Genomic DNA, 55,804 nt, shown 5'->3' with positions numbered 1-55,804 from the left:
TGGACGTGGTGTGGGGTGTCATGGGCGATCTGGAGGGCGGCTTCGGGGAGTTCCAGCCGGACATGCGGTCGGTGCGGGTGCTGCGCCGGGACGGCGACCGGGTGGAGGCCCTGGCCCGCAGCCGGTACGGCCTCCGGGCCCGCCTCCACGGGGTGCTGCGGCCGGGCTGGTGCTGGCTGCAGAGCCGTTTCCTGGTCATCGGGATGGCGGCGGCGGACGAGGGCGGCTCGACCCGGGTGGCGCTCACCGGAGGCGTCCGGATCCCGGGGCGGGCCGCGCTGGTCCCGTTCGGGGCGCGCCGTGAACTGGAACGGGCCATGGCGCGCCTCGCCGAACGGGTCACGCGTCCTGGATCCGGCGGAACGGGTGGTCCGCCTCCAGGGTGAACGCGACGTCCAGGAGGGTGCGTTCGGATCCGGGGCGGCCGGAGAACATGACGCCGACGGGGAGGCCGTCGTCCGTCGCGCGGGTGCTGGGCAGGGAGATCGACGGGGTGCCGACGACGTTGTCGACGGGGGTGAACGCGACGTACGCGAGGATCCGTTCGACGAGTTCCGGGTAGGGGACGGTCGGCGCGAGGCGGCCGATCGGCGGCGCGGGGTGGGCGAGGACCGGGGTGAGGAGGAGGTCCAGGCCGCGGAAGGCAGCCGCGTAGGCCTCCTTCGTGCGCTTCAGTCTCCGCAGGACGCCGGGGGTGCGCCGCCAGTTCTCCAGGTACGTGGCGCGCAGCCCGCGGCTGAGGGCGTCCATGCGGTGCCGGTCGAAGTCCGTGCCGAGGGTCCGGCCGGTGGCGCCGAGGAGGAACGACAGCATTCCCCAGTAGGTGAGGAAGTCCTCGGTGAAGTGCGGGTCGATGGTCATCTCGACCGGTTCCACGGTGTGGCCGAGCCGTTCGAGCCTCGTCGCCGTCTCCGTGACGGCCTCGCGGGTGGCGGTGTCGGAGGTGACGCCGTTGGGCGAGTCGAGGAGGAATCCGATGCGAAGGCGTCGTCCGGAGGGGCCTTCGACGAGGCCCACGGGCGGCAGCTTCGGGTTGCGCCAGTGCGTCTCGGCGGCGGCGAGGAACGCGGCGGTGTCCCGCACGGAACGGGTCACGACGCCGTCGACGACGAGGTCCAGGGGCAGTTGGCGGCTCTGGGCGTTCGGCACGACCCTGCCCCGGGTCGGCTTGAGGCCGACGAGGCCGCAGCAGGCGGCGGGGATCCGGATGGAGCCGCCGCCGTCGTTGGCATGGGCGATCGGCACGGCTCCGGCGGCGACGAGCGCCGCGCTCCCGCCCGAGGAGCCGCCCGCGGAGTGGCCGGTGTGCCACGGGTTGCGGACGGGTTCGGCGGTCTCGTACTCCGTGGTCGGGCTGAAGCCGAACTCGGGCAGCCGGGTCTTGCCGAGCACCGTGACGCCGCTGCTCAGGAACTGCCGGGTGAAGGGCGCGTGCCGGCGGGCCGGCCGGGCCGTGAAGGCGGCGCTGCCGTGCCCGGTGGGCAGCCCCTGGTGGTCGGTGTTGTCCTTGACGAAGGTCGGGACGCCCGCGAAGACGCCACCGGCACCGGGCGCCGGGGCGCCGGCGTACACCTGGACCGCGTGGAGCCGCTCCTCGACGGCCCGCACCCGCTCGGCCGCGTCCCGGGCGGCCTCGGCCGCGCCGACCTCGCCGCGCCGGATCGCCTCGGCGAGCCCGACGGCGTCGTGCTCCCCCAGGGCGTCGTCCCGGAAGGCGTGCATCCTGGTCCCTGCGTCGAAAGTCGTCACCGCTGCCTCAGCCCCCGGCCTCGTGGATGGTCGTCCCCCATCATTGCCTACCAGTGGGTAACAGGCGAGGGGTCGACGGCCCGTACCGCGCTCGCGGCTCGTAGGATCGATGTCCGAGGGCTGCCCACCGGTGCCGCGAGGGGGACGAAGTGACGCTTTCCTTGAACGAGTTGATGGAGCTCACGGTGCCGGACCGGGTTCGGGGTCCTCTCGCCGCCGCGCGCCGCGCACGGCCGGACCACGGCGGTCCGGGTCGTCCCGTCGTCCGGCGGCGCAGGTCGCCCCTTCGCCTCGCGTCCTGCCCGCAGGGGGCGCCGACGGACCCCGGCCCGTGACTCCTCCGGCGCCTGACACCCCCGGCCCCTGACACCTCCGGCCACGACGACCCACGAGCCCGGCATGTCCTGAAGGACAGGCCCCGGCCCAGACCCATGAGTGAGGCCCTGATCATGACAACGACCGACACCACGACCGACAGCCCCGCCCTCGGCGTGGACGTCGACGCGCTCGTCGCGCGGCTCGCCGAGGGGGAGCGCGCATGGGCCGGGACCCCGCTGTCCGAGCGGCGTGACCTGCTGCTCGACGTGGGGGCCGCCACCGCCGCCGTGGCCGGGGAGTGGGTGCGGACCGCGGCCGGGATCAAGGGCCTCGACGCGGGTTCGCCGCTGGTGGGCGAGGAGTGGCTGAGCGGGCCGTACGCGGTGCTCGGCTACGTACAGGCACTGCAGGACACCCTGCGGCGCCTGGCCGAGGGGTCCGACGTGCTGGCCGACTGCCGTGTCCGGCCCGCCCCTGGCGGCCGGCTGGCCGTCCAGGTGGTCCCGTACGACACCTTCGACAAGCTGCTCCTGAACGGATTCCACGCCGAGGTCTGGACGAAGCCGGGCACCACCGAGCGGGCGCTGCGGGCCGGGGCCGGTCTCGGGCAGCTGACGCCGGAGGACACCCGGGGCGTGGCCCTGGTCCTCGGCGCCGGGAACATCTTCTCCATCACGCCGCTCGACGTGCTGTACCAGCTGTTCGCCGAGAACCGCACCGTCGTGCTCAAGCTGAACCCGGTCACCGATCCCCTGGCCGACGTCTTCCGGGCGGTCTTCCGGCCGTTGACCGACCGTCGTCTGGTCGAGATCGTCACGGGCGGCCCGGACGTCGGCGGGGCCCTCGCGCGGCACCCGGGCATCGCCGCCGTCCACATGACCGGCAGCGCGGCGACGCACGACGCGGTGGTCTGGGGCACGGGTGACGACGCGGCGGCCGCGAAGGCGGCCGGCAGGCCGAAGCTGGACAAGCCGATGACCAGCGAACTGGGCGGTGTCGGGCCGGTCATCGTCCTTCCCGGCGAGTGGTCCGCGGCCGATCTGCGGTTCCAGGCCGAGCACGTGGCCACCCAGCGCCTGCACAACAGCGGCTCCAACTGCATCGCGGCCCAGGTCGTCATCCTCAGCGCGGACTGGCCGCAGAAGGACGCCTTCCTCCACGCCCTGCGCCGGGCGCTCGCCGCGGCGCCCGCCCGCCCCGCCTGGTACCCCGGCTCCGAGGACCGGGTCCGGTCCGCCCGCGCGCTCCACCCGGCCGCCGAGGAGGTCGGCGGCACGCCGGAGCGGACCCTGATCACGGGCCTGGACCTCACGGACCCGGACGAGACCGCGTTCTCGACCGAGTACTTCGGCCCGGTGCTCGGCGTGGCCGAACTCCCGGGCACCGGAGCCGCGTTCCTCGACGCCGCCGTGGCGGCGGCCAACGACCGGCTGCACGGAACCCTGGGCGCCAACCTCATCGCCCACCCGGAGACGGTCAAGGCGCTCGGCCTCCGGTTCCGCGCGGCGATCGCGGAACTCCGCTACGGCACCGTCGGCGTCAACGCCTGGACGGGCATCGGCTATCTCACCCCCCGCGCCACCTGGGGCGCCTTCCCCGGGCACACCCTCGCGGACGTACGGAGCGGGATCGGCGTCGTCCACAACGCCCTGCTCCTGGACGACACCGAACGGACCGTCGTCACGGGCCCCTTCCGTCCCGCACCGCGCTCGGTGCTGCACGGCGAGCTCGCCCTCTCCCCCAAGCCCCCGTGGTTCACCACCCACACGGCGGCCGCCCGCACCGGCGAGCTCCTCACGGACTTCGCCGCCCGCCCGAGCTGGCGGAAGCTGCCGGGCGTCATCGCCGCCGCGATGCGCGGCTGAGGCGCGTCGCCGCGTGCGGCCCTCGCCGCACGCGGAGCCGCGTGAACGCCCCTCAGGTGACGGCCAGTTCGTTGACGGCGACATTGCCCCACTGACGGTTGGCCGCCTTGACGACGAGCCGCAGCTGCGAGGTGTCGACGGGCGCGGGCAGGGTGAGCGTGCGCCGTTCCACGGTGGAGGTGTTGCTGCTCCAGGTGAGGGCGGCGTCGGCGAGCCGGGTGGTCCAGGCCGAACCGTCCCAGGTCTGGACGTCGACCCGGGTGAATCCCTGCCCCTGGCCGAAGTGGGTGGCCAGGGTCAGCGCACCGACCCGGCGGACGGTCCTCAGGTCGAGCGTGATGCTGCCCGGGAGGGTCACGTTCACCGGGCTCGCCCAGCTGGTCGCCTCGCTCCCGTCGGCCACGGCGGCGATGGTCCCCTGGCCGGTGCCCATCGTGGTCGAGGGAAGGGGCGCCCCGTAGCTGCCCGGCGCGCCCTGGACGGCGCCGACGGCGACGGTGGCGGGCAGCGCGGCGCCGAGGATGTCGTGGCCGCCGTCGCCCGCGACGGCCAGGCCCGCGTCGATGGCGGCGGAGCCGGAGAGCGGCCGGTAGCAGGCCAGGTCGGTGCGCGAGGTGGCGGTGCCGGGGGCGGTGAGCCTGGGGTCCCCGGTGATCGCGGCGGTGTCCGGCGGGACGGGGCCGCCGCGGTAGAGGTTGTTCCGGTAGGTGATGCCGGCGGTGTCGTAGGGCAGGTTCGCCTGGTTGACGAAGAGGTTGTTGCGGAAGGTGACGTTCTTCGGGTTGTGGTAGACCTGCGCGATCTTGTACAGCGGCCGGCTCGGCGAGGACGAGACGTGGACGGTGTTGTTGTAGATGTCGACGCCGTCGGTGTTCGTGGAGAAGGTGAAGATCTCGTTGCCGTCGTTCTGGCTGATGTTGTAGCGGACGACCGCACTGGCGGGGGCGGTGCCCAGGGAGACGGAGAGGAAGAAGCCGCCGCCGTTGTCGTGGCTGTAGTTGTACTGGACCAGGCTGTCGTGGCTGGAGGCGTCCGCGTCGAAGGCGGTGCAGTCGAGCCCCCGGCCGCCGAAGCGGGCGCCGTACACCTCGTTGTACTGCACGGTCGTGCGGTCCGCGCCCGACCACCAGATGCCGACGTTGGTGGTGGTGGAGGTGGGCCGGGCGACGGTGTTGTACTCGATGAGGGTGTCGGCGACCTGGTTGGGGTTGATGCCGCCGGAACCGACGTCGTGGACGTGGTTGCCGCGGATCACCAGACCGGTGCTGGGCCGGAACGGGCCGTACTCGGTGGAGGGGATGCCCAGTTCGGCCCAGAGCGAGGTCCAGCCCTCGCGCTGCATCCAGGTGGACCAGGTGGTGATGCCGTACGCCTTGGTGTCGGCGATCTCGTTGTTCTCGATGAGCATGCCGGTGTAGTACGTCGGGACGCTGTTGCCGCGGACGTTCACGAGGATGCCGGCCGAGCCGATGTTGCCCTTGCCGAGCTGGGCCACGCCGTCGATGCCGTGCACGTACAGATCGCGCAGGGTGATGCCGGGGACGGCGCCGATGTCCTTGGCCCGGACCTCGACGCCCACGCGCCAGGTGGTGGAGCCGGTCCCGTTGGTGATCTCCAGGCCGTCGAGGGTCCAGTGCGCCAGGTTCTCCAGGAGGACCGCCGACGGCACGGTGTTGGCGCCCGCGATGACCGGCTTGGCGCCGCTGCCGTACGAGGTCGCGGTGACCGGGGCGCCCTCGGCGCCCGAGCCCTTGGGGGCGAACTGGCCGGTCCAGGTGCGTCCGGCGAGGAAGCGGACGGTGTCGCCCGGCTGGAAGACCTGCTGGTTCACCCGGGCCAGCGTGCGCCAGGGGGTGCCGGTGGAGGTGCCGTCGGCGGTGTCGCTCCCGCCGGCGGAGTCCACGTAGTACGTGGTGCCGGCCGCCGCCCGGGCGGTGGCGGGCGGAACGGCGACGGCCAGGGCCGTGCCGAGCGCCGCGGAGAGAAGGGTGCGCCTGCTGTGCATGAAGCCTCCTGAATCCTGAAGGAACGCCTACATCACCAAGGGACTTTCATAAGTGCTCGCCCCGGCATACGTGGTCACCCGGACCACTCCGGGCCGCTCTGGGCCACTCCGGGCTACTCCGGGCTACTCCGGGCTACTTGCCGATTCCCGCCGTCATGCCCTCGACGATGCGGCGGCCGCACCACAGATAGAGGACGATCATCGGGAAGACGAGGATGGCGATCCCCGCGAACATGCCGCCCCAGTCGGACGAGTACTGCATCGTCCCGTAGAGGTGCAGCAGGGCGACGGGCAGGGTGCGTTCGTCCTCGCCGGGGGCGATCACCATGACGAGCAGGGTGGAGTTCCACAGGCCGATCACGTTGAGGACGAGCACCGTGACGATGCCGGGCCGGGCCAGCGGGACGATCACCTGGACGAAGGTCCGCAGCGGTCCCGCCCCGTCCAGCTCGGCGGCCTCCTCCACCTCCTGGGGGAGGGAGCGGAGGTAGCCGCTGAGCACGAAGACGGCGAAGGGCAGGGAGAGCGCGACCTCGAAGACCAGCAGGGTGATCCGGTCGTCCCACCAGCCGGTGACCCAGTCCACCATGAACGTGCCGAGCGACAGCTTGACGACCACGACGGGAATGACCAGGGTCTGCAGCGGGATGCTCATGCCCATGGCGAAGTAGCCCGTCAGCCGCCCCGCGGCGCGCCGCGTCGAACGGGCGAGGACGTAGGCCGCGGGCGCCGCGAGCCCGACGATCAGGAACGAGCCGACCGCCGTGAGCAGGACGCTGTTGAGGGCGGCCCGGGAGAACTGCGCGGCCTGCCACGCCCGCGAGTAGTTCTGCCACTCCGGCGCGGACGGCAGGGCGAAGGGGTGGAGCCACACGTCGCCCGGAGCCTTGAGCGACTGGAGACCGACCCAGGCCACCAGGGCCAGGTTGAAGGCCACCCAGAGCCAGAGCGCGATCGCGGTCAGCCTCGGGAGCAGGACGTCTCCGACCACCCGGGCCGTCGGGCGGTCGACGCGTACGGGATTCACGAGAGCTCCACTCGGTCGCGGCGCGTGATGCGGCGGATCAGCAGGATCAGGACCACGGTGACCAGGACGACGTACACGCCCATGGCCGCGCCCTGCCCCAGGTCGGGGACGGTGTTGCCGCCGGAGACGGTGATGTACTGCTGGACGGCCACCGTGCGGGCTTCGAGCGGCGGATTGCCGGGGGTGCCGCCCGTCGTGAACGCGAGCACGATCTCGAAGACCTTGAGGCTGTTGACGACCCACAGCACGGCGGCCACGGAGAAGACGTCCCAGGTCAGCGGGAGCGTGATGTACCGGAACTGCTCCCACTTGGTGGCCCCGGCGAGGTGGGCGTCCTCGTAGAGGTGCGGGGGGATCGAGTCCACGGCCGACATCATCAGGGCGATGTAGAAGCCGGTCGACGACCACACCAGGCCGCCGATGACGCACCGGAACACCAGGTCGGGGCCGAGCCAGGGCGGCCCCTCGATCCCGACCGCGCCCAGGAGGCCGTTGACCGCTCCGTCGGGGTTGAGCAGGAAGCCGACGGCCGCGCCGACGGCGATCGCCGAGATGATCATGGGCAGGAAGACGACGGACCTGATGAACGCGCGGCCCCTCGTCTGCCGCAGCACGGTCATCGCCAGGAACGTGACCGTGAAGACGGCCGCGCCGCCGCCCACGGCCAGGACGAGCGTGTTCCCGAACGAGGACAGGAACGCGTCGTTCCGGAGCAGGGACGTGTAGTTCCTCAGCCCCCGCCAGGACATCTCGGCGCCGGGGCCGGGCCAGCGGTGGAGGCTGACCCAGACCCCGTACAGCGAGGGCGCGACGAACAGGGCGGTGTAGAGCACGAGCGCGGGGAGCAGGAGGGGCCAGAAGGCCCGCTCCCGCGCCGGGCGCAGCCTGCGCCGCCCGCGCTCCCTCGCTGGTGTGCTCGGACGGGAGTCGTGCGGGATCCGGACCGCTGTCGCGCTCATGGTCACCTGCTTCGGACGTCGGGGAGGCGGGGGGACGGGTCAGCCGTTGGAGGCGATGAACGTCGCGCTCTTCTGCCTGCCCCGGGCCACGAACTCCTCGGCGGAGAGCTTTCCGCCGAGGAGCTTGTCGTCGAGCGGCAGGAAGACGTCGGTCCACCAGGCGTTCAGGCCGGGGGCGCCGTCGTACGGCTTGTGGACCGCGGTGGCCCCCGTGATGGCCTTCTGCAGACCGGTCAGGTTCTCGGGCGCGGGGACGTCGGAGCGGGAGGGGATGTTCAGCGCCTCGGTGCCGATGCGCGCGGTGTACTTCTTCTGCTGGAAGAACGCGAGGAACTTCTTCGCGGCCCCGGGGTGCCTGCCCTTGGCGTTGACGCCCCAGCCGAGCGCCCCCGCCTCGACGGAGTTCTTTCCGCCGGCCGGGTACTGGAAGGAGTCGATGCGTGCGCCGGCGGGCAGCTTGGGCTTGATCTCGCTGGTCAGCCAGGTGCCGTTGATGTTCAGGTCGTAGCCGCCGGTGGCGAACCGGTCCTGGGCGGCGGGGTACTTGGTGGCCATGAACGACTTCTGGAAGTAGCCGCCGGCGGCGAGCTTCTCCACCTGCCGGGCCGCGGCCAGCACTTCCGGCCGGTCCCAGGCCCCGGCGTCGGTGCCGAGCGCGTACAGGCTGCCGGCGCCCTGGGCGCGGACCAGGGCCGAGTAGAACCAGTACGCGTTGTAGAAGGGGACCGTGCCGTCCTGGCCGAGGGGGGTGCGGCCGGCCTTCTTGGCCTTGTCGAGGTACGCGAGGAACTCGTCCCAGGTGCGCGGGGGCCGGCCGGCCAGTTCGGGGTGCCTGGTCGCGTCGAACCACACGCCGGTCGAGATGACGGTGTGCGGGATGAGGGCGAGGCCCTTCTCGTCGGACGAGGCCTGCTTCGCGGCGGTCGACAGCACCTCGCCGACGGTCCTGTCCTCTCCCGGGATCTTCGCGGTGAGCACGTCGTCGACCGGGGCCAGCAGGTTCTGGGCGCGGAACTTGGCCATGTTGTCGGTGGCGGTGTCGAAGAGGTCGGGTCCCCGGCCGGCGGCCATCTCGGTGGCGAGGGTGTCCGTGCCGTTGCGGCCCATCCACTTCACGTCGGCCTTGATGCCGGTCTGCGCGGTGAAGTCGGCGAGGGCCGCCTGGAATATCTTGGCCTGCGGTTCGTCCTTGCCCCAGGTCGACGTGTAGGAGAAGGACTTCGCCTCCTCGCCCGGGGCGGCGTCGCCGCCGTTCCTCTTGCCGCAGGCGGTGGCGGTGAGGGCCAGTGCGCCGAGCAGGGCGAAGGCGGTCACCCGTGTGCTGAGCTGCTTCATCGCGTCTTCTTTTCTGGGAGGTCCTGCGGGGGAAGGCTGGTCACCGTGCGCGTGCGGCGGGCGGTCTCGGCGGCCCACACCACGCGGTGCGTGGCGAGGCTCTCGCGGCCGGTGGACCGGATCGGCGTCGGGTCTCCGCTGCCGACGGCCTCGACGAAGGCGTCGAGCAGCGCCTCGTCGCCGCCGCCGTGGCCCTCGGCCGCGGAGGCGTCGGTTCCCGTGTCGGTGGTGATCGTGGTGCGGCTGTCGGTGAGGAAGTCGTGGACGCGGAGCCGTACGCCGTCGCCCTCGATGGAGCCGTGGGTGCCGAAGATCCGGGTCTTGCGGTGTTCCAGGGCGGCGAACGCCGTCATGGTGAAGCTGGCGGTGGTTCCGTCGCCGAACTCCATGTCGACGACCTGGCTGTCGACGACGTCGTTGCCCGCGTCGTACACGCAGCGGCCGTACGGGCCGTCCCGCAGGGCCGTCAGCACGCCCTGTTCGGTGTGGTCGCCGGTGACGGCCGACAGCGGCCACCACTCCTTGGCCGGATCGCCGAGGCAGTCGAGGTAGATCCGGCGGGCGGAGTACGGGCAGTCGGCCTCCACCCCGCAGTCGAGGCAGTGGGCGGCGGCGCCCTCGGGCCGCTTCTCCGGTCGGAAGTGCACGAGGTTCCCGAAGGAGGAGACCCGTCGCGGGAGGGCGCCCTTGATGTGGACCATCCAGTCCAGGTCGTGGCAGGCCTTGGCGAGGAGCATCGGCGCCGACGCGGCCTCCTTGCTCCAGTTCCCCCGTACGAAGGAGTGGGCCTGGTGCCACCAGCCGACCTGTTCCAGGTGCTGGATGTTCATGATCTCGCCGATGCGGCCCTCGTCCAGGAGCCGCTTGAGCGCCTCGGTGTAGCGCGTGTACCGCATGACGTGGCAGACGGCGAGGAGGACGCCGTGGCGTTCGGCCGCCTCGGTGATGCGGACGGCCTCCGCCTCGGTCGGCGCCATCGGCTTCTCCAGGAGGAGGTGGTAGCCGCGTTCGGCCGCGAGGACCGCGGGTCCGACGTGCATGCGGTCCTGGGTCGAGATGATCGCCGCGTCGGCGAGCCGGTCCCGGTCGAGCAGTGCGCGCCAGTCCGCGAAGACGTTCTCGTCGGGGATGCCGTGCTCCGCGGCGAAGCGCGTGCGGCGCTCCGCGTCCGGTTCGGCCACCGCCACCACCCGGGCCCGTCCGGTGACCAGGGCGCGGCGGGCGTACCCGGTGCCTCGTAACCCCGCCCCGATGACGGCAAGTTGGACTGGGGAACCCCTCATCGACGCACCCTCCACGGCTTGCGGCTCACTAATGAAGGATGTTTTTATTTGTGGAGTGAGGTCCTGTCAACACTTGCGGAGGAGTCGGTAGTTGAAGATCCGGGGCAGCGACGGCTCGCGCTTGAGAAGGATCAACCTGGTCGCCACCCTGCGCGCGCTGCGGGGGGAGCCGCCGATCGGGCTCACCGGACTCGCGGCCCGCGCGGGCCTTTCCCGCCCGACCGTCGAAGGGCTCGTCGAGGATCTGCTCGGCCAGGGGTGGCTGAGCGAGATGCCCCGGGAGAGCGGGCAGATGGGCCGGCCGCGGCGGCTCTTCCGGTTCCGCGCGGAGGCCGGACACGTCCTCGGGATCGACGTGGGCTCGTCCAGCGTCCGTGCCACGGTCTGCGATCTCGACGGCGAGCCGGCCGGCCGGTTCACCGTCCGGGCCGACGCGTCGTCCGGCCGCGCCGAACGGCTGGCCGCCATGCGCGCCGCGGCCACGGGGGCGCTCTCCGCCGCCGGGATCTCCGCCGGGGCGGTGATGGCCGTCTGCGTGGGCACGACCGGGGTGGTGACCGCCACGGGAACGGTGAGGCTCTCCGTCAGCCTGCCCGAGTGGACCGGGCTCGACCTGGCGGCCGAGGTGGGCCGGGACTTCGACGCCCCCGTCCTCGTCGAGAACGACTGCAACCTGGCCGCCCTCGCGGAACGATGGGCCGGCGTGGCCCAGCAGGTCGACGACGTGGTCTTCGTGCTGTCCGGCATGCGCACCGGCTGCGGCATGCTCATCCGGGGCGAGTTGCACCGGGGCCGCCGGGGCGCGGCCGGGGAGATCGGCGCCCTTCCGCTCGTCGGCTGGCACCGGGCCCCCTCCCATCTGGCCGCCTTCCCCGGGCTGCCCCCGGGGACCCCGCCCGAGGAGACGGGCGGTCTGGTCTTCGCGGCGGCCAGGTCCGGCGATCCGGCGGCGCGCTGGGCGGTGGAGCAGTTCGCCCACGACCTGGCCGAGGGCATCGCGGCGCTCGTGCTCACCGTCGACCCCGACCTGGTCGTGCTCGGCGGCGGGGTCTCGCGCTCGGCCGACGTGCTGATGGAGCCGCTGCGGCGCCATCTGGACCCGCTGTGTCTGGAGCCGCCCGCGCTCGCGATCTCCGGCCTCGGCGACCAGGCCGTCGTGCTCGGAGCCGTACGCCACGCCCTCGACCACGTCGACGCGCGCCTGTACGACGTCGACGCCCCGCTGCCGGCGCCGCGATCGGCGCCGGGTCCCGCCTCTGGGCCGGCCTCGGTACCGGCGTCGCGGCCCGCGCCCCGGCCGGCCGGGGCCTGACGTGGAGCTGGTCCCCCGGCCGAGCTCGGTCCACCGCCGCCCCGGGTGCTTCCCCCTCACGCCCACGACCGCGCTGACGGCGGGCGAGGGCGCCCGGGAGGCGGCGGCGCTGCTGCGCGATCTGCTCCGCCCGGCGACCGGACTGCCGCTGGCCCCCGCCGGAGTCGCGCGCGGCGGCACGATCGCCCTGGCCGTCGACGGACGGGCGGCCGGGGAGCTGGGCGCCGAGGGCTACCTCCTGGACGTCGCCCCCGAGCGGGTGCTCCTGACGGCGGCCGCGCCGACCGGCCTCCTGCGCGGTGTCCAGACGCTGCGCCAGCTCCTGCCGGCCGAGGCGTGGGGCGACCGCCCGGCCCGCGGCGTCCGCTGGGAGCTGCCCTGCGCGTCCGTACGGGACGTGCCGCGCTTCCGCTGGCGAGGGGCGCATCTGGACGTGGCGCGCTGGTGGATGCCGACCTCCTTCCTCTTCCGTTACGTGGACCTCCTCGCCGCCCACAAGCTGAACGTGCTGCATCTCCACCTCACCGACGACCAGGGCTGGCGGATGGAGATCGACCGCTACCCCCTGCTCACGGAGGTGGGCGCCTGGCGGTCCCGCAGCATGGCCGGGGCCCTCGCCGAGGAGCGGTACGACGACGTCCCGCACGGCGGCCACTACACCCGGCGCGAGCTGCGCGAGCTCGTCGCGTACGCGGAGCGCCGGGGTGTCACCGTCGTCCCCGAGATCGACCTGCCGGGCCACACGCAGGCGGCGATCGCGGCCTATCCCGAACTGGGCGGTGACACCGGCGCGGGCGAGCGCGTCGAGGTGTCCTCCCGCTGGGGCGTGCACGACCGGATCCTGGCCCCCGGCGAAGCGTCCCTGGACTTCTGCCGGGGCGTGCTCGAGGAGGTGCTCGACGTCTTCCCCTCCCCCTTCGTCCACATCGGCGGCGACGAGGTGCCGACCACCCGCTGGCAGTCCTCCCCCGCCGCCCGGCGGACGGCGCGCGAGCTGGGGATCGGCGTCGACGGGCTGCACGGCTGGTTCACCGGGGAGCTGGACGCCTGGCTGCACGCGCGGGGCCGGCGGACGGTCGGCTGGGACGACGTGCTCGTCGCGGGCCGGGCGAGACCGCTGTCCGAGGGCGCGACGGTCATGTCGTGGCTGGGGACGGAGGGGGCGCTCGCCGCCGCGGCCGCCGGTCACGAGGTGATCATGACGCCGTACGACTGGACCTATCTGGACTACGGCCAGGCCGAGGGCCCGGGGGAACCGCTCTCCATGGGCCACGTCACCACCCTGGAGAAGGTCCACTCCTACGAGCCGGTCCCCGAGTCCCTGACGGAGGACCAGGTCCTCGGCACCCAGGGCCAGGTGTGGACGGAGTACCTCCCGACGCCGGAGCGGGTCGAGTACGCGGCCTTCCCCCGGCTCTGCGCGCTCGCCGAGGTGGCCTGGTCGTCACCGGACGGCCGGGACCACGGGGAGTTCCTGGGCCGGCTGCGCCCGCACCTGGCCAGGCTGGACCGGATGGGCGTCCGCTACCGGCCGCTCGACGGACCCTCCTGAAGCGGCCACCGCCGACGGGTCCTCCTGAGCGGCCGGGAGCAGGTCCGGGAAGAAACTTCGGCGGAAGGCGAATCCTCTCGGGCCCTCCCCGTCTCTTATGCGCGTACCGGCCGAACGGGGCCGGCGTGACCGGGAGGAAAGAACGAAATGACGACTGCCATCATCGTGATCGGCGTGGTGCTCGTGGGTGCGTGCAGCTGGCACCTGATGCGGCGCTTCAACAGGAGCCGTGGCTGACCGGCGCCTGCGCGCGGGACGCCTTCCGGTAGGAGTACCCCATGAACCAACGTTTCCGGTGGCCGGACGAGCGGCTGATCAGGGCCGCCCAGGACGGCGACGTCACGTCGCTCACCACCGTCGTCATGGAATCGCAGCCGCACGTGCGCAAGTTCGCCCTGTCGCTGTGCGCCTCGCCGCAGGACGCGGAGGACGCGGCACAGGAGGCGTTGATCATCCTCTACCGGAAGATCGGCACCTTGCGGGCCACCGGCGCGCTCGCCTCGTGGATGTTCCGGATCGTGCGCAACGAATGCCTCCGGCAGGTACGGCTGCTCGTCGCACGGCGCGACGAGCGGCCGGCCGAGCCGGAGGCGCGCCCGGAACCGTCCGCCGAGGAGGCGGTGCTGTACCGGCTGGAGGCGGAGCGGATCGCGGCGGCGGTCGGCTCCCTCCCCCGCGACCAGCGGCAGGTCCTGATCATGCGGGACGTCCAGGGCCTGCCCGGCAGGACCGTCGCCCATGCGCTCGGCCTGAGCTCCGCCGCGATGAAGTCGCGGCTGCACCGGGCGCGCACGGCCCTGCGTCACGCGCTGGAAGCGACCGACCAGGCATCGGATCGGACCGTCGACCGACCCGTCGAAGGAGACGCACGACCATGAACACCACGGTGAACATCGTGAAGCCCCGCCCGGGCGCGAAGGCCCCGGTCATCGCCCCCTCCTCGGTGTCCGCGCCGTCCGCGGCGCCGAACTTCGCCAGCAGCTCCGTCCCGCGCCACCTGGCGCGCGGTGTCATCGGCTTCGGGCTGGTCATCGGCTCGATCGCGCTGGTGCCCGTCGCCGGCCCGGCCACCCTGCTCGCGGCCCCGCTGGCCCTGATCGCCTTCCGGGGCTGCCCGACCTGCTGGATGGTCGGCCTGGCGCAGACCATCTCCCGGGGCCGCCTGGAGCGCCAGTGCGTCGACGGCGTCTGCACCCTCACCAAGGCGGACCCGACGGCGAAGGCGGCCCCGACGACGAAGGACTGACCCTCGCCATCGCCCATGTGCGCGCCGTTCACGGCGAGTTGACCGCCACCCCTTCCTGTTGGCACAGTGGACAACAAGATATTGTCCACCGTGCCAACAGGGAGGGGTCATGCCTGCCGCACGACGTCGACGCACCCCGGACCAGGCACGCGCCGAGATCCTCGACGCCGCCACCGAGCTCATCGCACGGCACGGCCCCGACGGGGTCGGACTGCGCCGGGTCGCGGAGGCGGTCGGGGTGACGCACGGGCTCGTCACCCACTACTTCGGGACCTACCGGGCACTGGTACGAGCCGTTCTCGAACGCGAGAACGAGCGCAAGCGGGAGCTCGTACGGGAACGCATGCGCGCCGACGGGAGCGTGCCGTACGCGGACGGCATGACGCGGGTCCTCTTCGAGATCCTCGCCGACGAGCGGTACGTCCGGCTGTGGACCTGGTCCCAGCTCCACGGCTGGGACGACGGGGCCGCCCCGGACTCCCCCACGAACCTCTCCCGTCTGGTCGACGTGATCGAGGAGGGCGTCCGCTCGGTGCTCCCTCCGCCCGAAGGCCCCGACCGGGCGCGGATCGAGAGGGTCGCCCTGCTCGCCATGTCCGGCGCGTACGGCTACGCCCTCGGCCGCCGCTACTGGCTCGCCGACCTCGGACACGATCCCGACGAGCCCGAGCACGACGCCGCCTATCGCACCGCCCTGTCCACCGTCCTCGCCGCCTATCTCGGAGGGCTGACCCTATGACCCGGAACGATCTGGACGTCCTCGCCTCGGATCGTGAGCGCTCCGACGCCGAGGAACGGCTGAGGGCCGCCGTCGAGAACGGCCGGCTGCCGCTGGCCGATCTCGCGGCCCGCCTCGACGAGGTGCACGCTTCCCGCACCCGGGGGGACCTGGAGGAGGCCTGCCGCGGCCTGCCGCACCCGGGACCCCGGGACGCGCTCGTGGTGGACCGGCCCCCGACCTCGCGCGGCTTCGTCGCGGGCGTCTTCGGCGGCTTCGAGCGCAAGGGCCCCTGGGTCGTGCCGCCCCGGATGACCGTCTGGTCGATGTGGGGCGGCGGCAAGATCGACCTCTCCGAGGCGCGCTTCAGCAGTCAGGACACCGAGATCCGCGCCGTCGCCCTGTGGGGCGGCACCAGGATCATCGTCCCGGAGGACATCGAGGTCGAGGTGCGGGGCTTCGGCATCTTCGGCGTCTTCGACAAGCGCGCCGCCCGGCGCATCGGCAAGCCGGGCACACCGCGCGTCGTGATCAAGGGCCTGGCCGCCTTCGGCGCCGTCGTCACCCGCGAGAAGAAGTAGCGCTCAGCGCACCCCCTCCCAGAGCAGCCGCTGCTCCGCACGGGGATCGTCGACGGCGGCGGACGCGCCGGTGAAGGTCATCGTCGTGCGGGTCGTCCGGTCGTACGCCTTCCAGCCCGGGCTGCCCGTCTTCGCGAAGGAGACCCACGCCCCGTGCACGGCGTCCGCCAGGCCCTGGGGCGGGTGGGCGCCGAGCATCGGGGCGTAGGAGGGGTCGTGGAGCCGGTCGAAGACGAAGGGCAGCTCCACGGCGTGGCAGGCGCCGAGGTCCCCGTCGAACTGCGGCGAGCGCCAGGCGAATTCGTAGAGGTACGAGCCCGGGACGGACTCGGCGAGGCGGATGGCGGGGATCCGGTAGAACCAGTCGGTCGCCACCGCGTCGAGGAGTTCGCCCGGCGTGGCGCCGGGGCCGGCGGCGGCCCGGTAGACGGGGAGGGCTTCGTCCGGGTCCAGGCCGTAGGCCGCGGTCATGGCGCGGAGCGCGGACTCGGGGAAGACGCGCAGGCGCTCCGTCGGCACGAGGAACAGCCGGTACTCCTCGCGGTTGCTGCCGATCAGGAGGTCGACGCCGCGGTCCGGGCCGGGGAGGGCGAGCCCCGGGTGGACCGGCTCGAACGGCATCATGTTGAGGACCGCCTCGCCCCACTTCGCCGGGTCCGGGTCGGCGCCCACCTCCGCGCGCAACTCGGCCTGGGCCGGGATGAGTTCCTTCAGAGGGACGGTCTCGAAGGCCTCCGCCGTCGGCTCGATCCCCAGCTTCTCCGCCAGCCGGGCCGCGATGAGCTCGGCCGACGGCGGGCGCAGGAAGTGGTGGCAGGCCCCGCTCTGCAGGATCGCCCGGTGGAAGAGACCCCGGGCCGCCTCGGTGCTCAGGAGCGCGCCGATGCTCATCGCGCCCGCCGACTCGCCGAAGACGGTGACCCGGTCCGGGTCGCCGCCGAAGGAGGCGATGTTGTCCCTGACCCAGGTCAGGGCGGCGATCTGGTCGAGCAGGCCCCGGTTGTCGGGGCGGCCGGGAAGCCGCAGGAAACCGTCCGCGCCCAGGCGGTAGTTGAGGGTGACGCAGACGACGCCGTCCCGGGCGAAGGCGCCTCCGTCGTACGCCGACGCCGAGCCCGAGCCGTTGCTGAACGCCCCTCCGTGCAGCCACACCATCACGGGGAGCCCCGCGCCCGGCTCCGGGGCCGGGGTCCAGACGTTCAGGTTCAGACAGTCCTCGCCCGGGATGCCGTCGTCCGGGATGAGGGCGTCGAAGGGCGGGGCGTAGGGGGCGTGCGGCGCCGTCGGGCCGTGGGCCGTGGCGTCGCGCACGCCCGTCCAGGGCTCCGGCGGGGCGGGCTCCCGGAAGCGTCCCGCGCCGAAGGGCGGGGCGGCGTACGGGATGCCGAGGAAGGAGCTCACTCCGTCGGGGGAGGTCCGGCCGCGGACCTCCCCCTGCCGGGTACGGCACACGGTCATGCCGACAGGACCTCCAGGAGCGCCTTGCCGAACTCCTCGGGGCGTTCGAGGTGGACGGCGTGCCCGGCGTCGGCCACGGCGACCTCCCGCACCGTGCCGCCGGCCGCCGCGTAGCGGTCCAGGACGTGCCGTGTCTGCGCCAGCATCGGCTGCGCCGGGGTGCCGTCCCAGCCGGGCACCGCGCCGATCGCGCCGAGGTGCGCCAGGTCGAACATCGAGGTGTCCGAGACGATGACGTCGTCCTCGCCCCGGATCCACAGCACGGGCGGCTTGGGGTCGATCAGGTGCAGGTCGTCGACGCGGAAGTGGGTCGGGGCCATGCAGTTGAGCACCCCGCGCGTGCCGGGCGCGATGCCGGGCCAGGCGGCGGACGTCGTGCTGTCGCCCGGGTAGTGGTCGTCGCCGAGGCGCGTGGCGAGCATGGACTCGACGTACGCGTCCTCGTGCTCGGTGCGGAACGGCGGCTTGACGTAGCAGGTCGTCAGGACGGTGCGCGGCGAGGTCGGGGAGTCCCCGCTCCGGTCGCCCTCGGCGAGCAGCCGGATGAACTCGGGGTTGGCGGTGCCGCCGCCCGATCCGGCCCCGTCCTCCGCGTTGAGGACGCCGTCCGCTCCGTGCGTGCCGCCGAAGCCGTACGGGGAGACCGGGTTGACCAGCGTCAGGGAGCGCACGGCGGCCGGGTGGTCGCGCAGGTACTGCAGGATCACGCCGCCGCCCATGGACCAGCCGACCAGGTGGGCCCGGTCGATGCCGAGGGCCGTGAGCAGCTCGGCGAGGTCGTCGGCGTAGTCGCGCAGGCCGCGCGTGGCGTCGACGGGCAGCGGGTCGGTGCCGCCGAAGCCGCGCAGGTCGACGGCGAGGGGACGGTAGTGCTCCGGCAGCGTGGTGAGGGTGGAGTGCCAGAAGGCGGAGGAGGAGACGTTGCCGTGGACGAAGACGACGGGCTCGCCCTCGGCCCTGGCCTCGGTGATCTGCTGGGTCAGTCGGCCGGTGGTGACGCGGCGGGTGTGAAGCGTGGTCATGTTCTTTCCGGTCCTTCAGGAGAGCCAGGTGGCGATCTGGGCGGCGGCGGAGCTGTCCCAGCCCAGTTCGAGGTGGTTGGCGGTCGCGATGGTGGCCTTGCCGCCGACGGTGGGGATGCCGGTGGTGTCGAGCGCGCTGGAGATGAAGACGACGCCGTCGCTGGGGCCGCGGTTCTCGTTGAAGATGCCGACGATGTCGGCGGATCCGCCGGCGAGGAGGTAGGTGGTGACGGAGGCGGGCACTCCGGCGCTGTGCAGCGGGGCGATGAGCGATCCGGCGTCGATGGCGGCCTGGATGCCGCTGCCGGCGGTGTAGAAGCCCTGGCCGCCGTAGTAGGTCGTGTACCAGTCCTGGGCGGCGCCGTCGACTCCGTACACCCCGTCCCAGCGGGCCAGCATCTGACGCTGGCCGGGGTAGTTGTCCTGGCCGCCGGAGGGGGTCATGGAGAACTCGGGGTGGGCGGTGTAGAGGCCGTAGCAGGTCATGTGGGAGTGCGGGGAGGGCGCGTTGACCTTGCCGCCGCACTCCGGCCAGATGGAGAAGTCGTGGGCCCAGCCGTGGGCGTACGGGTAGTCGTATCCGCCGTTCGGACCGCCGAGGGTGATGAGCTTCCGTACGTCTCCGCCGTACGCCCGTCCCCAGCTCGGCTTCAGGGACGACACGTACGCGCGGGTCGACATCTCGCCCTTGCTCCAGCCGACCAGATCGACCTTGTCGACGCCCAGCTTCGCCTTGACGAGGGCGATCGCGTCGCCGACGACCTGCGCCTGCATCAGGTTGTCGCCCTGCTTGTGCGCGAAGCCGACGGCGAAGACGCGGTGGCCGCGTGCGGAGAGGTACTGCATGAGCCCGGTGGACGGGCAGGAGGCCGCGCCGCAGCCGTAGCCACCCGATTCGCCGGGGTTGGCCCAGGCGCGGTCGGCGGTGTCGTTCGCGCCGTGCACCAGGAGGACGGGCGTGGTGCGGCTGCCGGTGTTCCAACCGGGGGCCGAGTAGAGCAGGAACCGGCCCGAGGAGGGCCGGGAGACACCGCCGAAGTACGTGACGCGCTTGCCGTCCTGGTCGCCGCGGCCGTCCGCCGGATAGCCCTCGGTGCGGAATCCGGTGGTCGTGTCGAGATAGCGCTCGACGCGCTCCCACCCGTTGGTGACGGTCCCCGCTCCGTAACTCGCCTCCAGGGTGAGGTACGACGGAGCCGCCGTCGTCGTCCCGCTCGCGGCGACCGGCGACACCACCACAGCCGCCGCGACGACCCCCACCACCGCCATGACCCGGGCAGCGCGCAGCCGCCACCGCCGCCCCGGACTCCGTCTCTCGGCCACGTCCGGCCTCCCCCACTCGTGCGCCTCCGGCGCGTCCGCCCGATGCCCGTCCCGGCACCGGATCCGCACACGGTAGGCGGCCGTTCCCACCCGGGGCATAGGGTCGAGCCACACAAAGGCAGCCGCACACATGGTGCCGGGGCCCCGGACGCCAGGGCGACACCCCCGCTGCCGACTCCGGCGGAGGTGCGCACGCCCGCACGGCCCTCCCCCGACGCCACGGCGCCACCGCGCATGCCGGGCAGCCGAACGGAACGCGTGATGCCCGCCGCCTTCCTGGCGTTGCACCGGAGCCGGTCGGCAAGGGAGTACATGAGGATGTCGGTGCCCCGATGTTGGAGAAGGGGCAACCCCCTCCAGCCGGTTGAGCCCCTCTCCACACGGAAAGTGCCGTGAAGCCGCACGTGCTCCTCCACCTTCGCCGAGATGGCGGGAGGCACGGGTATCGCTCTGCCCTCATCAAGACCGCGCCACTTGGGACGGCGGACGCAGTGGGCACGTCCCCGCCCCTTGGTGGCGGCTCTCTGGACTACGGTCCTCGGCTCCTCGTTCTCGCCGTCCCGCGTCTCGATCTCCCCCAAGGTGCGGGCCTTGCCCTGTTCAAGGGGCACGACCACGCGACGCGGCCAGGAGGCCTTCGACGGGATCGGACAGGTCCGCGGCGGCGGCCTGCCGGCGCTGCGGCAGTTCACCCGCGGACTGCTCCATGACCGGGACGCCGTCGTCGCCGACCTCTCGTCGACCTGGAGCTCAGGGTGAGTCGAAGGCCAGGTCGCCCGAGTCGGGCCGATCGAGCGAGCGGGATGCGGCCGGGCCGAAATCGGCCTCCGCCGAACCCGGATCCCGTTCAGAACCCGACCACTGCCCCCTCACAAGATCAGCGGCAGAGTCCGTTCATCCGTGCGTGCCTGAGCACGTCGAGGAGTACGCCGGCAGCCGTCCTTGAACACCTCCCCCGGGGCCGGGGCTGTATTCCTGACGGTCCCCTTCCGGCCGCCACAGGCTCACGGCTCCTGGAGCGGTTGCCCGCCCGGGTCGTCGGGCAGGTGGATGTCGAGGACGCAGATGTCGTCCCGCATGCCCGGTCCCAGTGCGGCGAGCGTGCGGGCGAACAGGTGGTGTCGGCCGCCCTCCACCAGCCGGGTCGCCTGGGCGGCGAGGCGGTCGAGCCCGATCCGGATGTCTTCGGCGGGCTTCTCCACGAGGCCGTCCGTGTACAGCAGCAGGTGGTCTCCGCGCTGCAGGGTGACCGTGGACTGGCCGTACCGTGCGTCGGGCATGGCACCGAGGAGAAGGCCCTCGGGCTGCTCCAGGAAGCTCGCCCTGCCGTCGCGGATCAGCAGGGGCGGCAGATGCCCGGCCCGGGCCCAGGCCAGACAGTGGTCCCAGGGCTGGTAGCGCGCCATGATCATCGTGGCGGTGGCGCCGTACTGGTTCGAGGCCGGGTGGAGAAGCAGGGTGTTGAGTCGGCCGAGGACGTCGGGGAGGGCGGATCCGGTGACGGTCATGCCCTTGGCCGTGAACCGGAGCTGGGCCATGGTGCCGACGGCGGCCAAGCCGTGGCCGGCGACGTCTCCGACGACGAACAGCGCGCTCTTGTCGGGAAGTTCGATCGCGGAGTACCAGTCGCCGCCGACGTTGAGACCGCGGTCGGCCGGGATGTAGGCGACATCGACGCGCAGGCCGGCGAGGTCCAGCGACTGCTCGGGGATGGGGAGCAACGTGTCCTGGAGGCGGGCGCCGAGAGCTCGTTCGGCCTTGAGCATGCCGCGCTGGACGAGGTTGTGGCGTTCGCTCTCGCGGAGGGCGAGTTCGGCGTCCTTCTGTGCGCTGAGGTCCTGGAAGAAGCCGTGCACCTCGATGGGGACGCCGTCCGCGTCGAGCTCGGCCTCGGCGACGATCCGCAGGTGCCGGACACCGTGCGCGGTGGTGATGCGGAAGTTCTGGTCGATGGGCACGCCGTCACCGAGGAGCCGCTCGACGGCCGCGCCGAGCCGCGGAAGGTCCTCGGCCACCAGGTGCTCGGGCAGTTCTTCCAGACGCATGGGGCCACGGGTGGGGTCGCGGTCGAAGATGACGTAGACCTGGTCGGACCACGTGATGATGTCGGTGATCAGGTTCCAGCTCGCCCAGCCGAGGTTGCCCAGGCGCTGCACCTCGGCAAGTCTGCGGGCTTCGCGCTCGCTGGTGTCGTGACGGATCCAGGACACCACGAGCCGTCCGCCGTGGCGTGAGGAGCGGACCGAGTACACGGACTGCCTGAGGACACCGGCGGTCACCTCTTCGTAGGTGAAGGGCTCGCTCACGTAGACCGTCCCCGTGACCAGGGTGTTCTGGTATCCGTCCCACAAGGCGGTTCCGGCCACGGTGGGGTAGGTCTCCAGGATCCGCCGGCCCACGAGTTCCTTGCCGCGGCGCCCGGCCACGTCGACCGCCTCCGGCGAAGCCGCGTCGATCCGGTAGTCCTCCACCTCGCCGCTGTCCGACCGCAGCGGCGTGAGCAGGATCGCCGGCCCGGACAAGGCGTCGAAGACCGTCTGGACGAGGGTGACGTCCGCGTCGAGCGCCCGGGCTCCGTGCGTCCCGTCATCTCCTACGAGGGGGCCGCCGCACAGCCGGACAGCTCGTCGCAAGAGGGTCCGGGTCCGCGCGTCGAACGGCCCTGCCACACCGCGGAAGAACCCGATGACCGTCGTCATCGGCGGGGTGGCGGGCACGGGGAGCCAGGCACGCGAGGGCCACCGGTCGGGTGAGCCCCCGATCAGCTGGTACCGAGCCGTGTCTCCTTCCAGGTCTTCGAGCCAGACCGGCTCCTGGGTGCCGACGACCTCATGCGCGGCAATGCCGCTCACGGGAGGAACGTGTCTCCACTGCGCGGCCAGCTCGCTGTCGACACCGGCGCTGCCGATGAGCTCCAGACTTCCGGCCGCCGCCACGGCGTAGATCATCACCGCGTCCACGCCTTCGGCGTCGATCAACGCCGACCTGAGCAGTTCCGCGACGTCGTCCGCGGTGCGGGCCCCCACCAGTTCCCGGGCCAGCCGAACCAGAAGGCCCCGTTGCGCGGCCTGCCAGTCGTCACCGATGACGTACCGGCGGGTGCTGAAGGCCGACCGGACCGCCTCCCTCGCCGGCACGGTCTCGGACGCCCCGGACTCCCCGGCCGCCGCTCCCCGCCCCGCTCCCAGCCGCCCCAGGGTGATCCAGCATTCCTCAAGAAGGCTCCTGCGGTGCTGTTCGGCCCGCTCGAACAGCAGCTGGTAAGCGGCCTCGGCGGACACGCCCGCCCGGGCCATGACCACGCCCTTGGCCCGTTCGAGGACGGCCGCCACCGAGGCCCCGTCCTCCAGGTCCATGACCTCCGCCCGTAGCCTGGCCACCACCTTGGACAGCGCCAGCACCCCGGGGGCCGCCTCGCTCGCACCGGAGGTCATGCCTTCGTCCTCCATACGTCTGAGCATGCCACGCCACGCGCGAAATGGGCCTCTGGCACCGCGCCCTCCCGTGAGGGAGACGGATCCCTGCCCGCGCGGTGTCCCACCCTCTCCCGCAGGCGGGGCGGAAGGGAGGACGCCGGTCCCCCTCGCCGTTCTGACGCTCCTCTCCTCCTGGAGGAGACGGTGCCGGAGGAGTGCCATCGACTCATGGCGCGGAGTCCAACGGGCCGGCGCCCGAGATCGAGTACCTCGTCCCAGGCCCCGAGGGCCACAGGGAGCGGAAGCCGCTGTACCGACCGCTTTCCCCTCGTACGCCTCCGGTCCTTCGACCGCCCCGTCCACGCCCGGCCCAGGGGATCGCCGCACGACCGGGGCCGGACCGGTTCCGAACGGTGCGTACGGGAAGACGCCGAGTGGGAGTTACGGGGGGGGGCGGAGGCGAGAACGTGGCCCCGGGCCGGTCGGGGACGGCAATCGATACCGGTTACTCCCGGGTTCGGGGACCAGCGGCGCGGGCGCGGACGTGATCGCGGACGTGATCGCGGCCGCGGCGGCGGTTTCGGAGGCCGCTCCCTCGCAGCCGCGGCGTCCTGCCGGGCCGCCGACGCTCCGTACCCGGCCGCTCCGGCACCGTACCCGGTCACTCCGAGCACCCCCGCGGTCGCCAGGAGCAGCCCGCGTCAGGAGCGTACGGATCTTCGGTGCCGTGATCGGGTCACTTCGAATCGGCGCTGGGAACGGCCAGCGGATCACGCGGTGCCTGCTTCTTCCCGGCCTCCATCTCACCGCCCAGTTCCGTGAGCCTGTTGCGGCCCATCGCTTTGCGGACCTCCGGAAACCAGTCCTGCTCCTCCTCCTCGACGTGGTGGCGGACCTGTTCCATCAGCACGCTCATCTTCGCCTTGAAGCGCTCGTCGCCCGGATCCATGCCCTTGATCTCCGACAGCATCCACACCACCGCGTGGTGCTCCTCGACGCTCTCCAGGATGTGGTCCGTCGTGTCCGGTGCGGCCTCGCGGGCGGCCGGATAGAAGAACTCCTCCTCGATCCAGGCGTGGACGGTGAGCTCCTCGATCACCTCATCGGCGATCCGCCGACGTTCGGCCACGTCGCCGTCGGAGGTCTTCTCGAACCTCTTGAACAGCTTCTCGACCGTCTTGTGGTCCTCGCGCAGCAACACGATCGCATCCATGCGGCCACCCCTCGTCAGGTGTGGACACGGCTGTTGGTGCCGTCATGTCCGTCAGCCTGGTCGTCGTCGAACCAGTGGCCTCCGGACGCCAGATAGCGGAAGGAATGGCCGCTGTGAGCGGGGAGGGCGACCGTGGCCGCACGCATGCCATCGCTGCGGACCTGCAGCGGGTGCGCGGCGGGGTTCCAATGGTTGAAGTCCCCCACGACACTGACCGGACCGTCCGGGCTGTCGGCGGGAAGAACGAAAGTGACCTGCGTACGGCCCTTGAGCTTTTTACGTTCGAGCACGGGACGACTCCTGACGAGCGGGGGCGACGACGGTCCACGCACCCTCGCACGGTGCTGCCCGCCCCGGCCCCGCACGCGCCGTCGGCAGCGGGATCGTCACTCACCTGGAGGTCCGGGCCGGGGGCCACCGCTCGCCAGGAGCTTCACGTGCTCGTCCGCCCTTCCCCGAACTCTCGGCTTCGCTCGAACAGGGAAGACCCCATTCGATCGATCTGTCCAGCGCACACCTGCGTCACCTCGCCCAGCGCCTGGCCACCCACCACCGTGAGATCCGCACCCGGTGGCACCGCATCACGCCGGGCCGCCAGGCTCCGCCGGCCCTGGCCCACCTGCGCCGCGGTGACGCCTACGCCCCACTCTCCGCCGGGTTCGGCGTCGGTATCGCGACGGTCTACCGCTACCTCCGCGAAGCGATACAGACCCTGGCCGCAACCACTCCCAGCCCGAACGAGCCGGTCCGGGCCACGAGCCGCCCGGCCTGCGTGATCCCCGACGGCACACTCCTACCGATCGACCGCATCGCCGCATCGCCGCATCGCCGCATCGCCGCATCGCCGCATCGCCGCATCGCCGCATCGCCGCATCGCCGCAGACACCCCGTACCGCTCCGGGAAACACAAACGCCACGGCATGAACGCCCAGGTACTGACCGCCCCGTTCGGGCGGGGCTGCCGTGGGCCCCACCCGCGCCGCCCGGCTCCACCCACGACCTCACCGCCGCCCCGAACCCACGGCATCGTCGACGCACTCGCCGAGGCCGGCCCCGAGTGCCGGGCCGGCGCCTCCAGCGGAAACGTCGCTGCAGCACCAATCGCATCACGGCGGTCGTCCAGGCCGTCCTCGTCCTTCACCACGCGCCGGCGTGAGGTGGGAAAAGGCTCGGTCCATCGCCTCGCCCTGCCCCGCGAGAACGTCCATGATCCGCTGGTAGTCCCGCGCCGGCATGCCGGCATTGAGCCCTTCCGGCCAGACCGGCACCATCGAGCCCGGCACTGCCACCCCACCTGGCGCGGGCCGCCTGTCGGACTGAGCGACCGGCGTCCGTTCGCGGTCGTGTGGCTCCGCCAGAACCTGCCCGACCGTTGCACGGGCGATCACGAACCGTTCCCAGGCAGTTCGCGCCCCCGCAGTTCAGCCTGCGAGACCTCCACCCGCTGTCGGGCGGCACGCTCCCGCTTCTCCAGCAGTCCCGTCACCGACGGCATCCGGCACCCCCACCAAAGAGACGACACGAGGCCGCACCTCTGCCGCCAGACGGCCGATCTCATTCCTGAACAGGGGAGACGCAGCGATCAGCTTCGACAGGACAACGACCTCTGAGCATGGGCCCCTCTGCGTGGGGCAGGAGCCCGGTAGGCAGGAGGTGTGCCGTGATGACCAGTAAAGAGCACACAGTTCCTCCGGCCGCCCTCTCGAACGCCGGCCACCATACGGTCCGTGTGAGCGGCGACATGGACTACAAACACGCCCAGCAGCTCCACGCCATGCTCATGGCCGCCGTCACTCGGGCTCCGGCCCACTGCGACGTGGTGGTGGACCTGCGGAACTCCTCCTTCTGTGACTCCGCCGGGCTCAGCGCTTTGCTGGCCGCGCGGCAGCAAGCCCGGGAACAGGGAACCCGCCTCGTGCTCGCTGCACCCAGTCACCAGATGATCAGGGTGTTGGAGCTCACCGGATCGTTGGAACTGTTCACTCTCTGCCCGACGGTGACGGGCTGATCCGCAGGCGCACGGCCTCCTCCTTCGGCAGAGGCAGAACCCAGCCCGGCACCAGAGGCAGGCGGCAGCACGGAGCGGAAGGAGAAAGACATGCCCCGTGGATCCTCCCCCAAGCGGGAACGGCAGTACGAACACATCAAGGAGTCCGCGAAAGACCGGGGTGAATCGGAGAAGCGGGCCAAGGAGATCGCCGCCCGCACCGTGAACAAGGAACGCGCCCGCTCCGGCGAGTCGAAGACCGCGAGCCGGTCCTCCCTCCAGGACACCTCCTCCTCGAAGCGCGGCGGACAGCGCTCGCACAGCGGCTCCCAGGGGCCGACGAAGGAGCAGCTGTACAACGAGGCGAAGAAGCGGAACATCAAGGGCCGCTCCGACATGGACAAGGCCGAACTCAAGCGAGCCTTGGGCCGCTGAACGCCCGGCGAGCGCCTAAGCCCTCGGTCCCGGACAGCGAGGTGGCGCGCCGCACGGCGCGGATCGGCCTGTGAGCGGACCGGCCGATCACGGCCTGGCCGCTCAAGCGGCTGCTGACGGACAAGAGCGGCGGGGCGTGAACCCTCATCCGTCGGGTCGGACGAAACCCGTCGGGTCGGACGAACCGGTCCGGGGGTCAGTCGCCCGGTGACCAGAGGGCCGCCAGGGCCCCGCTGCCCGGGGCCGACCGCGCCCAGTCACCGGGCAGATCGATCACCGCCACCCCCGAGGTCGCGAACCTCGCTTTCAGCCGCGCCAGCAGGTCTGGGGGGCCGCTGCCGCACAGGCCGGCGGCCAGCTCGTGGATGCCCGGGTTGTGGCCGACCAGCATCAGGCAGCCGAGTCGATGCCCTCGCTCCGCCAGTACGGCGACCAGCACGCTCGGGGCCGCGTCGTAGATCCGCTCGTCATACACGACCGGCGGGGGCTCCGTCAGTGCGGGCACCGCGAGCTGCCAGGTCTGCCGCGTCCTGGAGGCCGGGGAGCACAGCACGAGGTCGCATGTGACGCCGGCGTCCGCGAGCCAGCGGCCCGTGTGCGGCGCGTCGGCCCGTCCGCGCTTGCTCAGAGGACGGTCGAAGTCGTCGACCGGTCGGTCCTTCGACACGGCCTTCGCGTGCCGCACCAGCACAAGCCGGCGCTCGCCCGCCCTCTCCGGAACCGGGACCATCGTTGTCTCCTCACGTTCAGGCCTTCTCCCGCGGGACGCACGGCGACCGGGATGCCGGGTGGGTGCTCAGGCCGCCGCGGGCCGGTCGCCGGGGTGGAAAAGGACCTTCACCATGTTGTCCCGCTTCTTCTGGAAGTCTTCGTACGCCCGCGGGGCGTCGTCCAGGGGCAGGTGGTGGGTGGCGAAGCCCTCGACCCCGAGAGGGTCGCCGTCTGCCACCAGGGGCAGCAGGTCGTCGACCCACCGGCGGACGTTGGCCTGTCCCATGCGCAGCTGGATCTGCTTGTCGAACATCGTCAGCAGCGGCAGCGGATCAGCGGCACCGCCGTAGACGCCGGACAGGGATATGGTGCCGCCGCGGCGTACGAGTTCGATGGCCAGCTTGAGGGCGCCGAGGCTGTCCACGCCGGCCTTCTTCATCAGTGCGGCAGCCAGGGCGTCCGGGAGCAGGCCGGTCGCGGTCTGCGCGGCTCGGGCGCCGGCACTGCCGTGCGCCTCCATGCCGACGGCGTCGATCACGGCGTCAGGGCCGCGGCCGCCGGTCGCGCCACGGACGGCGTCGACGAGCCGATTCCCGTACTCGGACAGATCGAAGACCTGTACGCCGTGTCCGGCGGCACGGGCGAGACGCCCAGGCACCAGGTCGACGCCGATCACCCGGCCCGCCCCCTGATGGGCGGCGATACGGGTGCACATGTCGCCGATGGGCCCCAGCCCCAGGACGGCGACGCTGCCACCGGGCGGGACGTCGGCGTAGACGACAGCCTGCCAAGCCGTCGGCAGCACGTCCGACAAGTACACGAAGCGTTCGTCCGGCGGCCCCTCGGGGACACGGATCGGCAGGGTGTCGGCGAAGGGGACCCGCAGGTACTCGGCCTGTCCGCCGGGCACCTGCCCGTAGAGCTTGGTGTATCCGAAGAGACTCGCTCCGCTGCCGTGCTCGTGGACCTGGGTCGTCTCGCACTGCGAGTGCAGACCCCGCTCACACATGAAACACGTCCCGCAGGACACGTTGAACGGCACGACGACCCGGTCCCCGACCTTCAGTTCCCGGACCTCCGGCCCCACCTCGGCCACCACCCCCATCGGCTCGTGCCCCAGGACGTCCCCCGCATCGAGGAACGGCCCCAGCACCTCGTACAGATGCAGATCGGACCCGCACAGCCCGGTCGTCGTCACCTCGATCACGGCATCTGTGGGATCGACGAGCCGCGGATCCGGAACGGTTGCGACCTCGATCTTGCGGCGGCCCTGCCAGGTCACGGCTTTCATCGCGCCTCCTCCTGTCACGCGGCCTCGCGACGCGATGCCGCAGGTGGATGTCAGCTGGAAAGGGCTTCGAGGAGTTCGCCGACCTGCGGGTCGGGCAGGGCACGAGCGACGTCGGCCTGGGCGACGACGCCGACGAGGGTGTGGCCGTCGATCACCGGAAGGCGGCGGACCTTGTGCTCGGCCATGGTCCGCAGGATCTCCGAGGCATCGTCATCAGCACCGATGGTGACGGCCTCGCCCTGAGCGAGCTCGCCGGCCATGCAGGTGGCGGGGTCCTTACCGGCCCCGAGCACCTTCACGACGATGTCGCGATCGGTGAGCATCCCCTTCAGCAGCTGATCGCTACCGCAGATCGGCAGCGCGCCCACCCCGAGGTCGGTCATCTTCTTCGCCGCGTCCAGGACGCTGTCGTCTGCCCCGATGCAGGTGGCATCCGGTGTCATGATCTCGCGTGCGCTGGTCACGGTGCCTCCCGAGATTCGATCGGCCGCGCGATCGGGCCCGGCCTGGTATCCGAGCGCCTGCCCTGCCCCAGCCGCTCCAAGCAGGCCACACCCAGCTCGTTCGACAAAGAATCCGCACAGATGCGAGAGGCGTGGACGGAGGTGGCCTGCCGCCCACCGCCTGTTCGAGTACGCCGCTGCAACTGATCGTGAGCGCGTACTCCACGCGCGCCGCACACTCTCCGCCGTGGACGACAACCGCCTGGCCATCACCACGCCCGGGCCCCGGTCGAGCCGAGGCTGGATCGCCCCCTGGACTTCACTGGAGGTGTGACCATACGGCCGTCGGGGGGATCACGACGGCACGGCGGTTGCGCAGGCCGTCCACAGGCGCGGCGGCGATCGCAGCGGTACGCCTGCGCCGCCCCCGTCAACAGCGATGACGTGACCGGGTGCGCCACCTGCCGGGTGCCCAAGCACGCCTGGACCGGCCGCACCTTCACCACGTACCTGCGCACCACTGCATGGGTTTTCACCGGCTGGCACGACTACAACTACCACTGGTCCTTCGACGTCCTCAGCGGCGACAAGGGCCCCGTGCCGATCACCGCGTGGAAGCGCCAGTACGCCTACCGACGGCAGTACGTCCTCAAGTGCCGCGTGGTGGCCTGGTACGGCTGGGGCCGGCAGAAGATCCTGGCTACGTACGAGACCCGCTGGCAGTACTCCTACCGGGACGCGGTCACCTACCGGGTGCAGTTCACGAACTACAAGTGGACCCGGGTCGGTGGTTTCAGCCTTGCCTCCAACATCGCCAGCGCGCTTCGCGCTTTCGACATACCTGAAGTGGCCAACGCTGTGGCCTTCCCTCTGAACGCCCTGCTCGTCGTCGTGGCACTGGCGGAGATACGTGCCGCCAAGCAGCGTCGCGAGACTTCTGAGCCTGGATCCACCGTCTGAATTCCGACCGGGCCTGCTGTGTCTTCGCATGGCTCTCCGGTTGTGGTCAGGGGCGGGCGCCGGCGGGAAAGACGCTGACGACCGTCTCCTCTTGAGCACCGCCACGTGACCGCTGCCCGGCTTCGGCGGCTCTGCCCACGGCGTACTCGAAGGAGACGGCCAAGGTTCCTGCGAAGCCGGCGGACTCCCACTCGGCGAGGGCAGCGGCGCGAAGGGGCCCGCGTGGTTCTCCATGAGGAGGATCATGACGATGGCGAAGACGCTGCCGGCGATGATCAAGGCGAGGCCGATCGGGTTGTCGGGGTTGCAGACGTAGCGGTCGGTGCCCCATCTGCTCTTCTTGAAGACGGGCTCGTCGTGGTTGCTCGGATCGGGCTCCTTGTCGTGAGGGGGCGGGCGTGCCCGCCGTGCACGCGGCTGAACTTCCTCTGCAGGTAAAGGCGGACGAGCCGGACCATGGCGCACCGGGCCACCACCTCGGCGACCGGCCCGAGTCCCGACAGGTCGCCGATGACGAGGGCCGACAGCGCGCAGAGGGCTGAGCCGAGAACCCACTTCGCCTGGACCACGAGCACGAGGGGAACGCCGTCCTTCGCCCAGGTGCGGGCGCGGGCTAGCGCGGAGCCCCCGGTGTGGAGGAGGAAGGCCCCGGCCGAGATCACGGCGAGGACGACGACGAACAGCGCTTCCCCTTCGGGCGTGTCCGCCGTGTTCTGGACGGTTCCCTTCCTGGCCACGGAGACGGCGTAGTCGCGCCCCATGGTCACGGCGACCTCGTCGCCCGGGGTGAGGTGTTCGCGGATCCTGCCCGTCATCTCCCGCAAGGGCGCCCCGACATCCAGGGCCTGGGCAAGCTCCGCTACGTCGTCGAGCAGACCTTCGCTCTCCTCCGCCAGTTCAAGCGACTCGCCGTCCGGTGGGAACGCCGAACCGAACTCCACGACGCCTTCGTCTCCCTGGCCTGCAGCCTCGTCTGCCGGCGACGCCTCGACAAACACCGATCATGATCGCGTTACGAGCTCTTAGGGATCGCAATGTTCCGAGCAGGCCGTCACTGACTCCTCGACTCCTCACACAGGCCGTGGACCACACGCCCCTCAGACGGCGCCCGCATAAACCTGCCCCCCTTTTTTTACCGCCCGAGGCATGCAAAAAGTCCGTCCCGGTCCGAAGCGGAATGGTGCCGCTGCTGCTGTGACGCCTGTGCGCGGTCCGCCCCATCTGCGCAGGTTCCACTCTCCGTAGTCAGCACCAAGCCAGCACGGGAGAGATGAACACGGGTGCTGACATGGGGTTTCAGTCAGCACGAAACCAGCACGGGAATCAGCACCGCGCCACCAAAACGTGCCCGATCAGTGCAACCGGGACAGCCCCTCACCAGGCCTCCCCAACGCCTTCGACAGGGGCACCGCAGCAGGCCATGGAGGCAGGGCGCACACGACCCACCCGAACTATGGTGTCCCACCACATACGCGGCTGACCTGCGTCTTCCTACGGTGTGGCGACACGAAAACCTCCCCGTCACCCGCTCGGAAGTGGTGCACATGGCCGCCGCAACAACCGCTCCCACACCCCCCGGTTCCCTCAAGCGCATCGTCGCCGCGAGTCTCATCGGCACGACGATCGAGTGGTACGACTTCTTCCTCTACGGGTCGGCCGCCGCGCTGGTGTTCAACAAGCTGTTCTTCCCCGAGTCCGATCCGCTGGTCGGGACGCTGCTGTCGTTCCTGACCTATGCGGTCGGGTTCGCCGCGCGGCCGCTCGGCGCGCTGGTCTTCGGGCACTTCGGGGATCGGCTCGGGCGGAAGAAGCTGCTGGTTCTGAGCCTGCTCATGATGGGCGGGGCGACGTTCGCGATCGGACTGCTGCCGACGCACGCGACCGTCGGGTCCGCCGCTCCGGTGCTGCTCACCGTGCTCCGTCTGGTGCAGGGCTTCGCGCTCGGTGGCGAGTGGGGCGGCGCCGTCCTGCTCGTGTCGGAGCACGGGGACGCCAAGCGGCGTGGTTTCTGGGCCTCCTGGCCGCAGACCGGCGCGCCGGCCGGGCAGTTGCTCGCGACCGGTGTGCTGTCCGCGCTGACCGCGCTGCTCTCGGACGCCGCCTTCGCCTCCTGGGGCTGGCGCGTGCCCTTCCTGCTCTCCGGCGTCCTGGTGGTCGTCGGCCTGTGGATCCGGCTCTCCGTCGACGAGTCGCCCGTCTTCAAGGCGGCGCTCGCCGCGGCCGAGGAGCGCAAGGCCCTCGCCGGGCAGGTCGAGAAGATGCCGCTGGTCGCGGTGCTGAAGCACCACTGGCGGGACGTGCTGATCGCGATGGGCGCCCGCATGGCGGAGAACATCTCGTACTACGTGATCACCGCGTTCATCCTCGTGTACGCCACCACCCAGGTCGGCCTGAGCAAGCAGACCGCCCTGAACGCCGTCCTCATCGCCTCCGCCGTCCACTTCGCCGTCATCCCCGCCTGGGGCGCGCTCTCCGACCGGATCGGCCGCCGCCCGGTCTACCTGATCGGCGCGGTCGGCGTCGGCGCCTGGATGTTCCCGTTCTTCCTGCTCATCGACCACGGCAGCTTCGGCTCGCTGCTGCTCGCCGTGACGGTCGGTCTGGTCCTGCACGGGGCGATGTACGCGCCGCAGGCGGCCTTCTTCTCCGAGATGTTCGCGACCCGGATGCGCTACTCGGGAGCCTCCATCGGCGCCCAGTTCTCCTCCGTCGCCGCCGGGGCCCCCGCGCCGCTCATCGCGGTCGCGCTCCTCGACGACTACGACAGCTCGACGCCGATCGCCCTGTACGTGATCGCCGCCGCGCTGCTCACCGTCGTCGCGATCGCCTGCGCCCGCGAGACCCGCGACCGCGACCTCGGCGGGATCGAGGAGCGGAGCCCCGGGGGCTCCCGCGTCCGCGCCGACGCCTGATCCGGGAAGGACGTACGGGGCCCCGCCGACGCGGGGCCCCTTCGTCATCTCCCGGTGACCGCGTCCGAGAGGGCGTGCAGTCTCAGCGCGAGCTGGATCTCCAGGGCGCGGGCCGGGGACTGCCAGTCGGGGCCGAGGAGCCGGCCGACGCGCTCCAGGCGCTGGGCCACCGTGTTGACGTGGACGTGGAGTTCGTCCTTGGTACGGGCCGGACTCATGCCGCTGCCGAAGTAGGCGTCCAGGGTGCGGACCAGGTCGGTGCCGCGCCGCCGGTCGTAGTCGACGACCTGACCGATCGTCCGGCCCACGAAGCCCTGGATGTCCCGGCCGTCGGCGAGCAGGAGGCCGAGGAAGCCGAGGTCCTCGGCGGCCGCGCCCTGGCCCGAGCGGTGCAGCAGGACGAGCGCGTCCAGGCAGCGGCGGGCCTCCTCGTACGCGACGGCCACCTGGTCCGGGCGGTCGAGGAGCGCCCGTACGGGCGCGGAGGCGCCGACGGTGACCGGCTCGCTCAGGGCGCCGCCGAGGCTCCGCGCGGTCTGGCGGGCGAGGTCGGCGGCGCTCTCCCCCGGGCCGAGCGGCAGCAGCAGGACCGTACCGCCGTCGCGTGCCGAGGCGAGGCCGTGCCGGGTGGCGGCCAGGTGCGTGGCGGCCGACCACAGGCGCTGGCGGTCGGCGCTCTCCCGGCGGCCGGCGTCGGAGTCGGCGGCGCCGGCGGCGGACCGGTCGATGCGGGCGGCGAGCACGACGTGCGGGGCCTCGCTGTCGGTACGGAGGCGGGCGGCGCGCTCGCGCAGCAGCAGGCGGTCCCGGTCGGGGGCGTCGAGGAGGTCGTCGAGGAGCTCCCCGCGCACCCGCTGCTCGGCCTCGCCCGCCGAGCGGCGGGCGAGCAGCAGCAGGGAGGTCACCAGGGCGGCCCGCTCCAGGGTCCGCTGGTCGACGGGGTCGAGCTCGGGCTGCCCGTGGAGCACGAGCGCGCCCAGGGTCTCGCCGCCGGCGGAGACGGCGGCCACCCAGTCGTCGCCCTCGCGGACGGCGTGGCCGCCGGTGCGCCGGGCGGCACCGGCGCCCGCCTCGGTGAACTCGACGGTGCCGCCGAGGACCTCGGAGACGGCGTGGGCCACGTCGTGGACGCCGCCGCCGCGCAGGACCAGTTCGGAGAGCCGGTCGTGGACCTCGGAGGCCCGCTCGATGACGGCGCTGTGCTCGCGGATGATGTCGTTGGCCCGCTCCAGTTCGGCGAGGGCCGAGCGGGTCTCGGCGAGCAGGTGGGCGGTGTCGATGGCGACGGCGGCGTGCGCGGCGAAGGAGCCGAGCAGCGCGACCTGTTCGCGCTCGAAGACCCTGGCCCGGCGGTCGGCGGCGAAGAGCACGCCGATGACCTGGCTGCCGAGGCTGAGCGGTACGCCGAGGATGGCGACGAGGCCCTCGTCCCGTACGGCCGCGTCGATGGTGTGCGTGTGCTGGAAGCGCGGGTCCTCGAAGTAGTCCTCGGTGACGTACGGGCGGGCGGTCTGGGCGACCAGGCCGCCGAGTCCCTCGCCCATGCCGAGGCGGACCTGCTGGAACCGCGCGGAGACCGAGCCCTCCGTGACCCGCATGTACGTGTCCCCGGCGGCGGGGTCGTTGAGGCTGAGGTAGGCGACCTCGGTGCCCAGGAGCGAGCGGGCGCGCTGGACGATGGCGCGCAGCACCGCGTCGAGGTCGCGGAGTCCCGCGAGGTCGTGGGCGGTGGCGAAGAGGGCGGAGAGCTCCGCCTCCCGGCGCCGCCGCCCCTCCAGCTCGGCCCGGACCCGCAGCGCCAGCTGCTTGGCCTCTTCGAGCCCGGCCAGCGCCTCGGGGCCCGCGCCGCTCGCGCGGGCGAGCAGCACGGGTCGGTCGTAGGCCTCCGACGCCGCTCCCCGGGCGAGGAGTTCCAGGTAGGAGACGTGTTCATGGGACATGGACACAGGGATACCTGCCGTACGTGTGGTCGCACCACCCCTGTGGACGAGCTTCACAGGGGCTTCGTTCAGTGGGCGGTCCAGCCGCCGTCGAGGGTGAGGGAGGTGCCGGTGATGAAGGAGGCCTGGGGGGTGCAGAGGTAGAGGACGGCCTCGGCGACCTCCTCCGGTTCGATGAGCCGCTTGAGCGCCGAGTCCTTGAGGAGGACCTCGGTGAGGACCCGCTCCGGCGGGATGCCGTGGGCGGCGGCCTGGTCGGCGATCTGCTTCTCGACGAGCGCCGTGCGGACGTAGCCGGGGTTGACGCAGTTGGAGGTGACGCCGTGCGGCGCGCCTTCGAGGGCGGCGGTCTTGGAGAGGCCCTCCAGGCCGTGCTTGGCGGCCACATAGGCGGACTTGAAGGCGGAGGCGCGCAGCCCGTGGACGGAGGAGAGGTTCACGATCCGCCCCCAGCCCTGGCCGTACATGTGGGGCAGGGCGCCCCGGACGAGCCGGAAGGGCGCTTCCAGCATCACGGTGAGCACGGTGTGGAAGACGTCCGGCGGGAACTCCTCGATGGGGCGGACCAGCTGGATCCCGGCGTTGTTGACGAGGATGTCGGTGCCGGCGGCGGCCGCTTCCGCCGCGTCCAGGTCGGTCAGGTCGAGGAGCCGGGGTTCGAGGCCGCCGGGGAGCGCGCGGGCCTCCTCGGCCAGGGTCTCCAGGCCCTCGGCGGCCCGGTCGACGGCTCTGACCCGGGCCCCGGCGGCGGCGAGCCGCAGCGCGACGGCGCGTCCGATGCCGCCGGCCGCGCCCGTGACGAGCGCGGTGCGGCCGGTGAGGTCGAGGGCGAGGCCCGCGGCGCGGGGCAGGGGCGAGGCGACGTCCGCACCGGGCTCGGTGCCGGGGACGGTGATGGGTGCGCTCATGTTCCGCACCCTATGAACGGGCCCCGTCCGCACCGATGTGCGGCAAGCCCATAGTTCAGTCGGTGAGTGTGGTGCGGAACCATGTGGGTTCGTCGGCGAGCGCCTTCTCGATCCGCAGGTACGAGAAGCGCTTCATCTCGGGCAGTCCGTCCACCTCGAACCAGCCGACCTCGGTCGACTCCTCGTCGTTGACCCGTGCCTCGCCGCCGACCGCCCGGCAGCGGAACGTGACGTCCATGTACTGGCAGATGTCGCCGTTGGGGTAGACGACGGGCTTGCGGAGGGTCTCCACGAGCACGATCCGCTCGGGCACGCAGCGGACGGCGGTCTCCTCGTGCACCTCGCGGACCACGGCGTCGGCGGGCTGCTCGCCCGGGTCGACGATGCCGCCGACGATGGCCCAGAGCCCGTTGTCGGCCCGCTTGCCGAGCAGGACCCGGCCCCGGTCGTCGAAGACGACGGCGCTGACGCCCGGCAGGAAGAGCAGCTGGTGGCCGGCCGTCTCGCGCAGTTCGCGGATGAAGTCAGGAGTACCCATGCCCCGACCCTAGATCATCCGCGGAGCGGGGCGGCCGGGTCCCGCGTCAGGCGGCCGGGGTCCGGCGGGCCCGCAGCGCGCGGGCGGCGGCCCAGCCGAGACCGGCCGCCGCGAGCACCGCGAGCAGGGCCTCGGGCAGGGTGCCCAGGCGGGTCGCGGGGGTCTGCGAGGAGCGCAGCGGCACCTTCTCGACGAGGACGTCCGGGGTGAACATCTTCGTCTGCGCGACGATCTCGCCGTCGGGGCGGATGATCGCGCTGACCCCGCTGGTGACGGGCACGACGACCGAACGGCTGTGCTCGACCGCGCGCACCCTGCTCATCGCGAGCTGCTGGTAGGTCATCTCGCTGCGGCCGAAGGTGGCGTTGTTGCTGGGGACGGAGATCAGCTGGGCCCCGTGGGTGACGGTGTCGCGCACGGCCCAGTCGAAGGCCGCCTCGTAGCAGGTCGCGAGGCCGACCTTGGTGCCGGCGAGGTCGAAGACGCCGACCTTCTTGCCGGGGCCGAAGTCCCGGGCCACCCGGTCGACGTTGCTGTTGAAGATCCGTACGAAGGACCGCATCGGGATGTACTCGCCGAAGGGCTGGACGTGCCGCTTGTCGTACGTGGCGACGGGGCCCCGCCCGGGGACCCACTCGATGAGGGTGTTGCGGAGCTTGCCGGTCTCGGGGGCGATGACGGCGCCGATCACGGTGGGCACGCCGATCGCGTTGACGGCGCCGTCGATGACGTCGGCCGCGTCGGGGTTCGCGTACGGGTCGATGTCGGAGGAGTTCTCCGGCCACAGCACGAAGTCGGGCTGCGGCTCGCGGCCCTCCTTGACGGCCCGGGCGAGCTCGCGGGTGCGGGCCACGTGGTTGTCGAGGACGGCCCGGCGCTGGGCGTTGAAGTCGAGGCCGAGGCGGGGCACGTTGCCCTGGACGGCGGCGACGGTGGCGGTGCCGTCCTCGGCGGAGTCGTCGACGAGGGGCAGCGCGGCGAGGGCGCCGGTGACCGGGACGAGGACGGAGAGCGCCGCGGCGGCGAGCGGGCCGCGCGGGACGGCGCCGGTGGCCTTGTACGCGCGGAACTGCCGGACCGCCTCGTACAGGCCGAAGCCGCAGAGGGCGACGGCGAAGCCGAGCACCGGGGTGCCGCCGACGGCGGCGAGCGGCAGGAAGACGCCGTCGGCCTGCCCGAAGGCGACCTTGCCCCAGGGGAAGCCGCCGAAGGGCACGCGCGCGCGTGCCCCCTCCGCGAGGATCCACACCCCGGCGGCGAAGAACGGCCACCACGGGAGCCGGGAGACGGCCGCGATGCCGAGACCGGCGGCGGCCACGAAGAGCGCCTCGACGGCGGCGAGGGCGAGCCACGGGCCGGCGCCGACCTCTTCGCCGGTCCACACGAGGAGCGGGAGCAGGAAGCCGAGTCCGGCGAGGTAGCCGAGGCCGAAACCGGCGCGGAGCCGGCGGCCCCGCAGGGTCCAGCCGAGCAGCGCGAAGGCGGGCAGCGCGAGCCACCACAGGGGGCGCGGCGGGAAGCTCAGGTAGAGCAGGAACCCGGACAGCAGTGCCGTCCCGGGCCGCAGGAACCGCCGCAGCCGGGAGACCGGCGTGGGTGCGGTGTCGGGACCGGGCGCGTCGACGGAGGTGATGGTGGCGCTCACCTTGCGGAGTCTACGTGTCGTCCCTGTGCGCGAGGAGGGCGGTGCGGCCCGGCGCCGGCCTCCTTCCGCCGAGGTCACACGCCGGTCGGTGCGGGCGGGACCGGCGGGGCCGGGTGGCCGAGGCGGGCGCGGATGACGCGTACCGCGGACTGGGCGTCGTCGACGGTCACCGTGAAGGTGCGGCCGTCGCCGAGGCGCAGGACCAGGGCCTCGCCCCGCCGGACGATCACGGCCGTGCCCTTCTCGGGCCGCCAGCGGTAGCCCCAGCCGCCCCACTGGCGCGGGGTGACGCTGGGCGCGAAGTCGGCGCCGACGACCTGGGTGAGCGGGATGCGGCGGCGCGGCACGCCGATGTGGCCGCAGCGGACCTCCATGGCGCGGTCGTCGACCCTCACGGCCACGTGGACGAAGGCGAGGGTGCCGAAGAGGACGAGCAGTCCGGCCGCGACGCAGCCGATCACCGCCATGAGGAGGGCGGCGACGCCGGAGGTCCAGGGGGATTCGACGGCGAGGGTGATGCCCAGGGCCATGCAGGCGGCACCGGCGACGGCGGCCACCCACTGAAGCCGGTTGGTGGCGCGCCCCGTCCAGACGGCGGGCGTCTGCTCGTCGGCGCGCGGGTTCCGGGAATGCTCCCTCATACCGGAAGCGTACCCAGGATCGACCGGGACAGCGCGCCGGAGCGCGGTCACCGGGTGACGCTCGGTGAGCAGCCTCGGGGGGCTCGGCGTACGGCCCCTAGGGGCGCGGCAAGTGGTCCGGGCAGGCTCGGTGAGCAGGCCCGGGGGCGGTGAGCCGTCCCGGCGGAGGCTCGGTGAGCACGCCCGGGGGGTGAGCCGTCCCGGCGGAGGCTCGGTGAGCAGGCCCGGGGGGGGTGAGCCGGCCCGGAGGCTCGGTGGGCGGCCCCGGGGTGCTCAGTGCGCGGCGGCCGTGGCCGTGAGGGCGCGGCCCTCGGCGTAGCCGAGGGCGGTGGCGGGGAGCTCGCCGGGGCGGCCGCTGAGGAGGACGGAGAGGGTGCCGGTGGGGGCCGCGTCGGGCGCGGGTTCGGCGCCGATCCGGCGGAGGGCCTGGGCGGCGACGGCGTCGGCGGAGCCGTGGAAGACGATCGGCGGCAGCCCGGGCCGGCGGTGGGTCTCCAGGGCGGCGAGGATGCGCTCCTCGACCAGTTCGTAGTGGGTGCAGCCGAGGACGACGGCGCGGACGTCGGTCGGGGTGAGCGCGGCCGCCGCGGCGACGGCGGCGTCCACGGCGTCCGGGTCGGCGTGCTCGACGGCGTCGGCGAGTCCGGGGCAGGGCACCTCGGTGACCTCGGCGCCCCCGGCGAAGTCGCGGATGAGTCCGCGCTGGTAGGCGCTGCCGGTGGTGGCGGGGGTGGCCCAGATGGCGACCTTGCCGCCGGCCGCGGCGGCGGGCTTGATCGCGGGGACGGTGCCGATGACGGGGACGTCCGGTTCGAGGGCGGCGCGCAGGGCGGGCAGGGCGTGCACGGTGGCGGTGTTGCAGGCCACGATGAGCGCCCGCGGGCGGTGCGCGGCGGCGGCGAGGGCGACGTCGAGGGCGCGCCCCGTCAGGTCCTCGGGGGTACGGGGTCCCCAGGGCATGCCGTCGGGGTCGTTGGAGAGCAGGATGTCCGCGTCCGGCCGGAGCCGCCGCACCGCGGCCGCCGCCGGGAGGAGGCCGATTCCGGAGTCCATGAGCGCGATCTTCACCCGGTCACCCTAGCCGATGAGCCGTTCGCCCCCCGCGATCTGGGGCAGACTGCCACGAATGAGCACCCTCGCCTGGTTCTCGATCGTGTCCCTGGCCGCCTGGCTCTGGCTGCTGCTCGGTCAGGGCTTCTTCTGGCGCACGGACCAGCGGCTGCCGCCGGAGCGGCGGGCGCCGGAGCGCTGGCCGCGGGTGGCGGTCGTGGTGCCGGCGCGGGACGAGGCCGAGGTGCTGCCGATGAGCCTGCCGTCGCTGCTCGCGCAGGACTATCCGGGGGCCGCGGAGGTCGTCCTCGTCGACGACGGGAGCACGGACGGTACGGGGAAGCTCGCCGTCGAGCTGTCCGGCCGGTACGGCGGGCTGCCGCTGACGGTCGTGTCGCCGGGAGAGCCGGAGCCGGGCTGGACCGGGAAGCTGTGGGCGCTGCGGCACGGGATGGCCCTGGCACGCGCGCGCGGGCCGGAGTTCCTGCTCCTCACGGACGCGGACATCGCGCACGAGCCGGACGGTCTGCGGCGGCTCGTGGCGGCGGCCGTGGGGCACGATCTGGACCTGGTGTCGCAGATGGCCCGGCTCCGGGTCGCGAGCTTCTGGGAGCGCCTGGTGGTGCCGGCGTTCGTGTACTTCTTCGCCCAGCTGTATCCCTTCCGCTGGATCAACCGGGCGCGGCCGCTGGCGACGGCGGCGGCGGGCGGCTGTGTGCTGCTGCGGACGGAGACGGCGGTGGCGGCGGACGTGCCGGAGGTGATCCGGCAGGCGGTGATCGACGACGTGTCGCTGGCGCGGGCGGTGCGGCGGGCCGGGGGCCGGATCTGGCTGGGGCTCGCGGAGCGGGTCGACAGCGTCCGTCCGTATCCGGGGCTCGGCGAGCTGTGGCGGATGGTCGCGCGGAGCGCGTACGCGCAGCTGCGGCACAATCCGCTGCTGCTCCTGGGGACGGTGGCGGGGCTCGCGCTGGTCTATCTGGTGCCGCCGGTGGCGCTGGTGGCGGGCGTGTGGACCGGGGACGCGCCGGCGGCGTGGGCGGGCGGGGCCGCGTGGGCGGTGATGGCGGGGACGTACGTGCCGATGCTCCGCTACTACCGGCAGCCGCTCCTGCTCGCTCCGCTGCTGCCGTTCACCGCGTTCCTCTACCTCCTGATGACGGTGGACTCGGCGCTGCGGCACCACCGGGGCCGGGGTGCGGCCTGGAAGGGGCGGACGTACGCCCGCCCGGAGGCGGCACCGGACCGGTGAGCACGCGCTCGGTGCCGGTCAGAGGTCGTTCCCGGCGTAGGAGAGGTTGAAGCTCTTGTTGGTGAGGGGGAAGTCGGGAACGATCGTGTCCGCGAGGGCGAGCGGCAGGGCGGGCCAGTTGAAGAAGGACGGGTCCACGGGTTTGACGCGGCTGAGCCGGCCTTCGGCGGTGGTCTCGACGCGGGTGGCGATCGTGCCGCGCCATCCTTCGACGATCCCGGTGCCGGAGCCGCTCCGTCCGGCGAGGGGCGTACGGATCTCGCCCGGGGCGGTGTCCTCGGCGAGGTGGTCGATCAGGGCGAGGGAGACGTCGATCTCCTCCGCCCGGACGAGGAAGCGGGCCAGGACGTCTCCGGTGTCGCGCACGGGGACGGCGAGCTCCGCGTCGTAGGAGAGGAACGGGTGGGCGACGCGGGCGTCGGTGCCGGCGAGGCCGCTCGCGCGGGCCACGTAGCCGAGGCAGCCGAGGTCCCGGGCGGCTCGTGGGGTCAGGACGGCGGTGCCGGTGAAGCGGTCGCGCACGGTGGAGTGGTTCAGGGCGAGGCCCGCGATCTCCCGGATGTCGCGGCCGACGGCGGCGAGCGGGGCGGGGTCGGGCAGCGCCCGCAGGACGGTGCCGCCCGGGACGACGCCGCCGCGCAGCAGCCGGTGGCCGGTGATCTCCGCGTTCAGGCGGAGGAGTCGTTCCCGTACGCGCTGGGCGTGGGCGTGGAGGATGCCGTGGCCGACGTCGTTGCAGAGCATGCCGAGGTCGGCGACGTGGTTGTGGAGCCGTTCCAGTTCGAGGAGGAGCGCGCGGCCCCGGGCGGCGGCGGCCGGGACCTCGGTGCCGGTGGCCTCCTCGACGGCGAGGCAGTAGGCGAGGGCGTGGCCGACGGCCGTGTCCCCGCTGATGCGTTCGGCGAGCGGCAGGCCGGTCTCGGTCGTCCGGCCCTCGAAGAGCTTCTCGACGCCGCGGTGGACGAACCACAGCCGCGCCTTGAGCCTGAGGATGGTCTCGCCGACGACGGAGAAGCGGAAGTGGCCGGGTTCGATGAGGCCGGCGTGCACGGGACCGACGGGGATCTCGTACACGCCGTCGCCCTCGACCTCCAGGAAGGGGTACGGGCCCTCCTGTTCGGCGAACGGCGGTGGCGGTCCCGCGTCGGGCCGCATCGGGTACCAGCCCTTGGGCCAGTGGTAGTGGCGGACCAGGCGGCGGGGCAGCGGGTGTTCGAGCGGCACGACGCCGTGCAGGTCCCGCATCTCCCGCTCGAACCGGCCCGCGGGGAAGGAGAGCGGGGCGAGGCTCGGGGCCTCGGGTTTGTCCGGGTCCAGGTGGACGTGGAGCTCGGTGCGGACGTCCGGCGGGCCGGAGGCGAAGAGGTGGACGACCCGGACCCGCCGTCCGTCGTCGTGGTGTGCGGCGACGAGCGCCAGGCGGTGCCCTGCGTCCAGCAACTCGGAAACCCTCTGCGGGAGTTCGCCGACGTTGACCTCGTGGAGAGTACGGGTGGCGCGCATGCGGTCAGCGGCCTCCGATCGTGGCGGCGGCATCGTGCAGGAGGCCCGTCAGCGGTCCGGTCGCGACGCCGAGCGCGGCGCACGCGGCGAGTCCGAGGACGAGGGGCCACACCGCTCCTTCCCCGAAGGACGCGGGGGCCGGGGCGGGGGGCGGGCCGAGGACCATGCGGGCCGTGCGGACGGCCAGCGCGGCGAACGCGATCAGGACGAGCAGCAGGGCCGCCGCCGTCACCCGGCCCAGGCCGGCGGTGAATCCCGCGCGGACGATGCCGAGTTCGGAGGCGAAGAGGCTGAACGGCGGGAACCCGAGGAGGGCGAGCACCGCGAGGCCGAACGCGCCGCCGAGCCAGGGCAGCCGGGCGAGGAGTCCCCGCACCCGCCCCACGAGCGTCGTCCCGGTCAGGCGCAGCACATGGCCCGCGGCGCAGAAGGCGACCGACTTGGCCAGCCCGTGCCCGGCGATGTGCAGCAGGACGGCCGCCCGGGCGAGCGGGGTGCCGATGGCCGTGCCGAGGGCGATCAGGGCCATGTGCTCCATGCTCGAATAGGCCAGCATGCGGGTGTAGTCGCGCTGGGCGAGGAGCAGGGCCGTGGCGAGGGCCAGGGTGAGCAGGGCGATCCCGGCCAGGAGCGTGCGGGTCCAGCCGTCCCCGAGTGCGGCGTCCGCGATCACCTCGTACCGCAGGATCGCGGAGAAGGCGATGGACAGCAGCACGCCGGACATCAGCGCGCAGACGGGCGCGGGGGTCTGGCTGTAGGCGTCCGGCAGCCAGGCGTGGAGCGGGGCGAGTCCGGCTTTGGCGCCGAAGCCCAGGATCACCAGGGAGACGCCGAGCCGGGTGACGGACGGGTCGAGCGCGTGCGCGTGGGCGACGAGCGTCGGCCAGTCCAGGGCGTGCTCCTCGTCGATGCCGGCCTGCCGGGCCGCGGAGTAGACGAGCACGGTGCCGAGGAAGGCGAGCACGATGCCGGCCGAGCAGATCACCACGTACTTCCACGCGGCCTCGACGGACCGCCGGGTGCGCCGGTGGCCCACCAGGAAGGCGGTGACGAGCGTCGTCGCCTCGATCGCCACCCACAGCACCCCGAGGTTCGCCGTCACCGCCGCCAGGCACATGGCGCCCAGGAACGTCTGGACCAGCGCCTGGAGGAGCGCCGCCCCCCGGGCGGAGGGATGCTCTCCGGCGGGCTGGGAGGCCAGGGTGGCGCAGGCGATCAGGGCGACGGCTCCGGTGACCAGCAGCATCCACGCCGTCAGCGCGTCGGCCCTCAGCAGCCCGTCGAGCGCCGGGAGCGCCCCGCCGCGCGGCAGGGCCGACGCGAGGACCGCGCCGCAGCCGAGCACCGCGAGCGGCGGGACCACTCCCCACCAGGGGGAGACCCGTCCGGCCGCCGCGTCCGGCTCCGGGTCCGGTGGTGGCATGCCGCTCTCCGGGCCGTACGGGAGGGACGTCGCTCCGGCCGGGACGGGCACCGGGCGCGGCGCCGCCGGGGCGGTCCGGCGGGCCTTGGCGAGGGTGAGGGCGTGGGCGCCGGCGACGGCGCAGGGGGCGGCGACGGGGGCGGTCAGGACGAGCGTGGTCGTGAGGGCGTCCATCAGTCGTGCAGCTCCCGCAGGTCGTCGAGGTCGGTCGTGCCGAACGCGGCCCGCATCCGGGCGGTGAGCAGGTGGAACACCAGCACCGCGAAGAGGACGTCGAACGAGACGCCGAGTTCGACGATGAGGGGGACGCCGGAGGCGGCGAGGAACGCGGTGGCGGTGATGCCGTTGTCGAGGAGCAGGAAGCCGACCACCTGGGCGAGGGCGCGGCGCCGGGTGACGAGCACGAAGAAGCCGATGAGCACGACCGCGAGGCCCACGGGGAGGGCACGGGTCGCCGGGGTCGGATGGAGCTCGACCAGGGGGCGCGCGACCGCGGTGGCCAGCAGGGTCAGGGCCGCCGCCGCGAGCAGCGAGGCGGCCACGTTCACCAGCGGCCGGGTCTCCCGCGCCTCCGCGCCCCCGGTGTCGTACGGGTGGCGGTCCGCCGTCAGGGCGGTCAGGGCCCGGCGCATCAGATGCGGCAGGACACCGGCCCGCAGCACCCCGATGCCCACCGCGACCACGACGAGGTCCGCCCGGCCCTCGTGGAGCCCGAGCAGCGCGGCGATCGCGGCCAGGGCGATCCCCTGGAGGGCGAAGACCCGCACGATCGAGGAGAGTTGGTGTCTCCACAGGATCACGGCGGCGGCCAGCAGGAACGCTCCGCAGGCGAGGTCGAGGAGCTGGGTGTACGCGCTGTCGCCCATGCCCGGCTCACGCTCCGCTCAGGAAGAAGGAGGAGGCGACCGCGAGCAGTGCCAGCAGGAAGGATCCGGCGAGCAGTTCGGGGACGCGGAACAGGCGGATCTTGGCCCAGAGGACCTCGGCCGTCGCGAGCAGCGCCCCGAACAGCGCGACCTTGGCCGTGAGCGCCACCAGCGCCAGCGCGAGGCCCGCCGCCGACGCGGTGGTGGCGATGCCCCAGGGGGCGAACAGCGCGGCGAGCAGTCCGAGCAGGACGGTGAGCCGCATCTGGGCCCCGAGTTCGACGAGCGCCAGGTCCCGGCCCGCGTACTCCAGGACCATGGCCTCGTGGACCATCGTCAGCTCCAGGTGGGTGGAGGGGTTGTCCAGGGGCAGCCGTCCGGTCTCGGCGAGCACGGCGACGGCGAGCGCGGCCGCCGCGAGCAGCCCGGCGGGTGAGGCGAGGCGGCTCGGGTCATGGACGACGTCGGCGACGATCGCGGGCAGGTTGGTGGTCCCGGCCGGTGTCGACAGGGCGAACACGGCCATCAGCAGCGTCGGTTCGACCAGGGCGGCGATGGTCATCTCCCGTGAGGCGCCCATGCCTCCGAACGCGGTGCCGGTGTCGAGGCCGGCGAGGGCGAGCGTCACGGTGCCGAGGGCGAGCAGCGCCACCACCAGGATCAGGTCCGCCCGTCCGGCGACCGGGGTGTCGGTCGAGAGCAGGGGGACGAGCGAGCCGACCACGAGGGTGGTCGCCACGAGGAGCGCGGGGGCCGTCCGGAAGGCCGGTCCGGTGCCGACCGGTCTGATCGACTCGCGGCGCAGGAGCTTGCGGATGTCGCGCCAGGGTTGGAGCACCCCGGCGCCCGCCCGGCCTTCGAGCCGGGCCCGCACCTGGCGCATCAGCCCCGCCAGGAGCGGCGCGCCGACGACGACCACGCCCGCCTGGAGGGCGACCGCCACGTGTCCGATCGCGCTCACCAGCCCACCACCAGCACGACGAACAGGGACAGCAGGCCCAGGAAGCCGTATCCGAGGTAGAGGTGGACGCTGCCGCTCGCGAGCCGGCGGGCGGCCCGTCCGGTCCGGGCGAGCGCGTCGAGCACCGGCTCGTACAGCCGGTGTTCGATCCGGTCGGGCACGCTGTTGCGGAAGCGGACCCCCTCCACCAGATAGGCCGACCCGCGCGCGTGCGTCACGGCCACGTCCTGCTCCGGGGCCAGGACGTCGTCGAAGACCCGCTGGAGCGGCTCGGCGAACGAGGTCGCGGTGTACGCCATGCGGGCTGTCGGGGCGCCGCCGCCGCAGTCCCACAGGCGGGCGTTCACCCGGCGCTGCCGGGGGCCGTACAGCCGGGGTGCGGCGGTGACGAGGAGCAGGGCGCCGGTGAGCGCGGCGACCACCCACAGCGGCGAGAGCGTGGTCCCGAGGTCGTGGAGCCGTACGCCCAGGCCGTCGTGCGTCACGGGCGCTTCGATGCGGGGGCCGGCCGCGGCGACCGCCCGGTCGAGGGCGGGGGCGAGGAGTCCGGGCACCAGGGCCAGGCCCGCGCAGGCCACCGCGAGGAGGCCCATGCCGGCGAGCATCAGCGGGGGCGACTCCTGGGCGCGGGCGGCGCCTTTTCCGCGGGGCCTGGCGAAGAAGGCGACGCCGAGGGCCTTCACGAACACGGCCGCGGCGATGCCCGCCGACAGGGCGATGAGGGCGACGGCGAGCGGCAGCACGATCGCCACGTCCACTCCCGGGACCTCCAGGCCGTGGATGAGCGACTGGAGCAGCAGCCATTCGCTGACGAATCCGTTGCCGGGCGGGAGCGCCACGGCGCCGAGCGCGCCCAGCGCGAAGAGTCCGGCGGTCACCGGCATCCGGGCCCGCAGGCCGCCGAGGCGGTCGAGGTTCCGCTCCCCGGTGGCCCGGACGACCGATCCGGCCGCGGTGAACAGCAGGGCCTTGAAGGCGGCGTGGTTCACCAGGTGCAGCAGGGCGGCGGCGAGGGCGAAGGCGGCCAGGGGGCCGTCGCCGGAGGCGGCGAACAGGCCCGCCGCGCCGGCCCCGACGAGGACGAGTCCCAGGTTCTCCGCCGTGGAGCGGGCGAGCAGCCGCTTCAGGTCGGAGGCCATCGCGGCCTGGAGGATCCCGTACGCGGCGGAGAGCCCGCCGACCGCCATCACGCCCAGCCACCACCAGGCGGGTCCTCCGCCCAGCAGGTCGAAGCCGGTGCGGACGATGCCGTAGACGCCGAGGTTGACCATGGCGGCGCTCATCAGCGCCGAGACGGGTCCCGGGGCCTCGGGGTGGGCCCGGGGCAGCCAGGCGTGCAGCGGCACGGCGCCCGCCTTGGAGGCGAAGGCGGCGCCGGTGAGGACGAGCACCGTGCCGCGTACGGCCGGTGACAGTGCGTCGGCGTGCCGCCGGAGCTGTTCGAAGTCCTCTCCCCCGGCGTGCGCGGCGAACAGGGAGAGGCCGGCGAGCAGCAGCACCAGACCGAGGTGGGTCATCACCGCGTACCAGACGCCCGCGGAGCGCACCGCCGCCCGTTCCCGGTGCTCGGTGAGGACGAGCAGGAGGGAGGACAGGGCCATCAGTTCCCACAGGGCGAGGAACGTGGAGACCGAGGCCGCGGCCGGTACCAGGATCAGGGTGAGGGCGAAGAGCGGCAGCACGGCCTGTGCCGTGCGGGAGGCCGGGCCGTGGTCGCCGTGGCCGGACGCGTAGCCGATGCCGTAGACCGCGACCGCGGTCACCACGGCCCCCGCCACCGCCATGAACAGTCCCGACAGGGCGTCGACGGACCACACCGTCCCCGCGAGCGGCAGCAGTCCGGGCAGCCGTACGGACCAGGCGGCGCCGCCCAGCGCCGCCGCCCCGGCCGCGCATCCGGCCGCGCCGACGCCCGCCGCGCACAGCCCCGCCACCGGCAGGCGCGGCCGCGTCGGCAGGACGGCTCCCGTCACCGCGCCGAGACCGCCGAGGCCCGCCGCGGCGCCGAGCCCGGCCGCGACGGCGTTCACCGTCCCGTCACCCGCCTCAGCGCCGCCACGATCTCCGCGGGGGCCGGCGGGCATCCCGGTACGGCGAGGTCGACCGGTACGACGTCGGACACGGAGCCCTCGATCCCGTACCCGCCCGCGAACTCCCCACAGTCGATCGCGCAGTCGCCGACCGCCACGACGACCGGGGGCTCGGGCATCGCCTGGATCGTGCGGCGCAGCGGCTCCGTCATGTTCCGCGTCACGGGCCCGGTCACCAGGGCCACGTCGGCGTGGCGCGGGGAGGCCACGAGCCGGGCCCCGTACCGTTCCGCGTCGTACACCGGGTTGAACGCGGCCGCGATCTCGATCTCGCAGCCGTTGCAGGAGCCCGCGTCCACGCAGCGCACCTGGGCGGAACCGCTCAGGCGCGCCGCCTGCGGCAGGGCCTCGCCCACGGGGGCCGGGGGCGCCGGTTCGGCCACCCGCCCGGTCGTCCGGATCTTGCGCAACAAGCCCATGAGCACCCCTCCCGCGTGGTCACGAGGACCCTTACGAGGCGGCTAACGGAGCTTTCCCCGGCCGGAGTCACGGCACTTTTCTCGCGCTTTGCGTGTTTTGACGAGTCTTTGAGCGGGGCATGGCCGCGCGCAGATCGGCGAGCAGTTCGGCCTGGCCCGCGAGCACGCCGGAGAGGATCGTCCTCGCCACCGCGAGCAGCTCGGCCACCTGCGGATCCGTCAGCGAGTAGAACACGCCCGATCCCTCACGGCGTGCGACGACCAGGTTCGACCGCCGCAGCACGGCGAGCTGCTGGGAGAGGTGCGCGGGCTCGACGCCGATCTCGGCCAGCATCTCCGAGACGCCGTGCTCCCGGACGCTGAGCAGCTCCAGGACCCGGATCCGCACGGGGTGGCCGAGCGTCTTGAAGAACTCCGCCTTCAGTTGGTACAGCGGCGTGCTCACCGTGCGCACCGCCCGCCGACGGGGAAGGCCGCCGCGTCGCCGCGGGATCGCCGCGGCGCCCACGCTGTCCATCGCTTCCATTCAGCACTCTTCGCCATGGGGACCATCCTCGCGCCTTCGCGCCGTCCTGATGGCCACGGGAATCGCCGACAGGGGCGATGAGGAAGCCGATCAGAGGGACCGCACGCCGGGCCATTCGTCGCTGCACCACTCCCGCTGGCCCTGTCCTCCGCCGTGGTGGGCGGTCAGCGCGGCCTCCAGGTCGCAGTGGACGGGGATCTCGGGATGGTCGCCGCCGGGCACGAGGGACCCGTCGGCGGGGATCGCGGCGAGTTCGAGGCCGCGGCCCTCGGCCTCGAGCCGGCGGGCGGCGTCGACGACGGCCAGCTGCCCGCCGGCGGACCAGCCCCGCAGCGCGGTCAGGTCGAGGATGACGGGGCCCGTCCCCCGGGCGAGGACCCACCCCACGGCGCCGTCGAACCGTCCGACCGCGTCCGCGCCCAGGAAGCCGGCCAGGGAGAGCACGCCGAGGCCGGGGTGGGTGGTGTAGCGCCATTCGATGGTCATGTCGTCGCCTTCGTCTTCACAGGGGGAGGGTGGTCCACGGGGCCTCGGCGGATCCGCCCGCGCTCATCGCTGCTCCACCGTGCCCAGGCGGTACCCGGTCACGGTCTGCGGGGTGATGCGCAGCAGGGTGTCGTGCGGCCCGTACGCCCAGCCGGGGAGGGTGCGCAGGTAGTGCGCGGCCTCGACCGGGTCGCCGACCGGTTCGGCGGGTCCGGTCACGGTCACGGTCCAGCCGGTGCCGCCGGGCATCCGGATGTCGTCCGCGTGGTAGGTGAGCCGGGGGCGGCCGGCGGCCACCTCCGGCTGCACGGGGGTGCGGACGATGAGCCGGCCGTACTCGAGGACGTGCACGGCCGGGCGGACGACCGCCTGTTCCCGCTGGATGTGGACCAGTCGTCCGTGGGCGGTTCCTTCGAGGAGCCACAGGGCCTCGGCCCCGGAGACCTCGACCATGCGGCGGGCCGTCGGCAGCGTCATCGTGCGGCCTCCTCGGAGGCGACGGGCCGGTGCCGCGGGGAGGGGGCGGGCAGTATCCCGGCGCCCCTCAGATGCGCGCGGGCGCCGGCGATCGCCTCGGGGGTGGTCGCGTACTCCCGCCCTTCCAGGCGCAGCAGGTCCAGGGCCCCGACGGAGGCGAGGGCCTTCCGCTGGCCCGGCCGTATCCCCGAGGTCATCACCACGATCCCCCGCCGGTTCAGCTTCTCGACGGCGTCCTTGAGCACGAGGGCCCCGGTGGCGTCGATGGTGGTGACGCGGGACATGCGCAGGATGACCACGCGGACGTCGGCGACCTCGGTCAGTTCCAGGAGGAAGCGGTGGGCGGCGGCGAAGAAGAGCGGACCGTCGATGCGGTACGCCACGATGTGCTCGGCGAGCAGCGCCCGCTCCTCCTCGCTGTGCTCGCCGGGCAGGTCGGCGTGGAAGTCGACCTCGGCCAGGCGGGCCTGCTTCGCCACGGCGCGCAGGGCGAGGGCGCCGGCCACGACGAAGCCGATGATCACCGCGTAGACGAGGTCGAGCACGAGGGTGGCGACCGCGGTGAGGACCAGGACGACGGCGTCGGAGCGGGTGGCCTTCGCCATGGCGCGCAGCGAGCCGACCTCGACCATGCGGACCGCGGTGGCGAGCAGGACGCCGGCGAGCGCGGCGAGCGGGATCTTCGAGACCAGGGGGGCGGCGGCGAAGACGATCACGGCGAGGACGGCGGCGTGCGTGAGGGCCGCGAGCCGGGAGGAGGCCCCGGTGCGGACGTTGACCGCCGTACGGGCGATGGCGCCGGTCGCGGGGACGCCGCCGAACAGCGGGGCGGCCAGGTTCGCGAGTCCCTGGCCGAACAGCTCCCGGTCCGGGTCGTGCTGCTGGCCCACGGTCATCCCGTCGGCGACCTGCGCGGAGAGCAGCGACTCCAGGGCGGCGAGTGCCGCGACGGCCACGGCGGGGGCGATCAGGGAGCCCAGCGCGGAGAGGTCGACGAACCCGAGGGAGGGGGCGGGGAGTCCGGCGGGCAGGTCGCCGATCGGGGCCGCCGCGTCGAGGTGGAAGACCTGCGCGACGACCGTGGCGGCGATCACCGCGACGATGGAGAACGGGATCGTGGGCCGCCACCGGGCGCCGGCCAGCATGAGGGCGGCGACGCCCAGGGCGAGCCCGAGGGCCGTCCAGTTCGGGGCCTGGACGAACTCCTCGACGGCGCGCCACGTCACCTCCAGGACCCGCTCGCCCTCGGGCTTGGGGACGCCGAGGGCGGCGGGGACCTGCTGGAGGCCGATGACGAGCGCGATGCCCAGGGTGAATCCCTCCACCACGGAGGCGGGGATGTAGGCCATGTACCGGCCGGCCCGGGCGAGGGCGAGGGCGATCACCATCACGCCGGCGATCAGCCCGACGGTGAGGACGCCGTCGGGGCCGTACTTCGCCACGATCGGGACGAGGACCACGGTCATCGCCCCGGTCGGCCCGGAGACCTGGAGGTTCGAGCCGCCGAAGAGCGCGGCGAGCGCGCCCGCCACCACGGCGGTCGCGAGACCGGCCTCGGCCCCGAGGCCGGAGGAGACGCCGAAGCCGAGCGCGAGCGGCAGCGCCACTATCGCGACGGTCAGCCCCGCCAGCAGATCGCGGCGCGGGTTGCGGGCCATGGCGGCGAAGTCGGCACGCACGGGCAGCAGGGAGCGCACCCTGACCGGCATCCTGCTCACTGCGCCGCGACCTCGGCCTCGCGCAGCTCCTCCAGGAGTTCGTTCTGCCCGGCCAGCATCTCGGTGAGGATGCGCCGCGCCGCCTGCATGAGGTCGGCGACGTCACCGCCCGCGAGCCGGTAGACCACCGTGGAGCCCTCGCGCGTCGAGGTCACGATCCCCGAGCGCCGGAGCACCGCCAGCTGCTGCGAGAGCGCCGGCGGCTCGACCTCGATCGCGGCGAGCAGGTCCCGCACCGCCTTGGGCCCGTCCTGGAGGAGTTCGAGGACGCGAATGCGCACCGGGTGTCCCAGCATCCGGAAGAACTCGGCCTTGGCCTGGTAGAGCGGAACCGACACGGTCGCGCGTCCTCCTCATCACCCCGTGCGGGCGCGGGGCGTCGATCGGCGCTGTGCCCGCGGCTACCTGCGGGCACAGCGGATCCATCATGTATTGAATTGCCAAATTATGCAATTCATAGAGAGGCGAGACCGCGGTCCCTCGGCCCGGATCAGGCCTTCTTGACCACGCTGGACTTGAGCTGCATGGGCCCGAAGCCGTCCACCTTGCAGTCGATGTCGTGGCCGTCGACGCCGTCGACGAGCCGGATGTTGCGGACCTTGGTGCCGGCCTTGATGCCGGTGGGGCTGCCCTTGACCTTGAGCGTCTTGACGACGGTGACCGTGTCGCCGTCGGCGAGGACGTTGCCGACGGAGTCCTTGACGACCTTCTCGCCGGAGGCGGCGGGCTCACCGGCGGCGTCGGAGGCGGCGGGCCACTCGTGACCGCACTCGGGGCAGACGAGCAGGGCGCCCATCTCGTAGGTGTAGGTGCCGGAGCACTCGGGGCAGGGCGGGAGGTTCTCGTTCATGGGGCGAATTCTAGGTCGGCCCGAGCGGGCATCCTCGCACCGGAGGCTGCCCGCGGGCGCCGATCGTGACAGGTCAGACGGAGATCCCGGCCGGCCGCTCCGCCGTCGGGGCGGTGGCCGCGGGGGCGTCGGCCGGGGCCGCGGCGGCCTCGGGCCGGTGCGGCCGGCGGCGGACCGCGAGGTGGTGGACCGCCGTGAGGAGGGCCAGCCAGACCACGCCGACGACGAGCGCCACGCGCGTGCTCTCGTGGAGGCCGAGCAGGACCATCACCGCGGCCATGAAGAGGAGGGTGACGATCTGGCCGTAGGGCCAGAACGGGGCCGGGAACCTCAGGGAAGCGGCCTCTTCGGCGGACATCGAGCGGCGGGCCTTCAACTGGGTGAGCAGGATCATCACCCAGACGAAGACCGTGGCGAACGTCGCGATGGAGGAGATGATCAGGAAGATCCTGCCCGGGATGAGGGCGTTCGCCAGGACGGCGAGGAGCAGGGCGCCGATCATGACGAGGGTGGTCACCCAGGGCACGCCGTTGCGGGTCGTGCGCCGCATGACGGAGGGGCCGTGCCCGCGCTCGGCGAGGCCGTACATCGTGCGGCCCGCGGCGAAGATGTCGCTGTTGATGGCGGACAGGGCGGCGGTGAGGACCACGACGTTGAGGACGGCGGCCGCGGACTTGAGGCCCACTCCGGCGAAGATCTGCACGAACGGGCTGCCCGAGTCGCTGATCTGCTGCCAGGGGGTGATCGACATGATCACGGCGAGGGTCAGGACGTAGAAGAGGATGATGCGCAGCGGGATGGAGTTCACCGCGCCCGGGATGGTCTTCTCCGGGGACTGCGCCTCGCCGGCCGTGACGCCGATGATCTCGGTGCCGCCGAAGGCGAACATGACGATGGCGAACGAGACGACGAAGCCGTCGACGCCTCCGGCGAAGAAGCCGCCGTTGCTCCACAGGTTGGAGAGGCCGATGTGGGCGTGGCCGCCGCCGAGGCCGAAGGCGATCACCACGATGCCGACGACGATCATCGCGACGATGGCGACGATCTTCACGAGGGACAGCCAGAACTCCAGCTCGCCGAAGACCTTGACGCTGACGAGGTTGAGCGCGCCGACGATGAGGACGGCGGCCAGGACCCAGATCCAGCGCGGGACTCCGGGGAACCAGAAGCCCATGTAGACGCCGATGGCCGTGACGTCGGCGACGGCGACGATGACCATCTCGAAGGCGTACGTCCAGCCGGTGACGAAGCCGGCGAGCGGCCCGAGGTGGCGGTTCGCGTACTCGCCGAAGGAGCCGGCGCAGGGGGACGCCACGGCCATCTCGCCGAGGGACCTCAGGACGAGGAAGACGGCGGCGCCGCCGATCAGATAGGCGAGCAGGACGGCGGGGCCGCCGGCCCGGATGGACTCGGAGGAGCCGTAGAAGAGCCCGGTGCCGATCGCGGAGCCGAGGGCGATGAAGCGGATGTGCCGTGCGCTGAGCCCGCGGCTCAGACCGGCGTTTTCGGTACGCAAACGAGTGTCTCCCTCGTGGGGGCAGGGGGCCGGGGGCCTGGCCCGGGCGGTGTGCCTCGCGGCATCGGCCTGTCGTCCCGGACTCCCGACGGCGAATGCCAGCCTGTATATTCCTGTCTATACAGGTGCGTCAAGAGGTGGTCCGATGACTGAACGCAAACCGGCGCCCGTCACGGCGTCCAGCGCCTCCCCCGCGGTCGCGCGCGCCCTGGACATGCTCGTCTACCTCGCCGGCCGGCCCGGTCTCGTCCAGGCCGCCACACTCGCCCGTGACCTGGGCATTCCGCGCTCGTCGGCGTACCACATCCTCACCGTGCTGACCGAGCGCGGCTTCGTCACGTACGTCCCGTCGGAGCAGGCCTACGGACTCGGCGTGTCCTCCTTCGAGGTGGGCTCGGCCTATCTGCGCCACGAACCCCTCGAGCGGCTCGCCCGGCCGATCCTGCGCACGGTCGCGAGCCGCCTCGGCCAGACCGCGCACCTGGGGATCCTGCACGGCGCGGAGACCGTCTACCTGCTCAAGGAGCGCCCCCCGGCCCGGGCGGGGGACATCGACATCGCACTCGTGACGGATGTCGGCGTGCGCCTGCCGGCCCATCTGACCGCCAACGGCCGCGCCATCCTCGCCCACACCTCGGAGGCGCAGCTGCGGGCGCTGTTCTCCCGGCCCGGCGATCTGACCACCCGCACCGGCCGCGGGCCGCGCTCCCTGCCGGAGCTGACCGGCGAGCTGGCCCGGGAGCGGGAGCGCGGCTGGTCGCAGGAGGTGGAGCTGGTGTCGCAGGGCTTCTGCTCGATGGGGGTGGCGGCGTTCGACCACAACGGGCGGCCGGTCGCCGCGATCAGCACCACCTGGCGCCGCCACCACCCCCGGCACGACACCGAGGAGGTGCGCCAGGCCCTGGCGCAGGGTGCGGCCCGGCTGACCGCGGCGGTCTCGGGACACGCGCCGGCGGGAGCGGGGGCGCGGACCGCGGCCTGAGCTCCCCCTTCGGCCGTCTCAGTGGGTGGCGAACGCGCCTTCCAGGCGGTAGCGGGAGCCCGGGTGGAGCAGGCGCGCGATGCTCACGAGCGCGTCCCGCGACCAGGTGCGGCGCACGATCAGCAGGCACGGCTCGGACGGCCCGATGTCGAGGATCCCGCACTCCTCGGGCGACGGCAGGACCGCCTCCACGATGTGCTCGCCGCGGCCGAGCGGCGCGACCTTCGACAGGAACGTGTACGGCGTCTGCAGCGTGAAGTCCTGCTCCAGATAGCCGGGGGCGAAGGCCGGGTTGACGTAGCGGTCCTCCAGCTGGAGCGGCACCCCGTCCTCGTAGTGCACCACCCGCGAGCGGAAGACCGGCCGCCCGGTGCCGAGACCGAGGTGCGCGCCGGTCCTGTCGTCGGCCTCCTCCTCGCCCAGGGACAGCACGCGGGCCGTGTAGCGGTGGCCGCGCTGCTGCACCTCGTCGGCGATGTTGTGGACCTCCAGGAGCGCGGAGCTGGCCTTGCGCTGGGCGACGAAGCTGCCGACGCCCATGACGCGCCGGATGACGCCCTCGGCGGCGAGCTCGCGCAGGGCGCGGTTGACGGTCATGCGGGACAGGCCGAGGGCGTCGACGAACTGGCTCTCCGAGGGCAGGGCGTCGTCCTCCTGCCAGTGGCCGTTCCTGATCTGCCGCGCGACGAGCTCCTTGACGCGCTGGTACGCGGGAACGGCACCGCCCGCGCCCTGCGCGTACCACCGGGCCAGCTCCGCCGGGTCCACGGCCACGCCGCCCACCGTCCTCGCCATCCGCTCCCCCTGCCTCCTGCCTGCGACGAATCCTAGTGGGAGCGGTGCCGCCGGCGGACGGGCCGCCGGTCCCCCGGAGCCCAGGTGTCTCGGATCC

General features: G+C 72.9%; 51 protein-coding genes and 1 pseudogene (1 of these 52 cut by a window edge). 16 read left to right on the top strand and 36 right to left on the bottom strand.

The features are described from left to right. Positions 1-386, top strand: partial view of a hypothetical protein gene (locus tag ACFYUS_RS13955; protein WP_388850126.1) — the 3' portion only. 85 nt of this gene lie to the left of the window's left edge; the window shows 386 of its 471 coding nt (coding positions 86-471); the start codon falls outside the window, past its left edge; the stop codon is at positions 384-386. Here ACFYUS_RS13955 and ACFYUS_RS13950 read toward each other — a convergent pair. Next, a complete protein-coding gene (locus ACFYUS_RS13950; protein ID WP_388850603.1) occupies positions 340-1,722 on the bottom strand; it encodes an amidase in 1,383 nt (460 codons plus the stop codon). The two genes, ACFYUS_RS13955 and ACFYUS_RS13950, sit on opposite strands and share 47 nt — an antisense overlap. 476 nt (positions 1,723-2,198) lie before the next feature. Here ACFYUS_RS13950 and ACFYUS_RS13945 point away from each other — a divergent pair, with 476 nt between their 5' ends. Beyond that, positions 2,199-3,932: an aldehyde dehydrogenase family protein gene (locus ACFYUS_RS13945; RefSeq protein WP_388850123.1), complete on the top strand. Its 1,734-nt coding sequence runs from the start codon at positions 2,199-2,201 to the stop codon at positions 3,930-3,932. Between the two features lie 52 nt (positions 3,933-3,984). On the opposite strand, the gene ACFYUS_RS13940 is transcribed toward ACFYUS_RS13945, so the two are convergent. The 5 genes from ACFYUS_RS13940 to ACFYUS_RS13920 all read right to left on the bottom strand — a co-directional run bounded on the left by ACFYUS_RS13940 (position 3,985) and on the right by ACFYUS_RS13920 (position 10,541). After that, the gene (locus ACFYUS_RS13940) at positions 3,985-5,937 is read right to left on the bottom strand and encodes a discoidin domain-containing protein (RefSeq protein ID WP_388850120.1); all 1,953 of its coding nucleotides are present in this window, start codon (positions 5,935-5,937) and stop codon (positions 3,985-3,987) included. A 133-nt stretch (positions 5,938-6,070) separates the two neighbouring features. Then, entirely contained in the window at positions 6,071-6,964 is an 894-nt protein-coding gene (locus ACFYUS_RS13935; protein WP_388850117.1) for a carbohydrate ABC transporter permease, read from the bottom strand. Continuing rightward, positions 6,961-7,923: a carbohydrate ABC transporter permease gene (locus ACFYUS_RS13930; protein WP_388850114.1), complete on the bottom strand. Its 963-nt coding sequence runs from the start codon at positions 7,921-7,923 to the stop codon at positions 6,961-6,963. The genes ACFYUS_RS13935 and ACFYUS_RS13930 overlap by 4 nt, the downstream gene beginning before the upstream one ends. Positions 7,924-7,962: 39 nt before the next feature. Beyond that, a complete protein-coding gene (locus ACFYUS_RS13925) occupies positions 7,963-9,258 on the bottom strand; it encodes an extracellular solute-binding protein (RefSeq protein WP_388850111.1) in 1,296 nt (431 codons plus the stop codon). Continuing rightward, positions 9,255-10,541 carry a Gfo/Idh/MocA family protein gene (locus ACFYUS_RS13920; protein ID WP_388850108.1) on the bottom strand — a complete coding sequence of 429 codons (1,287 nt, stop codon included), beginning with the start codon at positions 10,539-10,541 and terminating at the stop codon, positions 9,255-9,257. Before ACFYUS_RS13920 ends, ACFYUS_RS13925 begins: the two co-directional genes overlap by 4 nt. Before the next feature lie 91 nt (positions 10,542-10,632). Between ACFYUS_RS13920 and ACFYUS_RS13915 the strand changes: the two genes are divergently transcribed. The 6 genes from ACFYUS_RS13915 to ACFYUS_RS13890 all read left to right on the top strand — a co-directional run bounded on the left by ACFYUS_RS13915 (position 10,633) and on the right by ACFYUS_RS13890 (position 15,950). Then, positions 10,633-11,853, top strand: a complete 1,221-nt coding sequence (locus ACFYUS_RS13915) for an ROK family protein (protein ID WP_388850105.1) — start codon at positions 10,633-10,635, stop codon at positions 11,851-11,853. A gap of 1 nt (position 11,854) precedes the next feature. Beyond that, positions 11,855-13,405 (top strand): beta-N-acetylhexosaminidase, encoded by a 1,551-nt coding sequence (locus ACFYUS_RS13910; protein ID WP_388850102.1) that lies wholly within the window; start codon positions 11,855-11,857, stop codon positions 13,403-13,405. A gap of 278 nt (positions 13,406-13,683) precedes the next feature. Next, positions 13,684-14,283 (top strand): RNA polymerase sigma factor, encoded by a 600-nt coding sequence (locus ACFYUS_RS13905; RefSeq protein WP_388850099.1) that lies wholly within the window; start codon positions 13,684-13,686, stop codon positions 14,281-14,283. Then, positions 14,280-14,651 (top strand): hypothetical protein, encoded by a 372-nt coding sequence (locus ACFYUS_RS13900; RefSeq protein ID WP_388850096.1) that lies wholly within the window; start codon positions 14,280-14,282, stop codon positions 14,649-14,651. Before ACFYUS_RS13905 ends, ACFYUS_RS13900 begins: the two co-directional genes overlap by 4 nt. Positions 14,652-14,760: 109 nt before the next feature. Next, entirely contained in the window at positions 14,761-15,390 is a 630-nt protein-coding gene (locus ACFYUS_RS13895) for a TetR/AcrR family transcriptional regulator (protein WP_388850093.1), read from the top strand. Continuing rightward, positions 15,387-15,950: a DUF1707 domain-containing protein gene (locus ACFYUS_RS13890; RefSeq protein ID WP_388850090.1), complete on the top strand. Its 564-nt coding sequence runs from the start codon at positions 15,387-15,389 to the stop codon at positions 15,948-15,950. Before ACFYUS_RS13895 ends, ACFYUS_RS13890 begins: the two co-directional genes overlap by 4 nt. 3 nt (positions 15,951-15,953) lie before the next feature. Here ACFYUS_RS13890 and ACFYUS_RS13885 read toward each other — a convergent pair whose 3' ends face one another. The 3 genes from ACFYUS_RS13885 to ACFYUS_RS13875 are packed head-to-tail and all read right to left on the bottom strand — an operon-like array spanning position 15,954 to position 19,753. Then, positions 15,954-17,408, bottom strand: a complete 1,455-nt coding sequence (locus tag ACFYUS_RS13885; protein WP_388850087.1) for a carboxylesterase/lipase family protein — start codon at positions 17,406-17,408, stop codon at positions 15,954-15,956. Beyond that, positions 17,405-18,430: an alpha/beta fold hydrolase gene (locus ACFYUS_RS13880; RefSeq protein WP_388850084.1), complete on the bottom strand. Its 1,026-nt coding sequence runs from the start codon at positions 18,428-18,430 to the stop codon at positions 17,405-17,407. The genes ACFYUS_RS13885 and ACFYUS_RS13880 overlap by 4 nt, the downstream gene beginning before the upstream one ends. A 15-nt stretch (positions 18,431-18,445) precedes the next feature. After that, positions 18,446-19,753, bottom strand: coding sequence for an esterase/lipase family protein (locus ACFYUS_RS13875; protein WP_388850081.1), 1,308 nt, complete (start codon positions 19,751-19,753; stop codon positions 18,446-18,448). A gap of 591 nt (positions 19,754-20,344) precedes the next feature. Here ACFYUS_RS13875 and ACFYUS_RS13870 point away from each other — a divergent pair. Beyond that, complete coding sequence (locus tag ACFYUS_RS13870; RefSeq protein WP_388850078.1) at positions 20,345-20,512, top strand: hypothetical protein; 168 nt, start codon at positions 20,345-20,347, stop codon at positions 20,510-20,512. Between the two features lie 245 nt (positions 20,513-20,757). On the opposite strand, the gene ACFYUS_RS13865 is transcribed toward ACFYUS_RS13870, so the two are convergent. The 3 genes from ACFYUS_RS13865 to ACFYUS_RS13855 form a co-directional block, all read right to left on the bottom strand. After that, on the bottom strand, positions 20,758-23,187 hold the full coding sequence (locus ACFYUS_RS13865; RefSeq protein ID WP_388850075.1) for a SpoIIE family protein phosphatase: 2,430 nt from the start codon (positions 23,185-23,187) through the stop codon (positions 20,758-20,760). A 718-nt stretch (positions 23,188-23,905) separates the two neighbouring features. Then, a complete protein-coding gene (locus ACFYUS_RS13860) occupies positions 23,906-24,382 on the bottom strand; it encodes a hemerythrin domain-containing protein (protein ID WP_388850072.1) in 477 nt (158 codons plus the stop codon). A 14-nt stretch (positions 24,383-24,396) separates the two neighbouring features. Further along, entirely contained in the window at positions 24,397-24,672 is a 276-nt protein-coding gene (locus ACFYUS_RS13855; RefSeq protein WP_388850069.1) for an isoamylase early set domain-containing protein, read from the bottom strand. A 206-nt stretch (positions 24,673-24,878) separates the two neighbouring features. Here ACFYUS_RS13855 and ACFYUS_RS13850 point away from each other — a divergent pair. The 3 genes and pseudogenes from ACFYUS_RS13850 (at position 24,879) to ACFYUS_RS13840 (ending at position 26,804) form a co-directional block, all read left to right on the top strand. Beyond that, positions 24,879-25,538: pseudogene (locus ACFYUS_RS13850) on the top strand (IS5/IS1182 family transposase). Positions 25,539-26,045: 507 nt separating this feature from the next. Continuing rightward, complete coding sequence (locus ACFYUS_RS13845; protein WP_388850066.1) at positions 26,046-26,390, top strand: STAS domain-containing protein; 345 nt, start codon at positions 26,046-26,048, stop codon at positions 26,388-26,390. A 90-nt stretch (positions 26,391-26,480) separates the two neighbouring features. Then, complete coding sequence (locus ACFYUS_RS13840; protein ID WP_388850063.1) at positions 26,481-26,804, top strand: plasmid stabilization protein; 324 nt, start codon at positions 26,481-26,483, stop codon at positions 26,802-26,804. 196 nt (positions 26,805-27,000) lie between these two features. Here ACFYUS_RS13840 and ACFYUS_RS13835 read toward each other — a convergent pair whose 3' ends face one another. The 3 genes from ACFYUS_RS13835 to ACFYUS_RS13825 form a co-directional block, all read right to left on the bottom strand. Continuing rightward, the gene (locus tag ACFYUS_RS13835; protein WP_388850061.1) at positions 27,001-27,534 is read right to left on the bottom strand and encodes a SixA phosphatase family protein; all 534 of its coding nucleotides are present in this window, start codon (positions 27,532-27,534) and stop codon (positions 27,001-27,003) included. 66 nt (positions 27,535-27,600) lie between these two features. Next, positions 27,601-28,806, bottom strand: coding sequence for an alcohol dehydrogenase catalytic domain-containing protein (locus ACFYUS_RS13830; RefSeq protein WP_388850057.1), 1,206 nt, complete (start codon positions 28,804-28,806; stop codon positions 27,601-27,603). Between the two features lie 50 nt (positions 28,807-28,856). After that, positions 28,857-29,270, bottom strand: a complete 414-nt coding sequence (locus ACFYUS_RS13825; protein ID WP_388850054.1) for a CBS domain-containing protein — start codon at positions 29,268-29,270, stop codon at positions 28,857-28,859. A 423-nt stretch (positions 29,271-29,693) separates the two neighbouring features. Here ACFYUS_RS13825 and ACFYUS_RS13820 point away from each other — a divergent pair, with 423 nt between their 5' ends. Then, a complete protein-coding gene (locus ACFYUS_RS13820) occupies positions 29,694-30,209 on the top strand; it encodes a hypothetical protein (RefSeq protein ID WP_388850051.1) in 516 nt (171 codons plus the stop codon). A 275-nt stretch (positions 30,210-30,484) separates the two neighbouring features. Here ACFYUS_RS13820 and ACFYUS_RS13815 read toward each other — a convergent pair whose 3' ends face one another. Then, positions 30,485-31,207, bottom strand: coding sequence for a hypothetical protein (locus ACFYUS_RS13815; RefSeq protein WP_388850048.1), 723 nt, complete (start codon positions 31,205-31,207; stop codon positions 30,485-30,487). A gap of 546 nt (positions 31,208-31,753) precedes the next feature. On the opposite strand from ACFYUS_RS13815, the gene ACFYUS_RS13810 reads away from it, so the two are divergent. Then, the gene (locus ACFYUS_RS13810; RefSeq protein WP_388850045.1) at positions 31,754-33,121 is read left to right on the top strand and encodes an MFS transporter; all 1,368 of its coding nucleotides are present in this window, start codon (positions 31,754-31,756) and stop codon (positions 33,119-33,121) included. A 44-nt stretch (positions 33,122-33,165) separates the two neighbouring features. Here the strand turns inward: ACFYUS_RS13810 and ACFYUS_RS13805 are convergent, their stop codons facing one another. The 6 genes from ACFYUS_RS13805 to ACFYUS_RS13780 all read right to left on the bottom strand — a co-directional run bounded on the left by ACFYUS_RS13805 (position 33,166) and on the right by ACFYUS_RS13780 (position 39,861). Then, positions 33,166-35,061, bottom strand: a complete 1,896-nt coding sequence (locus ACFYUS_RS13805) for a helix-turn-helix domain-containing protein (RefSeq protein WP_388850042.1) — start codon at positions 35,059-35,061, stop codon at positions 33,166-33,168. Positions 35,062-35,129: 68 nt separating this feature from the next. Continuing rightward, entirely contained in the window at positions 35,130-35,969 is an 840-nt protein-coding gene (locus ACFYUS_RS13800) for a 3-hydroxybutyrate dehydrogenase (protein WP_388850039.1), read from the bottom strand. 55 nt (positions 35,970-36,024) lie between these two features. Continuing rightward, on the bottom strand, positions 36,025-36,507 hold the full coding sequence (locus tag ACFYUS_RS13795) for an NUDIX domain-containing protein (protein WP_388850036.1): 483 nt from the start codon (positions 36,505-36,507) through the stop codon (positions 36,025-36,027). Between the two features lie 46 nt (positions 36,508-36,553). Next, positions 36,554-38,152: an apolipoprotein N-acyltransferase gene (lnt, locus tag ACFYUS_RS13790; protein ID WP_388850033.1), complete on the bottom strand. Its 1,599-nt coding sequence runs from the start codon at positions 38,150-38,152 to the stop codon at positions 36,554-36,556. 74 nt (positions 38,153-38,226) lie between these two features. Then, positions 38,227-38,793 (bottom strand): hypothetical protein, encoded by a 567-nt coding sequence (locus tag ACFYUS_RS13785; RefSeq protein WP_388850030.1) that lies wholly within the window; start codon positions 38,791-38,793, stop codon positions 38,227-38,229. A 273-nt stretch (positions 38,794-39,066) separates the two neighbouring features. After that, positions 39,067-39,861 carry a glutamate racemase gene (locus tag ACFYUS_RS13780; protein ID WP_388850027.1) on the bottom strand — a complete coding sequence of 265 codons (795 nt, stop codon included), beginning with the start codon at positions 39,859-39,861 and terminating at the stop codon, positions 39,067-39,069. 58 nt (positions 39,862-39,919) lie between these two features. On the opposite strand from ACFYUS_RS13780, the gene ACFYUS_RS13775 reads away from it, so the two are divergent. Further along, positions 39,920-41,095 carry a glycosyltransferase gene (locus ACFYUS_RS13775; RefSeq protein WP_388850024.1) on the top strand — a complete coding sequence of 392 codons (1,176 nt, stop codon included), beginning with the start codon at positions 39,920-39,922 and terminating at the stop codon, positions 41,093-41,095. 18 nt (positions 41,096-41,113) lie between these two features. Here the strand turns inward: ACFYUS_RS13775 and ACFYUS_RS13770 are convergent, their stop codons facing one another. The 13 genes from ACFYUS_RS13770 to ACFYUS_RS13710 all read right to left on the bottom strand — a co-directional run bounded on the left by ACFYUS_RS13770 (position 41,114) and on the right by ACFYUS_RS13710 (position 53,930). Then, positions 41,114-42,598: an NADH-quinone oxidoreductase subunit C gene (locus tag ACFYUS_RS13770; protein ID WP_388850021.1), complete on the bottom strand. Its 1,485-nt coding sequence runs from the start codon at positions 42,596-42,598 to the stop codon at positions 41,114-41,116. Positions 42,599-42,602: 4 nt separating this feature from the next. Further along, complete coding sequence (locus ACFYUS_RS13765) at positions 42,603-44,195, bottom strand: proton-conducting transporter membrane subunit (protein ID WP_388850018.1); 1,593 nt, start codon at positions 44,193-44,195, stop codon at positions 42,603-42,605. Beyond that, the gene (locus tag ACFYUS_RS13760) at positions 44,195-44,887 is read right to left on the bottom strand and encodes a hypothetical protein (protein WP_388850015.1); all 693 of its coding nucleotides are present in this window, start codon (positions 44,885-44,887) and stop codon (positions 44,195-44,197) included. The genes ACFYUS_RS13765 and ACFYUS_RS13760 overlap by 1 nt, the downstream gene beginning before the upstream one ends. Positions 44,888-44,894: 7 nt before the next feature. Next, entirely contained in the window at positions 44,895-45,848 is a 954-nt protein-coding gene (locus tag ACFYUS_RS13755) for a respiratory chain complex I subunit 1 family protein (RefSeq protein WP_388850012.1), read from the bottom strand. Continuing rightward, positions 45,845-47,878: a proton-conducting transporter membrane subunit gene (locus tag ACFYUS_RS13750; protein ID WP_388850009.1), complete on the bottom strand. Its 2,034-nt coding sequence runs from the start codon at positions 47,876-47,878 to the stop codon at positions 45,845-45,847. Before ACFYUS_RS13750 ends, ACFYUS_RS13755 begins: the two co-directional genes overlap by 4 nt. Beyond that, positions 47,875-48,357 (bottom strand): NADH-quinone oxidoreductase subunit B family protein, encoded by a 483-nt coding sequence (locus tag ACFYUS_RS13745; RefSeq protein WP_388850006.1) that lies wholly within the window; start codon positions 48,355-48,357, stop codon positions 47,875-47,877. Before ACFYUS_RS13745 ends, ACFYUS_RS13750 begins: the two co-directional genes overlap by 4 nt. A 67-nt stretch (positions 48,358-48,424) precedes the next feature. Further along, entirely contained in the window at positions 48,425-48,802 is a 378-nt protein-coding gene (locus ACFYUS_RS13740) for an ArsR/SmtB family transcription factor (protein ID WP_388850600.1), read from the bottom strand. A gap of 171 nt (positions 48,803-48,973) precedes the next feature. Continuing rightward, positions 48,974-49,369: an STAS domain-containing protein gene (locus tag ACFYUS_RS13735; protein ID WP_388850003.1), complete on the bottom strand. Its 396-nt coding sequence runs from the start codon at positions 49,367-49,369 to the stop codon at positions 48,974-48,976. A 63-nt stretch (positions 49,370-49,432) separates the two neighbouring features. Beyond that, on the bottom strand, positions 49,433-49,846 hold the full coding sequence (locus ACFYUS_RS13730; protein ID WP_388850000.1) for a pyridoxamine 5'-phosphate oxidase family protein: 414 nt from the start codon (positions 49,844-49,846) through the stop codon (positions 49,433-49,435). Then, positions 49,843-51,555, bottom strand: a complete 1,713-nt coding sequence (locus tag ACFYUS_RS13725; protein ID WP_388850597.1) for a SulP family inorganic anion transporter — start codon at positions 51,553-51,555, stop codon at positions 49,843-49,845. The genes ACFYUS_RS13730 and ACFYUS_RS13725 overlap by 4 nt, the downstream gene beginning before the upstream one ends. A gap of 5 nt (positions 51,556-51,560) precedes the next feature. Continuing rightward, positions 51,561-51,902, bottom strand: a complete 342-nt coding sequence (locus ACFYUS_RS13720; RefSeq protein ID WP_388849997.1) for an ArsR/SmtB family transcription factor — start codon at positions 51,900-51,902, stop codon at positions 51,561-51,563. A 152-nt stretch (positions 51,903-52,054) separates the two neighbouring features. After that, positions 52,055-52,414, bottom strand: a complete 360-nt coding sequence (locus tag ACFYUS_RS13715) for a zinc ribbon domain-containing protein YjdM (RefSeq protein ID WP_388849994.1) — start codon at positions 52,412-52,414, stop codon at positions 52,055-52,057. A 73-nt stretch (positions 52,415-52,487) separates the two neighbouring features. Beyond that, positions 52,488-53,930 carry an amino acid permease gene (locus ACFYUS_RS13710; protein WP_388849991.1) on the bottom strand — a complete coding sequence of 481 codons (1,443 nt, stop codon included), beginning with the start codon at positions 53,928-53,930 and terminating at the stop codon, positions 52,488-52,490. 145 nt (positions 53,931-54,075) lie between these two features. Between ACFYUS_RS13710 and ACFYUS_RS13705 the strand changes: the two genes are divergently transcribed. Further along, positions 54,076-54,912: an IclR family transcriptional regulator gene (locus tag ACFYUS_RS13705; protein WP_388849988.1), complete on the top strand. Its 837-nt coding sequence runs from the start codon at positions 54,076-54,078 to the stop codon at positions 54,910-54,912. A gap of 18 nt (positions 54,913-54,930) precedes the next feature. Here the strand turns inward: ACFYUS_RS13705 and hutC are convergent, their stop codons facing one another. Beyond that, complete coding sequence (gene hutC, locus ACFYUS_RS13700) at positions 54,931-55,707, bottom strand: histidine utilization repressor (RefSeq protein WP_388849985.1); 777 nt, start codon at positions 55,705-55,707, stop codon at positions 54,931-54,933. Positions 55,708-55,804 lie beyond the last annotated feature (97 nt).

This window comes from Streptomyces sp. NPDC004284 (assembly GCF_042874035.1).
GTDB lineage: Bacteria > Actinomycetota > Actinomycetes > Streptomycetales > Streptomycetaceae > Streptomyces.
This window is presented reverse-complemented; position numbering and strand designations above follow the sequence as displayed.

Coding starts and splice junctions, on each gene's coding strand:
- ACFYUS_RS13950 (WP_388850603.1), bottom strand. CDS start 1,722: ATGCACGCCTTCCGGGACGACGCCCTGGGGGAGCACGACGCCGTCGGG.
- ACFYUS_RS13945 (WP_388850123.1), top strand. CDS start 2,199: ATGACAACGACCGACACCACGACCGACAGCCCCGCCCTCGGCGTGGAC.
- ACFYUS_RS13940 (WP_388850120.1), bottom strand. CDS start 5,937: ATGCACAGCAGGCGCACCCTTCTCTCCGCGGCGCTCGGCACGGCCCTG.
- ACFYUS_RS13930 (WP_388850114.1), bottom strand. CDS start 7,923: ATGAGCGCGACAGCGGTCCGGATCCCGCACGACTCCCGTCCGAGCACA.
- ACFYUS_RS13925 (WP_388850111.1), bottom strand. CDS start 9,258: ATGAAGCAGCTCAGCACACGGGTGACCGCCTTCGCCCTGCTCGGCGCA.
- ACFYUS_RS13920 (WP_388850108.1), bottom strand. CDS start 10,541: ATGAGGGGTTCCCCAGTCCAACTTGCCGTCATCGGGGCGGGGTTACGA.
- ACFYUS_RS13905 (WP_388850099.1), top strand. CDS start 13,684: ATGAACCAACGTTTCCGGTGGCCGGACGAGCGGCTGATCAGGGCCGCC.
- ACFYUS_RS13900 (WP_388850096.1), top strand. CDS start 14,280: ATGAACACCACGGTGAACATCGTGAAGCCCCGCCCGGGCGCGAAGGCC.
- ACFYUS_RS13895 (WP_388850093.1), top strand. CDS start 14,761: ATGCCTGCCGCACGACGTCGACGCACCCCGGACCAGGCACGCGCCGAG.
- ACFYUS_RS13890 (WP_388850090.1), top strand. CDS start 15,387: ATGACCCGGAACGATCTGGACGTCCTCGCCTCGGATCGTGAGCGCTCC.
- ACFYUS_RS13885 (WP_388850087.1), bottom strand. CDS start 17,408: ATGACCGTGTGCCGTACCCGGCAGGGGGAGGTCCGCGGCCGGACCTCC.
- ACFYUS_RS13880 (WP_388850084.1), bottom strand. CDS start 18,430: ATGACCACGCTTCACACCCGCCGCGTCACCACCGGCCGACTGACCCAG.
- ACFYUS_RS13865 (WP_388850075.1), bottom strand. CDS start 23,187: ATGACCTCCGGTGCGAGCGAGGCGGCCCCCGGGGTGCTGGCGCTGTCC.
- ACFYUS_RS13860 (WP_388850072.1), bottom strand. CDS start 24,382: ATGGATGCGATCGTGTTGCTGCGCGAGGACCACAAGACGGTCGAGAAG.
- ACFYUS_RS13845 (WP_388850066.1), top strand. CDS start 26,046: ATGACCAGTAAAGAGCACACAGTTCCTCCGGCCGCCCTCTCGAACGCC.
- ACFYUS_RS13840 (WP_388850063.1), top strand. CDS start 26,481: ATGCCCCGTGGATCCTCCCCCAAGCGGGAACGGCAGTACGAACACATC.
- ACFYUS_RS13835 (WP_388850061.1), bottom strand. CDS start 27,534: ATGGTCCCGGTTCCGGAGAGGGCGGGCGAGCGCCGGCTTGTGCTGGTG.
- ACFYUS_RS13830 (WP_388850057.1), bottom strand. CDS start 28,806: ATGAAAGCCGTGACCTGGCAGGGCCGCCGCAAGATCGAGGTCGCAACC.
- ACFYUS_RS13810 (WP_388850045.1), top strand. CDS start 31,754: ATGGCCGCCGCAACAACCGCTCCCACACCCCCCGGTTCCCTCAAGCGC.
- ACFYUS_RS13805 (WP_388850042.1), bottom strand. CDS start 35,061: ATGTCCCATGAACACGTCTCCTACCTGGAACTCCTCGCCCGGGGAGCG.
- ACFYUS_RS13800 (WP_388850039.1), bottom strand. CDS start 35,969: ATGAGCGCACCCATCACCGTCCCCGGCACCGAGCCCGGTGCGGACGTC.
- ACFYUS_RS13795 (WP_388850036.1), bottom strand. CDS start 36,507: ATGGGTACTCCTGACTTCATCCGCGAACTGCGCGAGACGGCCGGCCAC.
- ACFYUS_RS13785 (WP_388850030.1), bottom strand. CDS start 38,793: ATGAGGGAGCATTCCCGGAACCCGCGCGCCGACGAGCAGACGCCCGCC.
- ACFYUS_RS13775 (WP_388850024.1), top strand. CDS start 39,920: ATGAGCACCCTCGCCTGGTTCTCGATCGTGTCCCTGGCCGCCTGGCTC.
- ACFYUS_RS13770 (WP_388850021.1), bottom strand. CDS start 42,598: ATGCGCGCCACCCGTACTCTCCACGAGGTCAACGTCGGCGAACTCCCG.
- ACFYUS_RS13765 (WP_388850018.1), bottom strand. CDS start 44,195: ATGGACGCCCTCACGACCACGCTCGTCCTGACCGCCCCCGTCGCCGCC.
- ACFYUS_RS13760 (WP_388850015.1), bottom strand. CDS start 44,887: ATGGGCGACAGCGCGTACACCCAGCTCCTCGACCTCGCCTGCGGAGCG.
- ACFYUS_RS13745 (WP_388850006.1), bottom strand. CDS start 48,357: ATGGGCTTGTTGCGCAAGATCCGGACGACCGGGCGGGTGGCCGAACCG.
- ACFYUS_RS13735 (WP_388850003.1), bottom strand. CDS start 49,369: ATGACCATCGAATGGCGCTACACCACCCACCCCGGCCTCGGCGTGCTC.
- ACFYUS_RS13730 (WP_388850000.1), bottom strand. CDS start 49,846: ATGACGCTGCCGACGGCCCGCCGCATGGTCGAGGTCTCCGGGGCCGAG.
- ACFYUS_RS13725 (WP_388850597.1), bottom strand. CDS start 51,555: ATGCCGGTCAGGGTGCGCTCCCTGCTGCCCGTGCGTGCCGACTTCGCC.
- ACFYUS_RS13715 (WP_388849994.1), bottom strand. CDS start 52,414: ATGAACGAGAACCTCCCGCCCTGCCCCGAGTGCTCCGGCACCTACACC.
- ACFYUS_RS13705 (WP_388849988.1), top strand. CDS start 54,076: ATGACTGAACGCAAACCGGCGCCCGTCACGGCGTCCAGCGCCTCCCCC.
- hutC (WP_388849985.1), bottom strand. CDS start 55,707: ATGGCGAGGACGGTGGGCGGCGTGGCCGTGGACCCGGCGGAGCTGGCC.